57 protein-coding genes and 6 pseudogenes (2 of these 63 running past the window's edge) are annotated in these 57671 nt (G+C 39.9%); 22 read left to right on the forward strand and 41 right to left on the reverse strand.

Translation table 11 applies throughout. The features are described from left to right. Positions 1–153: the start of a LysR family transcriptional regulator gene (locus RS130_RS16285; protein ID WP_316026801.1), read on the reverse strand. It extends 762 nt beyond the left edge of the window; the window shows 153 of its 915 coding nt (coding positions 1–153); the start codon lies at positions 151–153; its stop codon lies beyond the left edge, outside the window. Positions 154–285: 132 nt separating this feature from the next. Here RS130_RS16285 and RS130_RS16290 point away from each other — a divergent pair, with 132 nt between their 5' ends. Further along, on the forward strand, positions 286–813 hold the full coding sequence (locus tag RS130_RS16290; RefSeq protein WP_316026802.1) for an NADPH-dependent FMN reductase: 528 nt from the start codon (positions 286–288) through the stop codon (positions 811–813). A gap of 9 nt (positions 814–822) precedes the next feature. Here the strand turns inward: RS130_RS16290 and RS130_RS16295 are convergent, their stop codons facing one another. The 10 genes from RS130_RS16295 to recC all read right to left on the reverse strand — a co-directional run bounded on the left by RS130_RS16295 (position 823) and on the right by recC (position 12689). Then, on the reverse strand, positions 823–972 hold the full coding sequence (locus RS130_RS16295; RefSeq protein ID WP_316026803.1) for a hypothetical protein: 150 nt from the start codon (positions 970–972) through the stop codon (positions 823–825). 275 nt (positions 973–1247) lie between these two features. Continuing rightward, a protein-coding gene (locus tag RS130_RS16300; RefSeq protein WP_316026804.1) for an IS3 family transposase occupies positions 1248–2416 on the reverse strand; the annotation gives its coding sequence in 2 pieces (ribosomal slippage) (positions 1248–2173 and positions 2173–2416; 1170 coding nt in all). A gap of 699 nt (positions 2417–3115) precedes the next feature. Then, the gene (locus RS130_RS16305) at positions 3116–3712 is read right to left on the reverse strand and encodes a DNA-J related domain-containing protein (protein WP_316026805.1); all 597 of its coding nucleotides are present in this window, start codon (positions 3710–3712) and stop codon (positions 3116–3118) included. A gap of 35 nt (positions 3713–3747) precedes the next feature. Next, positions 3748–5718 (reverse strand): exodeoxyribonuclease V subunit alpha, encoded by a 1971-nt coding sequence (gene recD, locus RS130_RS16310; protein WP_316026806.1) that lies wholly within the window; start codon positions 5716–5718, stop codon positions 3748–3750. After that, positions 5718–7433: a 3'-5' exonuclease gene (locus tag RS130_RS16315; RefSeq protein ID WP_316026807.1), complete on the reverse strand. Its 1716-nt coding sequence runs from the start codon at positions 7431–7433 to the stop codon at positions 5718–5720. The genes recD and RS130_RS16315 overlap by 1 nt, the downstream gene beginning before the upstream one ends. Next, positions 7433–7735 carry a hypothetical protein gene (locus tag RS130_RS16320; RefSeq protein ID WP_316026808.1) on the reverse strand — a complete coding sequence of 101 codons (303 nt, stop codon included), beginning with the start codon at positions 7733–7735 and terminating at the stop codon, positions 7433–7435. Before RS130_RS16320 ends, RS130_RS16315 begins: the two co-directional genes overlap by 1 nt. Next, positions 7678–9441: a UvrD-helicase domain-containing protein gene (locus tag RS130_RS16325; protein WP_316026809.1), complete on the reverse strand. Its 1764-nt coding sequence runs from the start codon at positions 9439–9441 to the stop codon at positions 7678–7680. The genes RS130_RS16320 and RS130_RS16325 overlap by 58 nt, the downstream gene beginning before the upstream one ends. Positions 9442–9451: 10 nt before the next feature. Then, positions 9452–9670, reverse strand: a complete 219-nt coding sequence (locus RS130_RS16330) for a hypothetical protein (RefSeq protein WP_316026810.1) — start codon at positions 9668–9670, stop codon at positions 9452–9454. Continuing rightward, positions 9631–10230 carry a hypothetical protein gene (locus tag RS130_RS16335; RefSeq protein ID WP_316026811.1) on the reverse strand — a complete coding sequence of 200 codons (600 nt, stop codon included), beginning with the start codon at positions 10228–10230 and terminating at the stop codon, positions 9631–9633. The genes RS130_RS16330 and RS130_RS16335 overlap by 40 nt, the downstream gene beginning before the upstream one ends. Continuing rightward, on the reverse strand, positions 10206–12689 hold the full coding sequence (gene recC / locus RS130_RS16340; RefSeq protein WP_316026812.1) for an exodeoxyribonuclease V subunit gamma: 2484 nt from the start codon (positions 12687–12689) through the stop codon (positions 10206–10208). Before recC ends, RS130_RS16335 begins: the two co-directional genes overlap by 25 nt. 216 nt (positions 12690–12905) lie before the next feature. On the opposite strand from recC, the gene ppk2 reads away from it, so the two are divergent. From ppk2 to RS130_RS16365, 5 genes are read left to right on the forward strand one after another with little or no spacing between them, the layout of a single operon-like run. After that, positions 12906–13691 carry a polyphosphate kinase 2 gene (gene ppk2 / locus RS130_RS16345; protein WP_316026813.1) on the forward strand — a complete coding sequence of 262 codons (786 nt, stop codon included), beginning with the start codon at positions 12906–12908 and terminating at the stop codon, positions 13689–13691. Between the two features lie 58 nt (positions 13692–13749). After that, positions 13750–14556: an exodeoxyribonuclease III gene (gene xthA / locus RS130_RS16350; protein ID WP_316026814.1), complete on the forward strand. Its 807-nt coding sequence runs from the start codon at positions 13750–13752 to the stop codon at positions 14554–14556. Between the two features lie 21 nt (positions 14557–14577). Next, positions 14578–15027, forward strand: a complete 450-nt coding sequence (locus RS130_RS16355; protein ID WP_316026815.1) for an energy-coupling factor ABC transporter permease — start codon at positions 14578–14580, stop codon at positions 15025–15027. A gap of 14 nt (positions 15028–15041) precedes the next feature. Then, positions 15042–15242, forward strand: a complete 201-nt coding sequence (locus RS130_RS16360; RefSeq protein WP_316026816.1) for a hypothetical protein — start codon at positions 15042–15044, stop codon at positions 15240–15242. 55 nt (positions 15243–15297) lie between these two features. Then, a complete protein-coding gene (locus tag RS130_RS16365; RefSeq protein ID WP_316026817.1) occupies positions 15298–15591 on the forward strand; it encodes a VOC family protein in 294 nt (97 codons plus the stop codon). Between the two features lie 251 nt (positions 15592–15842). On the opposite strand, the gene RS130_RS16370 is transcribed toward RS130_RS16365, so the two are convergent. The 8 genes and pseudogenes from RS130_RS16370 to RS130_RS16405 all read right to left on the reverse strand — a co-directional run bounded on the left by RS130_RS16370 (position 15843) and on the right by RS130_RS16405 (position 23732). Next, a complete protein-coding gene (locus RS130_RS16370) occupies positions 15843–17243 on the reverse strand; it encodes an alkaline phosphatase family protein (protein WP_316026818.1) in 1401 nt (466 codons plus the stop codon). A 58-nt stretch (positions 17244–17301) separates the two neighbouring features. Next, a pseudogene (gene eboE, locus RS130_RS16375) lies at positions 17302–18315 on the reverse strand (metabolite traffic protein EboE); the annotation flags it as partial. Between the two features lie 21 nt (positions 18316–18336). Further along, positions 18337–18519, reverse strand: a complete 183-nt coding sequence (locus RS130_RS16380; protein ID WP_316026819.1) for a hypothetical protein — start codon at positions 18517–18519, stop codon at positions 18337–18339. A gap of 55 nt (positions 18520–18574) precedes the next feature. Next, entirely contained in the window at positions 18575–19459 is an 885-nt protein-coding gene (locus RS130_RS16385; RefSeq protein WP_316026820.1) for a TatD family hydrolase, read from the reverse strand. Positions 19460–19559: 100 nt separating this feature from the next. Continuing rightward, the gene (locus tag RS130_RS16390) at positions 19560–20306 is read right to left on the reverse strand and encodes an EboA domain-containing protein (RefSeq protein WP_316026821.1); all 747 of its coding nucleotides are present in this window, start codon (positions 20304–20306) and stop codon (positions 19560–19562) included. Positions 20307–20317: 11 nt separating this feature from the next. Continuing rightward, positions 20318–21199: a UbiA family prenyltransferase gene (locus RS130_RS16395; RefSeq protein WP_316026822.1), complete on the reverse strand. Its 882-nt coding sequence runs from the start codon at positions 21197–21199 to the stop codon at positions 20318–20320. A 3-nt stretch (positions 21200–21202) separates the two neighbouring features. After that, complete coding sequence (locus RS130_RS16400) at positions 21203–22363, reverse strand: 3-dehydroquinate synthase (RefSeq protein WP_316026823.1); 1161 nt, start codon at positions 22361–22363, stop codon at positions 21203–21205. A gap of 682 nt (positions 22364–23045) precedes the next feature. Next, positions 23046–23732, reverse strand: a complete 687-nt coding sequence (locus RS130_RS16405) for a zinc-dependent metalloprotease family protein (RefSeq protein ID WP_316026824.1) — start codon at positions 23730–23732, stop codon at positions 23046–23048. 217 nt (positions 23733–23949) lie between these two features. Here RS130_RS16405 and RS130_RS16410 point away from each other — a divergent pair, with 217 nt between their 5' ends. Further along, positions 23950–24150, forward strand: a complete 201-nt coding sequence (locus RS130_RS16410) for a hypothetical protein (protein ID WP_316026825.1) — start codon at positions 23950–23952, stop codon at positions 24148–24150. Between the two features lie 394 nt (positions 24151–24544). Here RS130_RS16410 and RS130_RS16415 read toward each other — a convergent pair whose 3' ends face one another. From RS130_RS16415 to RS130_RS16440, 6 genes are all read right to left on the reverse strand, one after another. Then, positions 24545–26503: an AAA family ATPase gene (locus RS130_RS16415; RefSeq protein ID WP_316026826.1), complete on the reverse strand. Its 1959-nt coding sequence runs from the start codon at positions 26501–26503 to the stop codon at positions 24545–24547. Beyond that, positions 26412–26822: an AAA family ATPase gene (locus tag RS130_RS16420; protein WP_316026827.1), complete on the reverse strand. Its 411-nt coding sequence runs from the start codon at positions 26820–26822 to the stop codon at positions 26412–26414. Before RS130_RS16420 ends, RS130_RS16415 begins: the two co-directional genes overlap by 92 nt. Continuing rightward, positions 26823–27086, reverse strand: coding sequence for a hypothetical protein (locus RS130_RS16425; protein WP_316026828.1), 264 nt, complete (start codon positions 27084–27086; stop codon positions 26823–26825). 38 nt (positions 27087–27124) lie between these two features. Then, positions 27125–27292 (reverse strand): hypothetical protein, encoded by a 168-nt coding sequence (locus RS130_RS16430; RefSeq protein WP_316026829.1) that lies wholly within the window; start codon positions 27290–27292, stop codon positions 27125–27127. Positions 27293–27357: 65 nt separating this feature from the next. Then, positions 27358–27813 (reverse strand): DUF6194 family protein, encoded by a 456-nt coding sequence (locus RS130_RS16435; RefSeq protein WP_316026830.1) that lies wholly within the window; start codon positions 27811–27813, stop codon positions 27358–27360. A gap of 444 nt (positions 27814–28257) precedes the next feature. Next, positions 28258–28635 carry a DUF4288 domain-containing protein gene (locus tag RS130_RS16440; protein WP_316026831.1) on the reverse strand — a complete coding sequence of 126 codons (378 nt, stop codon included), beginning with the start codon at positions 28633–28635 and terminating at the stop codon, positions 28258–28260. Between the two features lie 686 nt (positions 28636–29321). Between RS130_RS16440 and sbcB the strand changes: the two are divergent. The 5 genes and pseudogenes from sbcB (at position 29322) to RS130_RS16465 (ending at position 33291) form a co-directional block, all read left to right on the forward strand. Beyond that, positions 29322–30763, forward strand: a pseudogene (gene sbcB, locus RS130_RS16445) (exodeoxyribonuclease I). A gap of 198 nt (positions 30764–30961) precedes the next feature. Further along, a complete protein-coding gene (locus RS130_RS16450) occupies positions 30962–31255 on the forward strand; it encodes a hypothetical protein (RefSeq protein ID WP_316026832.1) in 294 nt (97 codons plus the stop codon). Positions 31256–31486: 231 nt separating this feature from the next. Beyond that, complete coding sequence (locus RS130_RS16455; protein WP_316026833.1) at positions 31487–31675, forward strand: flagellar assembly protein A; 189 nt, start codon at positions 31487–31489, stop codon at positions 31673–31675. Positions 31676–31754: 79 nt separating this feature from the next. Further along, complete coding sequence (locus tag RS130_RS16460) at positions 31755–32636, forward strand: FapA family protein (RefSeq protein WP_316026834.1); 882 nt, start codon at positions 31755–31757, stop codon at positions 32634–32636. A 165-nt stretch (positions 32637–32801) separates the two neighbouring features. Then, a pseudogene (locus RS130_RS16465) lies at positions 32802–33291 on the forward strand (glutathione peroxidase). Between the two features lie 195 nt (positions 33292–33486). On the opposite strand, the gene RS130_RS16470 reads toward RS130_RS16465, so the two are convergent. Further along, the gene (locus RS130_RS16470) at positions 33487–34245 is read right to left on the reverse strand and encodes a methyltransferase (protein ID WP_316026835.1); all 759 of its coding nucleotides are present in this window, start codon (positions 34243–34245) and stop codon (positions 33487–33489) included. Between the two features lie 19 nt (positions 34246–34264). After that, positions 34265–35024: pseudogene (locus tag RS130_RS16475) on the reverse strand (Nif3-like dinuclear metal center hexameric protein). Between the two features lie 130 nt (positions 35025–35154). Here RS130_RS16475 and RS130_RS16480 point away from each other — a divergent pair. The 8 genes and pseudogenes from RS130_RS16480 to RS130_RS16515 all read left to right on the forward strand — a co-directional run bounded on the left by RS130_RS16480 (position 35155) and on the right by RS130_RS16515 (position 43185). Next, on the forward strand, positions 35155–35406 hold the full coding sequence (locus tag RS130_RS16480) for a hypothetical protein (RefSeq protein ID WP_316026836.1): 252 nt from the start codon (positions 35155–35157) through the stop codon (positions 35404–35406). A 380-nt stretch (positions 35407–35786) separates the two neighbouring features. After that, positions 35787–37007, forward strand: a pseudogene (locus RS130_RS16485) (pyridoxal phosphate-dependent aminotransferase). A gap of 3 nt (positions 37008–37010) precedes the next feature. Then, positions 37011–37619, forward strand: a complete 609-nt coding sequence (gene yfbR / locus RS130_RS16490; RefSeq protein WP_316026837.1) for a 5'-deoxynucleotidase — start codon at positions 37011–37013, stop codon at positions 37617–37619. Positions 37620–37716: 97 nt separating this feature from the next. Next, positions 37717–39048 carry an anti-phage deoxyguanosine triphosphatase gene (locus RS130_RS16495; protein ID WP_316026838.1) on the forward strand — a complete coding sequence of 444 codons (1332 nt, stop codon included), beginning with the start codon at positions 37717–37719 and terminating at the stop codon, positions 39046–39048. Positions 39049–39145: 97 nt separating this feature from the next. Next, positions 39146–40158 (forward strand): annotated as a pseudogene (gene msrP / locus RS130_RS16500) (protein-methionine-sulfoxide reductase catalytic subunit MsrP). A 57-nt stretch (positions 40159–40215) separates the two neighbouring features. Next, positions 40216–40470, forward strand: a complete 255-nt coding sequence (locus RS130_RS16505; RefSeq protein WP_316026839.1) for a cytochrome b family protein — start codon at positions 40216–40218, stop codon at positions 40468–40470. Beyond that, positions 40421–40807 carry a ferric reductase-like transmembrane domain-containing protein gene (locus RS130_RS16510; protein WP_316026840.1) on the forward strand — a complete coding sequence of 129 codons (387 nt, stop codon included), beginning with the start codon at positions 40421–40423 and terminating at the stop codon, positions 40805–40807. The genes RS130_RS16505 and RS130_RS16510 overlap by 50 nt, the downstream gene beginning before the upstream one ends. A 368-nt stretch (positions 40808–41175) precedes the next feature. Further along, entirely contained in the window at positions 41176–43185 is a 2010-nt protein-coding gene (locus RS130_RS16515; RefSeq protein ID WP_316026841.1) for a glycoside hydrolase family 97 protein, read from the forward strand. Positions 43186–43501: 316 nt separating this feature from the next. Here the strand turns inward: RS130_RS16515 and RS130_RS16520 are convergent, their stop codons facing one another. From RS130_RS16520 to RS130_RS16545, 6 genes are all read right to left on the reverse strand, one after another. Next, complete coding sequence (locus RS130_RS16520; RefSeq protein ID WP_316026842.1) at positions 43502–44479, reverse strand: transposase; 978 nt, start codon at positions 44477–44479, stop codon at positions 43502–43504. Between the two features lie 110 nt (positions 44480–44589). Continuing rightward, complete coding sequence (locus RS130_RS16525; RefSeq protein WP_316026843.1) at positions 44590–45627, reverse strand: T9SS type B sorting domain-containing protein; 1038 nt, start codon at positions 45625–45627, stop codon at positions 44590–44592. Between the two features lie 117 nt (positions 45628–45744). Continuing rightward, positions 45745–47307 carry an FAD-dependent oxidoreductase gene (locus RS130_RS16530; RefSeq protein ID WP_316026844.1) on the reverse strand — a complete coding sequence of 521 codons (1563 nt, stop codon included), beginning with the start codon at positions 47305–47307 and terminating at the stop codon, positions 45745–45747. Continuing rightward, on the reverse strand, positions 47301–47492 hold the full coding sequence (locus RS130_RS16535; RefSeq protein WP_316026845.1) for a hypothetical protein: 192 nt from the start codon (positions 47490–47492) through the stop codon (positions 47301–47303). Before RS130_RS16535 ends, RS130_RS16530 begins: the two co-directional genes overlap by 7 nt. 164 nt (positions 47493–47656) lie before the next feature. Continuing rightward, positions 47657–49219, reverse strand: a complete 1563-nt coding sequence (locus RS130_RS16540) for a LamG-like jellyroll fold domain-containing protein (RefSeq protein WP_316026846.1) — start codon at positions 49217–49219, stop codon at positions 47657–47659. Beyond that, on the reverse strand, positions 49216–49791 hold the full coding sequence (locus RS130_RS16545; RefSeq protein WP_316026847.1) for an RNA polymerase sigma factor: 576 nt from the start codon (positions 49789–49791) through the stop codon (positions 49216–49218). The genes RS130_RS16540 and RS130_RS16545 overlap by 4 nt, the downstream gene beginning before the upstream one ends. A gap of 168 nt (positions 49792–49959) precedes the next feature. Here RS130_RS16545 and RS130_RS16550 point away from each other — a divergent pair, with 168 nt between their 5' ends. Both RS130_RS16550 and RS130_RS16555 read left to right on the forward strand, forming a co-directional pair. Beyond that, a complete protein-coding gene (locus RS130_RS16550; protein WP_316026848.1) occupies positions 49960–50346 on the forward strand; it encodes a hypothetical protein in 387 nt (128 codons plus the stop codon). Between the two features lie 84 nt (positions 50347–50430). Further along, complete coding sequence (locus RS130_RS16555) at positions 50431–50907, forward strand: YchJ family protein (RefSeq protein ID WP_316026849.1); 477 nt, start codon at positions 50431–50433, stop codon at positions 50905–50907. Between the two features lie 55 nt (positions 50908–50962). Here the strand turns inward: RS130_RS16555 and RS130_RS16560 are convergent, their stop codons facing one another. The 8 genes from RS130_RS16560 to fabF all read right to left on the reverse strand — a co-directional run. Beyond that, complete coding sequence (locus RS130_RS16560) at positions 50963–52285, reverse strand: hypothetical protein (protein WP_316026850.1); 1323 nt, start codon at positions 52283–52285, stop codon at positions 50963–50965. Between the two features lie 179 nt (positions 52286–52464). Next, positions 52465–53238 carry a TatD family hydrolase gene (locus tag RS130_RS16565; RefSeq protein ID WP_316026851.1) on the reverse strand — a complete coding sequence of 258 codons (774 nt, stop codon included), beginning with the start codon at positions 53236–53238 and terminating at the stop codon, positions 52465–52467. A gap of 10 nt (positions 53239–53248) precedes the next feature. After that, entirely contained in the window at positions 53249–54157 is a 909-nt protein-coding gene (gene holB, locus RS130_RS16570; protein WP_316026852.1) for a DNA polymerase III subunit delta', read from the reverse strand. Further along, a complete protein-coding gene (gene tmk / locus RS130_RS16575; protein ID WP_316026853.1) occupies positions 54158–54787 on the reverse strand; it encodes a dTMP kinase in 630 nt (209 codons plus the stop codon). Positions 54788–54808: 21 nt separating this feature from the next. Continuing rightward, on the reverse strand, positions 54809–55813 hold the full coding sequence (mltG, locus tag RS130_RS16580; protein ID WP_316026854.1) for an endolytic transglycosylase MltG: 1005 nt from the start codon (positions 55811–55813) through the stop codon (positions 54809–54811). 4 nt (positions 55814–55817) lie between these two features. Continuing rightward, positions 55818–55967 (reverse strand): hypothetical protein, encoded by a 150-nt coding sequence (locus RS130_RS16585; protein ID WP_316026855.1) that lies wholly within the window; start codon positions 55965–55967, stop codon positions 55818–55820. Between the two features lie 14 nt (positions 55968–55981). Continuing rightward, on the reverse strand, positions 55982–56668 hold the full coding sequence (pabC, locus tag RS130_RS16590) for an aminodeoxychorismate lyase (RefSeq protein ID WP_316026856.1): 687 nt from the start codon (positions 56666–56668) through the stop codon (positions 55982–55984). Positions 56669–56771: 103 nt separating this feature from the next. Continuing rightward, a protein-coding gene (fabF, locus tag RS130_RS16595; protein ID WP_316026857.1) for a beta-ketoacyl-ACP synthase II crosses the window boundary here: on the reverse strand, positions 56772–57671 show its 3' portion. It continues 339 nt past the right edge of the window; only the last 900 of its 1239 coding nucleotides appear in the window; its start codon lies off the right edge, out of view; its stop codon occupies positions 56772–56774.

Consider the following 57671-nt stretch of genomic DNA (forward strand, 5'->3'; position numbering starts at 1 on the left):
CCTTTCTTCTAATTTATTTATTTCTTTACTGATATACGAAGTGGAATGCCCGCTAGCCAACGCAGTTTTAGTAAAACTACCATGATTAATAAGTGCCACAAAAATGGCCATACCATCGAATAAATTCGAATTAACAGTGCTAATAACGCTCATATATTTACCGAGTGACAAGTGATGCTACAAAGTTACATTACACGCCATATGGAAACAATCATTATTCATTTACCTCGTTAATTAAAATAATTACATGACTTACAATGAGGCAACTTATTAAGGAGTCGTACTATGAAACTTTTAGCTTTTGCAGCCACTAACAGCAGTCAGTCCATTAACAAAGCACTTGTCACCTATGCCGCGCAATTAATTGATGTGGACGTAGAGGTACTCGATCTTAACGACTATGAAATGCCTATTTATAGCTCTGATAGGGAAAATGAATCAGGGATCCCTCAATTAGCCAAAGATCTGTTTGAAAAAATTGGCAATGCAGATGCGTTAGCCATTTCATTCGCTGAACATAATGGCTCATATACAGCCGCATTTAAGAATGTATTTGATTGGATATCACGTTTTGAAAGGAGCCTATATCAAAATAAACCAATGGTGCTATTAGCCGCATCACCAGAGCCTGGCGGGGCAAAAAATGTGTTAGCCGCCGCAGTCGCTTCCACTCCACACTTTGCAGGCGAAGTTAAAGCTAGCCTGTCTATTGCAAACTTTTATGATAATTTTGATATGGAAAACGGTGAACTGACTGATCTAGCAATTAAACAAGAATTACAAAAAGTGATGAAAAGCCTAAAGGCAGAATAGGGCAGATTATTACGCTTTACTGAAAAGTACACTTCCTGCTTCTGTTTTATCCTGTCCAATCAGTTGATGTAACTCAGCTTTGGTGCTAGGTGGTGTTATTTGCTCTGTTATACAGATTAAATTTGCATCCAACAAAGAAAACTCAATAATTTCACTCATGGTCTTGAACCAAGTTGATTATCAACTGATTTTCTAATGTAACCCTGTACTGAAATAGATGGGTCTAAAAGTTTCGTTATTTCGAGGAAGTGTTTATCAACATGGTGGTCAGGCTGCCCTCCATCCCATTTCATGTCAGGTTTAACTTTTGAATAATCAGCTTTATCCTGACCACTTTTACTGATTGTTCTTTCGAAAAACGCGTCCGCAGGATGAAAGTTTGATGGGAATTCTAAAGTATTAATGATGTGGTCAACCTTTTTAAGACACCCCAGTTAAGCAGCTTTTTTTAGTTTTACCATTTCTTGCTCGTATTGATTTGGGCTTTGATATCCAAGATACGAATGCAGTCGATAGCTGTTGTAGAACATCGAGATGTAATTCAAGATGTCCTGTTGGGCTTCATATCGAGTCTGGTAGTTTCGCCAATGTACCCGTTCATTCTTCAAGCTACCGAAGAAGCTTTCAACAACGGCATTATCCCAGCAATCACCTTTTTTACTCATACTGCCAATTAGGCCATGTGCATTCAGTAATTTCCGGTATTCATGACTGGCATATTGCGAGCCACGGTCGGTATGAACAATTAATCCACTTTTTGGTTTGCGCTGCCAAATTGCCATTCTCAACGCATCCACAACCAGCTTAGCTTTCATTCGTGAACTCATGCTCCAGCCAACGACTTTACGTGAATACAAGTCAATCACAACCGCCAAATATAACCAGCCTTCACGGGTCCATACGTAGGTAATATCTGCCGCATAAGCTTCGTCTGGCTGACTCACATCAAATTCACGATTGAGTATGTTTTCGAACAACGGTTTGTTGTGATTACTATCCCTGATGACCTTATACTTCTTACGATATTTCACCCACACACCCGCTTCACGCATTAGTTTTCGCGTCTTTTGTCGACTCACTGGATAACCCAAGCAGTTCAATGCATGCTTCATTCTGCGACTGCCGTAAACATTCTCAGCCGCTTTCGCTATCCGTTTAACCCAATCAATCATATCGTCGTGAGTTGGATCCGTTTGCTCGATAATTTGTTTTGCGTAGCGGTAATAACCACTTCGTTTCACCCCTAATAATCGGCACATAGTGCCAACAGGATAGGTCTTCTTCTTTTGGGCAATAAACCTGTACTTTACTTGGTTTCCTTGGCGAAAAAGACCGTCGCTTCCTTTAAAATGTTTTTTTCCATTTCAAGCTGACGAACCTTGGCTTTTAGTTTTCGGATCTCGTCTTGCTCTGGTGTTAGCTTGCCATTGCCGCGAAACGCTTGTCCATCATTGTCTTGTTCGTACTCTTTTATCCAGCGCGTTATCAGGTTGGGGTTAACTTCCAAGCTTCTTCCTGCTTCAGCTCGGGTGTACTGTTGATCTAACACCAGGCTGATCGCATCTAACTTAAATTCTTTTGAATATTTCTTTCTAGTAGTCACTACATACTCCAGTTTTGAGAATTATCTCTTAACTGGACTGTCCGAATCAATTAGACCACTTCATAATTATCCATGGTCTTGTATATAAACGAGTTAAAACCACACACTGTAGATAAACACATTAATATTTAGAGATGTAAGAACAATGATTTTAAGTGGATGACTCACAATAAAAGAAATGGATTCCGGCTTTAAAGACTACCGGAATGACTTAGAGGAAAGGCGACAAAGGGGGATAATTTACTACCTTACGGATAAACGTAAGTGCTACATTTTTATGTTTACTTTGTTCTATTTGCTAGCTTCTATCTACTGTACTTAATGGCGAAGCCATGCTTTATGAACGAAGTGAATGCTTTTGATTTTGTCGCGACTCAAAGCTCGCTATTTTTTGTTACAAACTCAATAGGACAATTGGCATGGATAGCCAATTGAGTGGTGTTTTGTCGGGAACAAATCAGCACGGCCTTTTGAGTTTATAAAAAATAGAATAAGAGCTTTGTTGGAGGCCGGCTTCTTTTGCTTACTTTTCTTAGCTGTTGAAGAAAAGTCAGTCAGGCCTCAGGGATGAGGCTTGAAAAACGTCATGGATGACGGTAAGCGAAGCGCATGCTTTTGTGAACGAAGTTCATGCCCCGTGTGCGAAGCACATAAGTGGCGAAGCCATGCCCTTATACGCGCAGCGTCTACCTTTGTGCTCTAACACAAGCTCTCATAAGCTTGATGAAGTAATCGTGTTTGTTTATTACAGCCACCCTTATCAGGGTGATGTTTGTGCAACATTTTACGGTATTGTTTTTTAAGCTCTTTGCCTGAACCAACTTCTGCTAGTTCCAAGACTCGTAAAGCTTGTTCTTTAGGCATTGTTAAATCGCCCCTATTTACTGGGCTCGTCATGCCTTGCCAAAAACTATCCAGTAGTTTTTTTACTGCTTGTTGATCCGTTTCAGCTAAATGTTGCCAGTTTAAGTAATACTCTCGCAGTTTATCTTGTATTTGTAAGCCAGCTTTCCCTGGCTGCCAAGGCTCTACACGAATTGACATACAACTGATGTGTAAAATACCCACTTGTTCTGCTATCCAAAGGTCGCGTACTTGGTATAAAGCATTAAAAATAATGAAATGAGTCTGAAACAAAATTAAAGGCTGTTGTAAATTTTGCGTAGTAAACACTGAATAAGGTGCGGATTGTAATAGCTTTAATAGGTCATATTCTGACAAGCCGACAGGACAATTAAGTAGAATATTTTGCAATATATCTTGTAGTGGCAACCAATCAGCGGGCGTCTTTTGCATCAAGTAATACCTCTATTGATCGCACAATCTTTCAGCTAAACCACTAGAGCGAATACATTTTTTTGTAAACTTAACGCCAGAGCTTTACTTTGGGCGAACAAGATAAAGTGTTTTTTGGCTCGAGTTAAGCCCGTATATATCAACTCACGGTTTAAACCTCGACCACCACTATTGCTACTAACTAAAGGTAAGCATAAATACACTGATTCAAATTCCGAACCTTGGCTTTTGTGAATAGTCATGGCATACAAGGTATCATGAGATGGTAACCGACTAGGCAATAACCCCCTCACCTCATTTTCAGGGGTAATAAACCAAACTTTCATCAAACTCGGGCTCAGCGGATCTGGCATGACAATACCTATATCACCATTAAACAATTTAAGTTGATGATCATTCTTACTCAACATTACTGGGCGTCCTGCATAAAAGTCTCGATGTTTGTCGATTAACCCCTGTTTGTCTAACTCGCTTTCAATTAAAGCATTAATTTGTTCAACGCCCCAAAATCCGGATTTCTGTGCACATAAAACTTGCTGTTGCTGCAAACAATTAAAAGCTAAACGTATATCACCTTGTTTAACTGCTTTGGCATATAGCTTAAAAATGGGCAATAACTTACTAATTAACTGTTTTAATATTTGTTCTGCTACTAATGATTGAGTATTAGCCGCCGCATTCGAGCTAATTTGATACCAGTGGATATCATCAAAGACACGTTCTTTGAGTAATGCTTGCACGGGTACCTGTGATCCAAGTTTGATTGCTTTGGCCAATTGTCCAATACCACTGTCGTCAGAAAATCGATGACTTTTTAGTAAGGTTACGAGGTTGTCTGCGATAATACTGGTTTTGGGCAATACATAGTCTGTGTTTGGAACCGGTAACTCACCCATCAACAAAGTTAATTTAGCCCTTAATTCAGGGCTATAGCGGGCCAAAATATCTGCATCTAATTCAGACTGAATTTCGCCTTGCAGACACATATCAGACAAAACACTGCCCGTTTCTACTGAGGATAATTGATATTGATCACCTAACAAAATGACTTGAGCATCTTCTGGTAACGAAGAGAACAGTTTAGCCATTAAAGGTAAGTCCACCATGGACGCTTCATCTAAAACCAATACATCTAAATGCAGAGGATTATTACTATTGGCTTTAAAATAAGGACTTAGAGGTTTGGCGCCTAACAACCTGTGTATGGTTTGACACTGCTCAGGTAAGTGAGTTTGTAAATGAGGAACTAAACGTTTTTTCGCAGCACTGATTGATTCTGTCAGTCGAGCTGCTGCTTTACCCGTTGGCGCTGCTAACTGAATATTTAATACTTTGTTTTGTTTGCTCGCTAAACCCTGCAACAAGGCTAATAACTTTGTCACTGTTGTGGTTTTACCTGTACCAGGTCCACCTCTGATGACGCTTAAACTTTGGCAGGCAGATAGGCACACAGCAATTTTCTGCCAATCTAATGAATGTGTGGCTATATTGCTGCTATCGTCGAATAAGTCAGCCAATATAACACGGGCATAAGACCAATCCACTTCTCGGCGTTTACCCGCTTTATTGCGGATTATAGCGGCCAATTCCACCTCATATTGCCAATACCGCTGCAGATAAACTTTACCATTTTGCACGACAAGTGGTTTAGCTACTTTAGTACTTATTGGGGTATGTTCTGACATACAAAAAACGGTATTCGCTTGGGATAGTAATTTTAATAAAGCATGCTTGTCTGGAAACTGATACCCCTTTAAATTAAGAGTTTGTAGCTCATTTAGGTCTATACAGGTGTGTTGCTCCCCAGTACTAAAGCTAATATAGGCCGCTAACATAGCAACACATATTTTATCTTGTTCAGACAAATTTTGTTCTTGTTGGTAGATAAAATCGGCGAAAGCACGATCAATTGCTCTTAACCTACCCAAGTCCACTAAAGATTTTAATAAGGTATCTAAAGCAATACTTGTTTGACTAGCATTATTTGTACTTTCACTTATAGCCATTACCATAAATCTAACTGCCCTTCGGTCTGATTTTTAGAGACTTGAGCTTGTGTATTAGTCGTTAATTCATCTGCTTTACCGTCAAATAAACGATCTAAACTTTCAATTAAACTTTGTTCTGGTTTTAGGTAATACACCCCATTACCTTGTAAACTTATATTGGTACTCATACCTCGAATAAACAAATAATAAGCCCCACCTATATGTTTTTCGTACTTGTAAGCAGGCAATCTATTTTTCAACCATCTATGTAGTGCCAACGTATAAAGAATGGCTTGTAGATGATAGTCATGTTCAGTCATTCCCTTTTCCATTGCCGCTTCATTATAACTTTGGTGATCGTCGCCTAGATGATTTGACTTGTAATCTGCCACGTAATATTGGCCGTCAAATTCAAACATTAAGTCGATATAACCTTTGATCATGCCGTTAAGTGTTTCGAATTGGTAATGACGATAATGTTGTGGAAAATACTGATTAATCACGCGATTAAAATCATGCACCTGCACTTTATGTAGCGGCATATAAAATTCCATTTCCACTTTAACTTGTTCTTTACTTAATTTAAATAAGGCTAGTTCTGTGCTGTTATCTTGCTCAACTGATTGAGGAAGTTGTCGATTAATCGGGCTATGTACTACCTCAGTTAACCAAGTATGTAGGCACTCTTGCCAACTGGGATCGATAGCAAATTTAACAGATTGTTGTTGGATAACTTCAGCCAAATTATCTAATTGTTGGAAATCGATATTTTCTAATACGCCATGTAAAAATGAACCAGCATTGGCGCCACGCTCAAACGTAAATGGTGACTTAAGGTCGGTTAACTCTAGAGTTTGCTCTTGATGGTGAATTTTTTGTTGGTTTAAATCTTGCCCTTCATCTAAACCAGGTGTGGGCATGTCCACATGTATTTGTTGTCGGCTAATGGCTGAATAACTGGTTAAACGCCAAGTCCTTTGTACTTTGTGGTCAAGCTGTAAGCAATGCAGAGACATGTCAACCTGCTTGGCATCATCTATATAACCTTGGCTCAAAGGCTCAATTTGACTTAAGGCTCGGTAAGAAACATCACAGTGTTTAGTTAATTCTGCAATGCTTTGATGGATATGTTGATTACTAATAGTGCCGTTTACCTCGGCATCGCTGGGTTCAAGTTCAGATAATAATAAACAACCCAGAGCAGATTGGGTAAACCCCGACAATTTTTTACTGGGCGCTAAATTAATATTCCAAATACCAATATTACAATAATATACAGCTCGGGTGACCGCTACATAAAACAAACGAATGTCTTCTGCTAACCGTTCATATTCAGCTTTAAACACTGCCTGATCTGAATTCAGAAAATCAACTTCTAGTTGTTCTTGCTCGTTGTGATATAGAGCATTTTTACTGCTTTTAAAACTAGGACCAAATGGAATAAAAACCAAAGGAAACTCTAACCCCTTAGAAGCATGTAAGGTGACTATTTGCACAAGGTTTGAATCACTTTCTAAGCGTAATTGTTGACTTTCACTGTTGTGATCAGGCTCTAATAAACAGGATTCGAACCAATGAATAAGCTCGGCTTCACCTTGTAGTTTAAGGCTTTGTTGTTGCAATAATTCAACCAAATGACGTAAGTTAGTAATACGTCGTAAACCATCTTTATATTGCGATACCAACACTTGTTCTACATTAAAATACCCGAAGGAAAGATTTAATGCTGCCATTAAGCCTTTTTATTCCATGTCTGATGCCAGATGAACCTTTGTTCTAATATATTTTGCCAAGCCAGCTCATCATTAAATAATTCATCTAATTGTTTGGCAGTCAGTGCAAACAACTCACTCATCAATGCCGTTTTAAGTAATTTTTCTTCACTAGGTTGACTAATAGCTTTTAATAATCGATACAAGTCTTGGGCTATTTGTGTATCAAACACACTGTTTCTGGCTAAAAACACACTGTCTACATTTACAGCTGACAGCGCATCCTTGATGATACTGGCTTCGTAGCGATTTCGTACCAACACACAACAATCCCCGCTTTGACAGGTTTTCCATTAATTTGCGCTTGTGCAGTTTTGGCTAAGGTTAGCCATTCACATATTTGATTAGCCATACTTTGTGCGAGTATAGGTTGAGCATCCTTTTCACTGACCACAGGATCGGTGTCACTGCAAAAATGTTCAAAATGAAGACTTGGGACGGTGCTGCCGTTGATCCGCAAACCAGAATGTTCAGCGCTATTAAAATCTCGTCCTGCTGCCACTGGATAAAAAGGAATATTATCTTCAAATAAAAACCCTTTACTACTGCAAACGAATAAATGATTAATAGCCTCAACCAAATTAGCTGCCGAACGCCAGTTTGTCGCCAAAGTGAAATGTCTTGATGGCGGGATACGTTTTTTGGCTTCTATGTAGGTGTAAATATCGGCACCACGAAAAGCATAAATGGCTTGTTTAGGGTCGCCTATCATGATCCAGCAACTTTGCTGCTGAGCTTCTTCGTCAGCTGAATATATCCGGCTAAAGACTTCAAACTGCACAGGATCCGTGTCTTGGAACTCGTCAATTAATGCTGCCGGATAAGTATGCCGAATTGCGCTAGCTAGCGTGTTTTCTTCAGCACTTAAAGCACCTTGTAATCCAGACAATAAATCATCTGGTGATAACATTTGTAAGCGTTGTTTTTGGCTTTGTAAATTATCCCGAACTACCTCGATAGCTTGTTGACTAAAACTAACTTTAATCGCGTTTTGACAATTTTCTAAGCTCTGTACGCATAGTTCAAATTGCCTAAAATCAAGATGAGATAAATCAGCACTGCCCTTTTTCGCTGCTTTTACTACTTTCTCTGGGACTAAATCATCCCAGCTGCCCAGCTCTTTAGGCATTTGCAATAGATCACTTCGGCAAAAATCATCCATTTGCTGTAAAAATGATAATCTAGATAATTTTGCTCGACCATTTAAATTGGCTTTAGCCAATTGTTCTGACACTTGCTTGTTTAACCACCAAGATTTAACTTGGATGACCAGTGTTTGGTATTGATCAATTAAATCTATACAGTCTCTTACCGACAGCTCTTTATGTATCTGCGCCTGTCGGTGAATAAAATTTTGAATCGATTTAAGTAACACTTCTGGTTTAGCCCAAATCTTTAACACCAACTGCAATACAGGTTTAGCTAATGGCACCATATATTTTCGCCAGTAATCTTCTACCGCAATCTGCACCCACTCGCTTTCATCTAAAATAAACCCTTGGTCGTATAAGGCACCACTTTCAAAGGCATGCTCGGTTAACGCTTTTTGACAAAAGCCATGAATAGTGTAAACCGCAGCTTCGTCCATTTGTTTACTGGCCAAAGCTAAACGCTGACAATCTTGTTCAAGGTTGCTAGATTGTTCGATTAAACTTTGAATAAAGGGATCGTCACTATGCTTAGCAAAAAAATCCAAATAAGCTTGGCGTAACCTTTGGCGAATTCGTTCTCTTAATTCTGCCGTCGCGGCATTGGTAAAAGTTACCACTAAAATTTGCTCGACACCTAATGGCTGACACTCATGGCCTAACAATAAACGTAAATACAAATTAACTATTGTATAGGTCTTACCTGTTCCCGCACTGGCTTCAATCAAAGAACTGCCTAGTAAAGGAAAGGTCAAAGGTACAAGGGGTTGCATCCCCTCTAGAACGGATTTATTGCTGTGTTGTTGGCTTAATTCAGTCATATAGTCCAGCTTATTTCTGTTTTTCTAGCGCTAGCAAAGGTAACAATAAAGACTCTGCTAATGCGGTGAATTCACTAAAACACTCAGATAAATCTGGGCACACTCGTTGAGTGTGAACTTCAGCGCCTTCGCCAGAACAAAACTGGTTGCCTTTGAATGCTTGAATGGTTTTATTTTGATCTTCTGTTTTCAGCCATTGCCAAGCGGTTTTAGGATAAAAATGTACCACCTGTCTTTGCCCCAAAAATATATATTCAACCAATTATTTAAGGCACGCTCTGCTGCCTCTTTATCTAACACAGGTAAACGATATAACTTCTCAACGCTAACAAAAAAGGCACTGTCTAAACCCTGTTTCGGTGGGCTGGCACATAAACATAACCAATATAAATAGAGGATAACTTTATCTTTCTCTCTAAGCTTACCGGGTCGCCATAAAATCAGATTTTTACCGTATATATGCTTAATCCGCCCAGTAACAGTAAATTGATTAATGGTGATATCAAGATCAACATGACTTTTGTGTGAGCCGGCCAACAGCTCGATCATTTGTTTCGCTATATTTTCACTCTGTTGGAGTAAAGGTTGAATTGCTAGCTCACCAGTCACCCCAATAGGCAATAGACCTTGAGCACGAAACTCAGTGATTAACTCATTAACTCCGGTCTCTTGTCGTTGATTATTGTCTTGAAATTGCTGAACCATAACATTGACCAAAGCGTCGTTTATTTGATATCTATCTAGTCCATCAAATGCGAAAGGCTCTAGATCAGTATTATTATCCGCCAAAGGATAAAAGCGGCTTTGCCAACGATTAACAAAAAAGCCTTAGCTGGATTTAGATAAAACTCAATTAACTCGTCTAAATCAATCCTAGTATTGACTTGATTATCTTGCTGCTCTTCTTGTTCAAAGAACGAAGGCGTTTCTACTTTTTGCAGGGTTTGCTGAGCAATTTTTGCAATTGCCGGATTAAAACTGATTAAGTGACTGTGACTGTCGTCAAAATAAGCCAATTCAAAAGCGTGTAACTTATGGCTAACTAATAGATGACTGAGTAAGTTTTGTTCGGTTTGTTCAGCATCCAATGCCAACTCACCTTGTAAGGCAAAACCTTGCTGGCAATATTCCAACAACTCACTGAGTAAAATAGACGGAGATAAAGCACTGTTATCTTTTTGACTAAACCCTTGGTAGCTTAAATACAGTTGTTCTCTGGCAGACAACAAAGCCTCCAAAAACAAATAGCGATCATCTAAACGTCTAGATCTGTCCCCTCTTTTGACTGGGGCTAAACGCATTAAATCAAACCCCATAGGCACACTTTGCCGCGGATAGTCGGTGTCGTTCATACCTAATAAACAGACCATTTTAAAAGGAATACTACGCATCGGCATTAGGGTACAAAAGTTAACATAACCCGCTAAAAACCGCTGTCCGACCCCTTTCTCTTGAATATTTTTCTCTAATTCACTGACAAACAGGTCTTGTTCCAGCTCGTCAGAATATTGGCTTTGATGAGACACTATAGCCTCAAGAGATTCACGAACGGAAATAAGTTCTATTTGTTCATTTTCTTCAACTAAATACAGCTGTTCGAGCAACTGTAAAGCGCCTGTTACCTTAGTATTTATATCCTGCTTTTGTTGGCAAAAACTTAGTGCCGACAATATGACTTGGATCACGCTATAACACTTACCTAAGGCGACAGCTTGTTGACCTTCGATATCTGCATAGGGAGCAATAAGTTCGTCATGACCTTGAAACAAACTGTTTGCTGACATAGCCAAACCGGCAAGCAAACGTTGTAAGCCAAACAACCACGTGTTTTGTTTTTCTGCAGGTAAATCCCAACGGGTTTTATCCTTACCATCCCAGCCCCAGCGGATCCCAGCATCATTTAACCAATGTTGGATCAATTCATATTCTTGCAAACTAATATCAAATTTACGCTGCACCGCAGGCACTTCTAACAAGGACAATACTTCAGAAAGAGTCAACCGGCTCTGATGTAATTTCATGATATTAATAAAGCTAATGATCAGCGGTGATACTTGAGCAAAATTCCGATCTGAGATGGCATAAGGAATATACAACTCACTATCCACGGCACCAAATACGCCTTCAATATACGGCGCATAACTAGCCACGTCTGGCATCATTACAATAATATCTGCTGGTGACCAATCTGGATTGTCGTTAAAACGTTTCAATAGTTGATCGTGTAGAATTTCTAGCTCGCGTACCTTTGAATGACAGGCATGCACTTGCAATGAATTGTCCGTTGGCGAGATTTCTATTTTTGGGTGGGCATGGCCATTGCTTAACAACTCACTGGCGTCCAATTCCTCAGAGGTATGTCGAAACTGTAAGTGATGAATATCCACCTGAATATGTTCTAACAAACTTGCGGCAGTTTGTTCAATAAAACAATCTTGTTGCTGTAACTCAAATGACAACAACATATCTTGATAATCACGGCCTAATTTCCCCCAAGACGCCAACAGAGGATTACCCACATCAAATAAAGCGGCGCCTATTTCAGGTTTATCTATGGCTTTTAGTTGGGTTTTTGCATGGGTTTTACGATCAACAATGTCGCCCCAGTAATGTTGACTAGGATTAAACCAAAATATCACCACATCACGACGGGATGATAAGGCATTGAGCACCTCTAAATGCTGCAATGGCATGGCAGATATGCCAAACACCATCAGAGGTTTTTGGCTATTGCTCGCTAGCGGGGGAGCGGCTAAAGCGCTTAATAAAGTCTGATGCAAATTAGCTCGGTGAAAAGGAGATTCGTCTAATTCCTGACTGTAAGCAACCAAAGCACGCCACAAAATAGGTTGCCATGCATGATTTTCTTTAACATTTTGTTCGCCAAACACTTGGCTTAGGTCTGCAAGGTTATCTTCACCTTGCTCCCAACTTAAGATCCAATCAGGTCTATATACTAAATATTGATCATATACATCGGCAATTTTGCCAGCTAGTTGATACAACTTTAAAGCTTGTTCATCAACCAAATATCGTTTGATGGGGGCAAACTCATCTTGCTCTAATAACGTAGGTAAAAGGCTCATTATTTTCCAAGCCATATTCGGTTTGGTAAACGCTGATTGTTCTGGCAACCCTTGTATATGTTGACGATACAGTTGCCAAATAAAACTAGAAGGCAACGGAAAATCAATATTTGCCGCTATACCTAATGATTCAGCAATTTGAATTTTCAACCATTGCGACATGCTTTAGGCTTTGCACTAATACTTGATCGGGCTCAAAAATAGATTGGCCCTGCTGAGCTGTTTCTTTTACACAACGAATAAGACTCGCTGCCAACACTTCCATTTTGTTTGATTGGATCAGGTGCAACATATGTGAATTTACAGTCAGATTATTAAGGTCTACAATAAGTCTACCAAAGTCTATGATTTTAATACTATTTTTATCATTAGAATATTATGAAAAAAAACCAGTACCAATCGCAAATTATTAAGCTACAAACAGAATTAGTCTATTTGCAAGAGTGGGTCCAAGCCACAGGCGCAAAAGTCGTCGTTATTTTTGAAGGCCGAGACGCAGCCGGTAAAGGTGGTGTGATTAAAACTATCACATCAAGACTAAACCCAAGAGTAGTAAAAGTGGTTGCCTTAGGAAAACCTACTGAGAAAGAACAAACTCAGTGGTACTTTCAACGTTACGTCAGTCATTTACCCGCAGCGGGAGAAATTATCTTATTCGATCGCAGTTGGTACAATAGAGCGGGGGTTGAAAAAGTCATGGGCTTTTGCAGTGATACTGAATATCAAGATTTTTTGAAGAGTTGTCCACAGTTCGAAGCCATGCTGATCCAATCTGGTATCACCCTAATCAAATATTGGTTCTCTGTATCTCAGCAAAAACAAGAAAAGCGTTTTTTGCAAAGACTGAACAATCCGTTAAAGCGCTGGAAATTTTCAGACATGGATTTAATATCAAGAAGTAAGTGGAATGACTATTCCGCGGCGAAAGACCAAATGCTCAAGCATACCGATACGCCTTTAAGCCCTTGGTATAACGTGGACGCCGACGATAAGAAAGCGGCACGAATAAATTGCATTAGTCATTTATTGTCGCTAATTAATTATCAGCCAAGTAAACATGAAAAAGTGTCGTTACCAGACGTACCGCCAATGCGTCATCAACGACCCGCAAAAAATACCTCACGTATTGTGCCCAATATTTATAAAGACTTGTTCTTAGACTGATAAACTTTCACAATAGGCACATTATCTCAGTACACTCTCTTTAGGTTTTTATCACAACATGAAAGTTATTTCGTTTAATATCAATGGTATTCGCGCCCGTCTTCATCAATTACAAGCATTAATAAACAAGCACCAGCCCGATATAATCGGCTTACAAGAAATCAAAGTACACAACGATCAATTCCCAGTAGCAGATGTTGAAGCCATGGGTTATAAGGTTTTCTTTCATGGTCAAAAAGGCCACTATGGCGTAGCAATGTTATGCAAAGAACAACCCATAGATGTGCAATATGGTTTTCCAACCGACGATGAAGATGCGCAACGTAGGATGATCATGGTTACTTATCCTATGGCAAATGGCGAAACCGTGCGGGTGTTAAATGGTTATTTTCCACAAGGTGAAAACCAAAATCACGAAACTAAGTACCCAGCTAAACGCAAATATTATCAAGACTTACAAGCCTATCTAAATGAATATCACACACCCGAAGAAAATGTGATCGTGATGGGCGATGTCAATATTTCACATACTGACTTAGATATCGGTATCGGTGAACCTAACCGTAAGCGTTGGTTACAAACTAAAAAATGTAGTTTCTTACCGGAAGAACGAGAATGGTTAAATACCCTAATCGACTGGGGTTTCACCGATGGTTTTAGAGCGTTACATCCAACTGAAGACAAAAAATACTCTTGGTTTGACTATCGCTCCAAGGGATTTGTAGACAATCGTGGATTACGAATTGATTTGATTTTAGCCACGGCCAAATTACATGCAAGCTTACAAGAAGCCGATGTAGACTACGAATTGAGGGGCATAGAAAAACCTTCGGATCATGCACCCATTTGGTCGGTATTTAAGTAACCAATGCTGTAAAGGTAAGCTGTGGAAAGTTCGATTCAATTTAGCACATTACAGGTCGTGGCGAGCATTGCTAGCCTAGTGTTCGGCTATTTTTTGTTTAAAAATATTCAGTTAACACAACTAGTCCTTACTAAAAAAGTACAACATCTAGTTTTTGGCTGCAGTGCTGGCTTGTTTATTTTGTGGATGTTTCGTACTGGGATCTATGATGGATTAAATGTCCATTTTTTATGGTTAGCCGCGCTTCCCTTAATATTAGGTTTCAGGTGGGCTATTGTGAGTGCAAGCCTTGCTCTTATAGGCGTGACAGCTATTGGCGCTGAGCCCCTAAATATGTTTGGGGTTAATTTTCTGTTGGCAATTTTAGCGCCAATCGCCCTAACCTATGCAATATTTAGTTTTACCTTTTATAAACTGCCAAGAAATATTTTCATTTATATATTCTTGTGTGCGTTTATTATGGAGCGCTAGCCATAGGCTTAAAGATGTTGGCGTTAAGTGGTTATTACTTTGTTGAAGGCGTTTATGATTGGCGTACCATTAAAGACAATTATTTAATTTTAACCACCTTAATGTTGTTTCCAGAGGCTATGTTTAATGGCATGACTATTACTATTTTGGTCATTCATAAACCTGAATGGGTGTACACCTTTCACGATAAGTTTTATTTAGATGAACAAAAATAGCTAATATCCATTTGATGATAACCGCTAATTTTACCTATAAATTAGGACACCAGCCATGACATTGTCATTGCACATTAATTTTAATGGAAGCTGCCGCGAGGCGTTTGAATTTTATCAGGCTGTACTGAATGGAAAAATCGGCCATATGTTGGCTTACAAAGACTCACCGGTAAAGCAGCAAACGCCCAAGCATTGGCATGATAAAATTCTGCATGGCAATATTTGTATTAGCGGCATTCAAATAGCCGGCGCTGATATACTACCCGAACATTATCAAGCAATTAACGGGGTTAACCTGTTAATTGGGCTGGACTCGGTAAATGAAGTAAAAGAGTTTATGAACAACTAGCGATAGATGGTGAAACCATCATGCCTCCGCAGCAAACCTTTTGGTCGCCCTGCTACGCCATTGTCGTAGACCGATTTAATGTGCCTTGGAAAATCAACTGTAGCGACCAATAATTCCCAGTAAGCAACACATACCACGCTGATCCATGCCTATCAGGGAAAGTTTGAAATGGGCCTACTCTGCGGTGCGTGAACGCAAAAAAGGACCGATTATCTTGCATCAAGTAATGCGTTCACGCGCAACGACGGCAGTTATGAAAAATGCTTCAATATGAGATCAAATACATCAGTTTGTTGGTAGTGTTTACCCTCTGTTAATTTTTGCTTGGAAGAAATTAAAATTGCACCAGCATTTGGATCATCAGTTACCCGCCCGTGACTGCCTTTAACCAATGTGGCATCCAGCGGGATCACATCCATCAAATAACGAAAGCCCAGCTTTTTCTTGATTAACCGTTTAACAACCTGCAACACTGGAAACCTAAACGATTGATCAACAAACATCTCAACTGGGTCATATCCAACCTTGCGATGTATATCTACCGTTCTGGCAAACTCTGGCGCTTTATTATCATCCAACCAGAAATAATAGGTAAACCAAGCGTTGGCTTGACTTATGGCCACCAAGTCGCCGCTGCGGTTATGCTGCAAACCATATTTTTGCTGTTCGTTTTTATCCAGCACTTGTTCAATTCCATCAGTGTCTAACAACAAGCGTTTAATTTCTGCAATGTCACTTTTGTCGTTCACGTATATATGAGCGCATTGATGATCAGCCACTGCAAAAGCGCTAGAAGCCGCACAATCTATATTTTCAATGGTTTTATTTTTATAGCTCCCGCTATCCACCAAGGTTTCGCGAACGTTGATATAGCCTTTCTCCCGTAATATTTTATTGATATGGACGGGCTTGTCGACTTCGGTAATACCGTATTCAGACACAATCATAAATTCAACATCATCTGGATAGGCCGCGATCATCTCACCAATAATCCTATCTATAGCTTGAATTTCACTGGCGATACTCGGCCCATTTGGTCCAAACTTTTGCAAGCAATAGTCTAAGTGGGGTAGATAAACGAGCTGTAAATCAGGCTTATTTTGCTCAAACTCGATCGTCGCAGCGTCAGCTATCCATTGGCTGGCAGCCACACCCGCCTTAGGTCCCCAGAAACTAAAAAATGGAAACTTGCCAATCTTTTGTTCGATTTGTTGATGTAAGCCATTGGGCGATGAATACAAGTCAAAAATTTTATTGCCGTCGGCTAAATAGTGAGGTCTGGGGGTTATACTGTTATCGACATTGGCGTACATGTTGTACCACCAAAATAACTTAGATACGGTTAACTCGGGTTGATTACGTTTAAGCACGTCCCAAACCTTGTCAGCTTGTACCAACTGATTGGCTTGTTTCCAAAAACCGACTTCTGCTAGCTCATGAAAATACCAACCATTACCTACAATGCCATGGTCTTTTGCTTGTTTACCGGTGACCATAGCCGACTGTGCAGTGGTTGTCACCGCGGGAAATTCCACGCCTAGGGGCTGGCTTTGATAACCTTTATCGAGCAACTTATTAATATTTGGGGTGTTATTCCCAAGCATATAGGGGCTAAGACCCACCACATTTAAAATAACTAATGGACAAGACATCTAATACTTTCAACCTTACATAAGAGATAAAACGGTAGGACAATTCATAGATTGACGTTTACAGCATATTACGTTGACTTAACGCCTGCTCTAACCAATTAAATTCGGCGGCAAACCCAGCGTGTAGTCGAGCATTTCTGTCACTTTCTTGTTGTAAAAAATTTAACCAGGTGTAGGTTTCAATTTCCAGAAAAGGACGATACTGCGGATGAAGTTGCAAAAAGTCTAAGGTCTGCAAGATCGCGTATTGGGTCGCAGACACAAAGGGCAAAGGCAAATCGGCTGCATTTTGATTCACTGGAATATGATAATGAATGGTGGCCGACAATGCACTTTGCTGACCGTCAATATTGCGCTTTATTGCTGTGCCTAATTTATCAAAACTTAAATCGGCGAGCTCCGCTACCAACCGATTTTTGCTAAAGACTTTTGTCTGATGTAAGAACTTTTTATCCGCAAATAGTGCCGTGAGCTGCTGCACTTGCTGCATTGATTGAATGTCTGCTTGGATAGCGTTAGATATTTGAATTTTACCTATTTGGATGCAACTAGCAGTAATTTGTTGTAAAGACTGACGAATGTCTTCACCCATTACTGCTTGATGGCAAGTGTCATAACAACAGCCAATGTAGCGCAATATGGTTTGTTTTGGGATCCCTTGTTGCTCCGCGGCGGGCAACAATTGCTCAACAAAAAATTCTGTCAGTTGCCTCGTTTCTTGTAAAACACAGTCTGGCTCCATTTCAATACAAATGACAATTTGCTTATGGGTGTCTTGTTCAAGCTGTGATAAAAACGTAGCCAGCGAAATCAATTGTAATATAGCGCTTTGTTGCTGCTCTGCAGTCCAATCTGCAGCATAAGCCAAAGGCAAAGTAGATATTGCCCCTTTTGGTTCATCATCTGGTAGGCAACGTGCCAATATATCCGCTAATGTTTGCGTATAATCCAGCCTTTCAGGCTCTGCCCATGTGGGCAAATAAACGTTTTGCTTGACTACCGCTTGATGAAAATCACCAAAAGGAAAACCATTCAAACTGGTTAAACGGACCCCATTATCTTGTAGCGCTTGTGTAAACTGAGTAAATAAAGCCTAGCTTGACACTAAGGCATTGGCCGCTTTATACGATAGCCAAAGCCCAGACGCCATATCAGTTAAATTTCGTCGCTGTTTAACAGCGACAAAATGCGTTTGGATATTCTGAATGACAGCTTCAACATTTTCTCCGGGATGCACATTGCTGCAATAGGCCAGATCATTTAACGAATATGTCATTGTTACTTTTTCCTTGACGTTTTAACCTGAGGCATAGTCTTTACACGTTTTACTATTAGCCTTTTTCGACAATCGGCTCTTGACCACGCAAAACTTTGTTATCTTCAAAGGTTTTCGTTTGATCAATTAATGGCTTCTTCACCATGTCTAGAGAAATCCGCCCGCTTTGTGCGAAGAAGTTGATCGGGTTATTAAAGGTCACTTTCTCAACTTCCGCTTCACTAAAGCCATCTTCAAGCATAGCTTGTGCAGTTTTGGGTACTTTTAGCGGGTCACTTACGCCCCAATCTGCCGCACTATTAACAATCATTTTGTCGGTGCCGTATTCTTGTAGCAATTTCACCATACGAGGCTCTGACATTTTGGTATTGGGGTAGATACTGTGTCCACGCCAGCAAGCGGTTTCTAGTACCAAAGGTAAGGTTTGTTCGGTTAAGTGATCCACCAGCACCATCTCTTCAGCAATACCACTTTCTTTTATCACATCTAAAGTACGTTTAGTGCCCGATACTTTATCTCTATGCGGCGTGTGAATTAATACAGGCAGGTTAAGATCTTTAGCTAACTGTAGCTGCTCTGCTAAGAATCGGTCTTCTTCAGGGGTGATATCGTCATAGCCAATTTCTCCCACACCAACGACATTATCTTTCTGGCAGTAACGAGGTAATATTTTCATTACTGCTTCGGCCAATTCAATGTCATTTGATTCTTTTGGGTTTAATCCCATAGTGCAAAAGTGCATGATGCCGAATTGTGACGCTCTAAAATGTTCCCAACCAATTAAGGTATCGAAATAGTCGATGAACGAACCAACTTGGGTACGTGGTTGGCCTAACCAAAAAGCGGGCTCGATCACGCCGATAATTCCAGCCGCAGCCATATTTTCGTAATCATCTGTAGTACGGGCCAACATGTGAATATGTGGGTCAAAATATTTCATTCTTATATCCTTTGCTCGAAAACTGTATATGCCTATTGTGCGATCTTCATGTCAATCGAGGCAACAATCTAGTATTGTTACTTTATAACATTAATTAGCGTTATATGGACTGATTTTTAATAAGTTTTTTAATTTCGGTCTGGTGTTTGTCACTTTTACTAATAAAATGCTCGGTGTATTGATTAAATAGCGAGCTATGTTCGAGCGTCAGATCTTGATAGCGAATAGCCAGCCAAATAGTTGCAGGTGGCACTCGATCGGCCAATGCTTGCTCCACTACATAAGAAAAACACATATTAGACAGTGACGGTGATAACCGATTGCGTAATCCTACTAAGTTATCAATATCTAAGCCCAAAAATAGAGTTTTCAAAACTAGCTGATTAAAATTCAAGTCTTCGAAATGCATGCTGGCATAGCCATTGTTAAGAGCAAGGGCTGTAAATTCATCTAGGCTATTACAGCGCGCGGCTCTTATGGCAACACTCGCCGCTTCGCCTTTTGGATCAATAACATTAAGACCACGTAAAAGCGCAGCCTTTTCACTACTATCTCCAGCCTGATAATAGCCCTTAACTAAAGTGGTAGTGCTCAATTCGGCGTGACTCGACAGGGCTTTATGTATTAACAATATCCTGATCAACTCACTGCCATCAATGACATGAACGAGATCGTTTTGAATGGCTAAGGTGCTGCTGACTTTACGTTTTACTAACACCGATATGTCTAGTAAATCGTTCATAGGATCAGCACTGGTTTGCAAAGCGCTCATGGCGCTTTGCAGCCACTCAAGCTCGTCAGCAGACAAGTAAGGGTAAATCAGATCGGTAAGCTTATTTAAATGCATCGTAATTTCAATTAAGTTATGGCGTTTAGGCGTTTATTTAGAATACGGCAAGGTGGTAGCAGAGCCAATATAATCAACGCAAATATATACTGCCCTGATAATGCGACTAATAGTGCATCTAATGGGATCACACCAATGACCATAAAAATAATCATTTGCTGTATGTTAGCCGGGCAGAAATCTTGAAACACTTGCTTAAGTTTATTGAACATCAAGAGTATCCAAATAACCAACAGCCCTAAGGCCAGCCATTTATCTATTCCTTGCAACGTAAACTCATACTCAATCAAATACAAACAAGATAGAAAACTTACCATTAACGCGACCGCACACAACCAAATAGCATTTTTGTTTTGCGCATTGGTTTCTTGTTTACTTAAATAGGTTAATCCTGTGATGTAGGCAAAAATTGGCACTGCAATAAGATAGCTTTGCAAAGAAATAGCCACATAGCTTGCCCCCAGTAGCCAATTTAAATATCGACATGCTGCCATACAAAAAGACCCAATGAGACCTTCTTTAAGCCAGCCGTTGTAAATCAAAATTGCCCCACTCAACGCAATACCGATATAACCAGACAACGCACTATAGCTAAATGCTAAACACAGGCCAACACCCATTAAGCCCGCCCCAAGCGCCCAAGCTTGGTTGATCGAAACATTGCCGCTAGGTATGGGTCTAGAAGGACGTTCAGCCAGATCTTCGGCATAGTCAAAACAGTCATTCAGTGTCATGCCTGCAAAATAAAAACACATACTAGCGGTCAATAAATACAAAATATCAACGTTTAGTTGCCCAAGAGACATGATCACTGACGCGGCGATAATATTAGATAATGCCGTCAACCCAGCCGGTGCTCGAATTAACTTTAGATAAGTAACAAAGGTAGCCATAAACTAACGACCGACATTCATTAACAGTTGTAAGGCTTGTGTCATAAGCCCTTCATCAATCTCGTTGACCTCAAAACCGCTGCCAATATCGCGCAATAAGGTAATGCATAAATTACCACCTAAATGCTCTTTGAATTCCCCCAGCGCTTTAGCAATATCTAGCTTGTTTAACACCTGGTGATTTAACTCAAACCCTAAGTCTAACAACAAGGTCACTACCTGCTGTTTTTTATCGTCAGATAAGTGCCCTTTTAGGTTTGAATAAATGGTATCCAGAGCAATGCCAATCGCTACGGCTTCTCCGTGGCGAAGTTCATTGGCAGATAACTCTTCTAACTTATGAGCCGACCAATGACCAAAATCAAGAGGTCTTGCTGAGCCTAATTCAAACGGGTCGCCAGATGTAGCAATATGATCTAAGTGCAACTGTGCACATCGGACGATCATATGTCGCGAGGCTTGCTCTTCAAATTTAGCCAGAGCCAAACGCGTGTTATACAACACATCAAAAAACTGCGAGTCTTTGATCAACGCCACTTTTATTGCCTCGGCAATACCTGCTCTTTTGTCGCGTTCTCCTAAGGTATCTAATAAGTTGTAATCATTTACCACCGCAAATGGTGGAGCGAAGGTACCAACAAAATTCTTACGCTTGTGGTAATTCACTGCGTTCTTCACCCCTACTCCCGCGTCGTTTTGCCCCAACACTGTCGACGGCATTCTGATTAAACGGATGCCTCGGTGAGCGGTAGCAGCGGCAAAACCAACGGCATCTACTACCGCCCCACCGCCTACGACTAAAATGTATGAATGACGGTCTATTTCAAATTGTTCAACAGCATGATAAATATCATCAATCACCGATTCATCGTTCTTACAATCTTCACCAGCAGGAACAATCATACTGGGCAAACTTTCAATATTATGATGCTCACAATATTGTTCAATCCTCACCGCCAAATCTGGATTCATTTGATCGACCCCCTCATCTAAAATCGCTAACAACTTAGGAGACTCAGATAAGTTATCAATTAGATTTACAATGGTAGTATCTTGCAGATCGAAACAATTTTGCGTAAATAAAACGGGATACTGAAAGTCTAAGCTAAATTTTTGCTGAATAACCTGCACTGGGGAAATATTTTCTGGTGACATTGATGACATGACGACTAACCTTAATAACAACTGCAAACAAATAATCTTTGCAGCAACAATTCGATACTGAGTCCTCACAGTGATTAATACTTGAGTTTAAAATATGGCAGTACTTCATTTCACAATTGAACATAAATCATTCAAATTTGAATAAAAAAATTAAAAATGAAATAAGGTTAAAGGAGGACCAACAAAAACCTAGGTTACCAAATACTCTCTTAATACATTATATTAACTAAAATAACATAAGCTGAATACAAAAAATATTAATCTGAATCGTTACAAAATACGTTTGCTTGGGGTTTCTCTTGCAAAAGTTATCCGCATATTGGGTTTTTATCGGCCATCGAGCAACAAGCAAAAATACTGGATTGAACACTTATTGATCTATGGGGCACTGCTGGCGACGACTGTACCACTACAAGTTAGGCTGTTTTTCACAAAGATAATTTATATTTAAAGATCAATCCTCAGCATATAAAACTATTGATTGACTATTGTTATTTTTAAAGCCGCATATAACAGTCTGGGTTGACTGAACACTGTTCACAGTCTGCTCAAATTAACCATCCCAATCGGCAACGTCAGCTCCGATACAAACCACCACAATCAAATACGATCCGCACATTGTTAATTGCCCGAGCGAACTTGAGAGCGAATTGAGGCTTGTTAATTGTACTTTACGTATTACTCATTCAAATAATTTCATGGCTACTTTTCTGCTTGAGGTTATTTCTCTTTCAGTAAACAAAATATATTCATATTGCCCATTGCGTCGCATATTATTTCCACGCCCTCTCATAAGGTAAATAGCTTCTTCTGAATTATGTTTTAATCCAAGATAATGTCCAAATTCATGTGCCAAAGTGGCTGGATTTAATACCTCTCGTCCATTCTTAGCAATAGTTGGCCAAATAACTTTAGGGTGTCGTCCACCAAAGTAGATTCCTCCTAATCCATTTACAGTTTTGCCAATGACACATAAATTTAAAACACGATCGGATTGTTTGGTAATATTACAGACTTTGTTCATTGCGCCGATTTTCTGTTGGCGAGTTAGATTACTAGTTTTAGACATTGCTTCGACATACTGTTCGTCTTTATATGCATTTAAATAAGTAATAGATTCAATTTCATATTTTATACCTGCTTGCTTCCATATTAGATTAACTACATTAAACATCTCCTCAAGTTCTTCAGAGGAAGCTACTGCTGTTATATCCCTTGAAATATTGGATTTTAATAGATGAATACGGACGGGAACCGAGATAACAGAACTGTTATTTTTATAGGCTAGAGAATCTGTAAATGGTTGGGGTTTATTGACCGAGCTACAAGCTGATACTACAAATAAGATTAAAGTGACTAAAATTTTCAATTGTTACTCCATGTACAACTAACTAGGCTGTAGAAAAAGTCGATTTTGACAGACCATTTCCTCACCTTTCTTTAATTTTTATAATTAATGAACTTTGCCTTGGATGATTTGATTTTGCAAAGTTTTTTACTCTCCCCTTCGATTTTTAGATATTCGCTTTTGTCCAATCAAAGTCACGCTATTACCAAACTTGAGGGGCGGTATTTGCAGTGGGTACTTGAACCATTATGCAGCGCTTATCAACGCTTATCAAGACACCCATGTTAATTCTAAACCGACAATGAAACTCAATCTTGCACTAACCTGTTCTGCGGGTTCTGCGCTTGCCGTCAAAGCTCGTCATCCCTGCATGCTGTTAGCAGGGATCCAGCATTTATCCGCTAAAACCCCGAAGACATTCTTATCGAAAGCCCCATAAAAATGAATCTTATAAAGATTGTCATCAAATTTAGTTATGGGTGTCTTAATTGGGGCGCTCCAACATCTTCTTAAAATTACGCCAATTGTAACTTCGACGACCACTGCGCCTAGGCACAAGATGCGCCCACACCATTAGGCACGTAAATAACGCAGGAGAAATTAGAATTACTATGTATGAAAAGAAAAGATAAAACAGGCTGCTAAAGTAGTAATACAAGCAGCCTCAGCCACACTCGGCCAGAAAAAAGGCAATATAAAACAAGCCTTTACCCCTCATCGATACATCTACTATATAAGCAGAAAACTTCAACTCCGGGCTTGTCCAACAATAGGATTAAGTCGCGGCTGCGCGCGACCTATCCTTATTTATTATGTGCTGATTACTAATATGTTTATCCAGCATAAATCAGAGCTAGCGATCTTTCTACAAAGCTTAAAAGCTCACTATCTGTAATTTGAACTTGGTCTGCCGCAGGATTAGTATCGTGATGAAATTGTCCTGCGTAACGATTTATCTCATTTAGTTCGTTAGTAATGTTTTGAGCATTAATTAAGGGGCTTGGTGGTTGCGCATTACTTATCAAGTCAATAACTTGACCAAACAATAGACCGCCATTTATCAGATTAGGAAAACGTCTATGTAGATACCCCTCAAGCATAGGCCTAATTGATCTAGCTATCTCCATGCTGCTTTGAGCATTTCCTGCCATATATTCATCAAGTATCCTATGGCATTTGAAATATACACTCTCACATTCTTGGTCAATATTTATTTCATCAAAGTCGCTATAACGATTGGCAACCGCCTTTAACTTTAAACACTTAACATTGTTTGGGTTTCCTGTGCGAAGCACATCATCACGGAGATTTCGTAGAAAATGCACGTCATGTGCAAGAACAATTATTTGCTCGCAGCTATCATGCAATCTCTTCAAAACAGTACGTGTTTGCTGTTTTCTATTAAGATCTAAGCTACACATTGGATCATCTATTACGATAACCTTGTTGGCTAAATCAGGATCAGACTCTGCAGAAGCTATGAAGAAAGCAAAAGCTAATGTGCGTTTGTCACCTTCGCTCAAAGAAGTCTTAAAATCTGGCACGCCGCCATTTAAAGCAATATTGGCACCGCGCATTTGCAGTACATAATCACTTCTCAAACCACCCCGATAATTGAAATCGATATTAGGAATCAGAAATTGAGCACCAAAACCGCGTAAAAGCTCATTAATACGATCTTTATAGCTTTCTAGTGTTGCCTGCATGATTTGATTCAAGGAATCTTTCTTAGTTTGCTTTTCAGCTTTTGCAGCTACGTCTTGATCTTTTTCCAACGCGAGCTGTGCAAATAAATCTATAACATCTTGCCGGTAACGTGCCTTAGCCCACTCCATATCACGGATTTGGTTTTGCAAATTATCAATACTTAGAGCTGCCAAATTGTTTTTGTAGTCTGTTATAACAGCTGTAGCATTTGAAATTGAATCGTTACATGCAACAACAACATCTAAAACTTCCTGCCAGTTTCTAGTAACTTCGCTTCTATCCTCTTCAGAGCCAACAGAATCAAGCAAATTGACTTCTTTACTCTCTCTCAAAGCGTTTAGCAGATTTTCAATATTAGAAAGAGCATCTCTTGCTGAACTTTCATCGAATGTTGGAGGTATTATCTCTACATGTTCCTGCCAACCATCAATGACTGCGCTGGCAGTTTCAAACCGTGCCTTTAATCTGTCAATTATCTCATTAGAACAGCTTGCGTTAATAAGGCCTGTCAGCCGAGAAACATCTGATTTAAGCTGATTATAGTCTTGGTTAAAATAACTTCGATATGCTTGTATTAATTCGACCTCATCAAGAGGTTGGTTGCAATACAAGCAATTACCTTCATCACCATATGCGTGCCCGTCACTTATCCATTTCTCTAAACGATTTTTGTTGTGAATATTTAAATGTTCTTTAACTTGCTGTTCCGCAGCTAGGTCAATATTTTCAAGGGATGTACCTAAAATATTGAAAACATCATCCACATTAAGTGTCGGCAATACTAATTGCTGAGGCAATGCCTTAGCTTGAATTAGCCCGATGTTTTGAGCTTCAACGATTTTGCCATTAAGAATGGATATTTGGTCATCCGCATCTACAACTTCGGCTATTCTTTGAAATTGAGTTTGCGTCAAACCTCTGTGTAAAACTTCTAATTGATTGCTTGTTTCTCGTAAAGAGCTGGCTGCTGTTTTCGCATTATTATCTGCAAGATCATATTCTTGTTGCGCCACAACAGCACTTTCGCCAAGTGCAAATTGTAATAAGTTTTTTTCTTTGGTCGGCAGTAACTTGTCCGCCTGCATAAACATTTTGCTCAACGAAATCGGCATCAAATACTAAAAGTTCTGGGCGCTCGACATCCCAACTACCATTTTGAAAGTTAGAACGTTGTCCATTAGAAAATTGAAGTATTGCTTCTTGGTCATTATTACCATCAATCGTACAGCGGTTTATAAGTAATTCAGGCTTATTCGTGGAACAAGAACGAAATAATGAAGCTAGTGTTGATTTACCTCGTCCATTATCTGCATAGATAAAACTGGCTTTCTGTAGTCCATGAGCTCTTGCATCAGCATCATGTAATAGCCCTATACCTCTTATTCTATGTATTCTTTCTAACATCTATATCCCTTTTGTAATTCGACACTTAAACATGCCTGCGTCCCGAAGCACATAACGCTTCACATATGGAGCGCAGGCTTGCTGGCTATAATTGCGAGGAACGAGCAGAGCCAGCGAGTATGCGTCCCAATGAGCAGAGCGAATGAACATAATGTGTTTGTTAGAAGTGCCATGTTTACCACCCTCCAAATGTGTACCAACCTCTTTGCCTTTTTCTAAATCATCTTTCGCTAAATAACCAAACCGGTTGTGTTCATTTCGCATGCTTAACCGATGAAATGTAACGCAACAAAGCAAGTAGACTAGCCAGAAAAAAGCAATAACCCAGCAAATAATAATGACTTTTCAATTAAATTAAGGCCATCTCTGAAAAAGACTATCGGGATACCAATGAGGGCGACCAGCCATGAAATATGCAGAAACGACACTTTTGCAGCAGTCTTTAATATAGCCAAATTGTAGTAAGGCATTTGCAGATCCTTCTGGTACTTCTAACGCTTAGCTCACCGAGCGCGCGGTAGCGAGTCCGCTGCAGCTACTTGTTAGCAGTTTTTTTGTTGAACTTGATGACGGCATTTGAATGCGCCTCCGCTATTAAAGGAAGTATACCTTCAAAAGTGGATGCGCTTGGATTTAACACCTGAACCCAAGACATCCACCCGTAGATTGGGTGTGGCATGAGTTCATTAAGTGCTGTGAAATCATGACCAGTATCTATGATGCCACCCTTTGGTGGCCTTTTAGGTTTACTGCCAAAGAGCTTTTCGTAAGATCCTTTTGCGATACCGATACTTAATCTAAATATACCAGCACGATCCAGTTCAGATGCCTTGTCATTATCGCCATTCTTTTCTTTCAGAGTGCAGAAATATACGCCATTAGGTAGCTTCATGCCGGGGTTATAAAACAATGAGGTTTCTCCCCAGCTTGATTTGGGAACAACACCTTCAAAATCATTTTTGATTTTTTCAACAATATCTTCTACTTGCACTGAATTTCCTTAATACTGCTAACGCTTAACATATGGGGATTTTAGGAGCGCTTTTGGGCGAAGCCCAGCGAGTAAAATTCCCACCATAATGTTTTTGTTATGTGCCATATGCCCACCAGATTATTAAAATAAATAATGAAAAGAAAACTAAGCCTTTTTTGTAACCATTACTTCTGACTTTTATCCAAAACAACTTTTGAGCTTTTTGCTCAGGTTGACTTAACAAATGATCACAATGAGGGCACCTGTTACCTAAATACATTATTAGATTACAATTTGGACACTTAGCTGATGGCTCAAACTCAGCCATTCCCATAATTGTAGGTTTCTCAGGCTTCATGGTTCCCTTGGCACATAACGCCCCTAATAAACGGCGCAAACTTGTTGGCTATAATGGCGAGGCACGAGCCCAGCCAGCGAGTTTGGGTCCGGTTGATTGGTTTGTTAGGCATCGTTTTCACCAATGGCCTCAGTTCTAGTTAAAATGCCCTTTCTAATTTTCTTAAGCTTCTGATTATATTCGCGATACATTATTTCAGATCCATCTTCAAACTCTTCGTATATAGCCAGCAAACTTGTAACGCCCTCAAATCTCCATTTAACTGGAGTCGCTAGCTTGCCACCTTCATATGGTTCGCAATTTTCACAAGCAAAATTAACTGTTTTATCATAAGCTTCAGATTTGTTTGAAGCTTTCACCAAAATTGAATTTTCCCAGACTAAAAACTTTTTATCAGGATTATTACTAGCGCCATCTTCAATTTCAATGAACCTTATTACATATGACGCAATGTACCACCCAATAGGTGAGTTATTTTCCATTGTTAACTAGTACTCCAGAGGCTTAACAATATTAATCTCTTGCAAAATGAGGCGTTTAAACACCTCATTTTGTCGCATATCTACATTCATCATTTTTAGCATGTTTTCTATGTCTTTGTATAGGTTAGTTTTCTTTCCTGTAACGAAAAACAGTTTTGTTGATATGCGACATTTTGCCAAGAACTTGCTGTTATCAGAGATAACGACTATAACTGTATAAACATACATATAAATAAAGGTGTAATTTATGCCTAATTCACCCTCTCCTTTTTTGAATATGATCGCCGAAGAAATGTATAAAAGCGTTATGCAAAACGTACGGTAGCATTCTTATCGAGACACTCATAAAAGTGAATCTTATAAAGATTGTCATCAAATTAAGTTACGCTTATCAGCAAATTCAGTTATGGGTGTCTTAATTGGAGCGTCTTAATTGGAGCGCTCAAACCTTCTCTCTCAGCAGACCCAGTCACTATAGATCGACGTTTACCCAGCAACACCTTTAGTTTAGTATCACTTAACGTCATATTGACCACGTATTTTCAGTGACACACATTTTAATTTCTGCGACACAAAAATTGAAGTTGGAAACGAAAAAGAAAATGCCTAACAATTAAAAAAAACTACCAACTTTTATTTAAAACACTTATGAAAACAAACACAAAACAACAAGAAATATTCCCAAAATGAACACATCAAAGACCCCCTCAATCTACTGGCACGACTACGAAACTTGGGGCGCTAATCCGCAAAAAAGATGCGCCATGCCAATTTGCCGGGATTAGAACAGACTTGGAATTGAACATTATTGACGAGCCATTAATGTTGTATAGCCAGATATCCAGCGACTGTTTACCCAATCCCTATGCCTGTTTGGTGACCGGTATTACCCCTCAAAAACCTTAAGGGAAGGCGTAGTTGAACGAGAGTTTATAGGCAAAATTCATCAACAGTTTTGCCAAGCAAACACCTGTGTTGCAGGTTACAACAATATTCGATTTGACGATGAAATAACACGCTACACTTTGTATCGAAATTTCTACGATCCTTACGCCAGAGAATGGCAGAACGGTAACAGTCGGTGGGACATTATCGATTTAGCGAGAGCCTGCTATGCACTTAGGCCCGAGGGAATTGAATGGCCACTCAAAGAAAACGGCCAACCAAGCTTTAAACTAGAAGATTTGACCAAGGCTAACAATGTACAACACCAAGACGCTCACGATGCAATGTCTGATGTGTATGCCACTATCGCTATAGCAAAGCTCATTAAGACTGCGCAACCTAAATTATACGATTACATCTTTAATTTAAGACACAAGAAAAAACGTGCTCGAATTGATTAATTGCGAACAACTCACGCCTTTAGTGCATGTCTCTTCGAAAATACCTTCAGAGCAAGGCTGTTGTACGTGGATAGTGCCAGTCGGTTTTCATCCAACCAACAAAAATGCGGTGATTACATTAAATTTAGCTCAAGATCCTAGCCCGCTTTTTAACCTGACGCCAGAACAAATAAGAACAAAATTGTACACGCCAAGCAGCATGTTAGATGAAGGTGAACAACGACTGCCAATTAAATTGGTGCATATTAATAAATGCCCAGTGTTAGCGCCTGCTAAAACATTGACCACCGAAAACGCTCAACGATTGAATATTGATAGGCAATCCTGCTTGGATAACTTACAGAAAATTAAAAACCATGATTCTCTACTCGCTAAGTTACATCAAGTCTACACAGTAGAGCACGATAGCGCGCCATTAGATGCAGACTATGCGTTATATAGTGGTGGATTCTTTTCTTCAGCCGACAAATATTTAATGCAACAAGTAGTCAATGCCAGTGTAGAGGAGCTGACAGAGCTTACTCTACCTTTCGAAGATGACCGATTAAACACGCTATTATTCAGATATCGAGCCCGCAACGTGCCTCAATCATTGAGCCAAGCAGAAACAGAAAAGTGGCAAACGATTTCGTCAATTTAAGTTGACCGACGAGACTTCTAGCGCCAGTATAAAGCTAAATGAATACATGCAGTTAATAGAGCAATTAAGTATTGAATATGAACATCACCCTGATAAATTAAACATACTTAAAAGCCTATTTGTATACGCAAAAAATTTGTAGAAAGTGGTATAAGAATAACGTTTTACAAAGTGGGGACTTTAGTAGATTGATATTATGTAGCTTAATTGTGTGCCTCAGGCCAATAAAAATAAAGGGTTGAGAATATTCTCCATACCACTAGATTTTATGCGCAATGTGCCGATATCAAATTTATGAGTTTTATAAACTTTAGAAAATTGACATTATTAAGGCGGTTAAATGCTTGGAATAGCACTCAAAGTTGATGAAACAGATAAATTTTTAGAAGTTGACATTGATCCATCTCTGTTAGAGACCAATATTGACGCTAAAGCGCTATTTAATTTAGTTTCTAACAGTGAATATTCCAACTTCTTTATCTTTGACGAAGACATTATTAATGTCATCAGTAACTGTAAAAACGCTAAAGCCAATCATGATAATCGCATAATTACCAAGAGAATTGGCGAACGTCGTGATAGTGACATCAAATGTACGATCAGAGAAGATGAATTGTCAGCCAGCCTTACCTAACTTGCGGCTACGCCGGCAAGCCAGTAACAACAAATCATTTAATTGCTCATCTAAGATCACTTGGCATCACCCGGGTATCAGTACTAAGCGATTGAGCAAACTCGCTTACGCTCTAGAACGTTCCTCACTAAGGAGATAAAGTGAAAGATGTAGTCGCCATTGGATTACCGCCCAAAGCAGGACGTTCATCTAAATTACATCCTCTGGTACAAAATGCATTAGAAAGAATTTTTGACCCCTCAAACCCAAGATGGTGAGCGAGTCGATATGCGAAATTTAGGCGCGGTTATTTGTGTTAAGAAAGGCACACATCTATTACGCAGGTTACCGCCTACAGAAGGCCGAAAAGGCTTTACTATTAAAGGAACCAAGATAAAGCCTAAGCTATGGCGAATGGGTAAAAATTCAGACCTGAATTAAAGGCACTGTTATTAGCCCAAATGATGAGAATTTACTGCTCGCAGACATTACCGGTATGCCCAAGTTTAAAGGCTCGAAAATGTGGATTGACGATGTTTACGTGTGTAAAGGCGTAAATGTAGGCACCGGCAATATCGAATATGACGGCGCGGTATTAGTGAATGGAGATGTCACAGAAAACATGAAAATTATCGCCACTGGCGATGTGACGGTCAATGGCTTTGTAGAGTCAGCTTATATACAAACCACTGGTGATATTATTATCACCGAAGGGGCAATGGGCAAAGTCAATGACGAGTTAACCGAATATAGTTGTAACTTAATCTCTCAAGGTAGTGTACATATTCAACACGGCCAAGGCTTAAATATAAAATGCCATAACAATGTCACCATTGGCCGGCAATTAGCTCATAGTAAAATTGATACCAAGGGCAAAGTGACGATTGGTTCAGCGGACAACCCTAACGGTAATATTTTTGCCTGTAAAATAAAATGCGGTGACCAGTTTTCTGCCGGTACAATTGGTGCAGTATCTGGAAGTAATTTAAGTATTGATTACAGTGAAATGTTTAATACCCTAGTAGACCAAAAAGACACCTTAGACGACTTACTCAAGCAGCTATCCCAAAACAACCTTAGGCATATGGAAAGAATGAACATCATAAATTCTAAGTTTGTACCTAAAGATATGCAAAGCAGAGTAGATGAAGCAAATCAGTTATATCAAGGCGAAACGCAGCTTTTAAATTGGTTACACCAAAAAGCCACAGAAATGAACCGAACCAAAGAAAGGTATCAAGCCAATATTAAGATGATTGCATCTAAAAAAGTGTATCCCGGCGTCACACTTAAACTAAATAATCGAACATGGCGCGCAGAAAAAGAACTGGACCGTTCTCAAGTTACCTTTGAACATCATCAGTGGCAATGTGTACCTATAGTCGGCAAACTATGTCGCTAGGAACTGACGACTCTTAGTGCATTCGTATAAATAACCCCTGAGTGTCCTATTCGAGCGACCATTCCTGCACAACTCCGCCTTATTCAAAAACCGCTAAATGCATTCAAATAGGTCACCTATCAATACGAATTGGTGTGCCTGTCACTCAAGAGGAAACATAAACTGATGCCCGAAACTATCTATCAATTCGATGCCACATTAAATAACGGCGAAGCGATAAATTTTACCCACTTTAAAGATAAGGTACTGTTGATCGTCAACACCGCCAGCCAATGCGGCTTTACCCCACAATATTCAGGACTTCAAGCCTTATACAGTCAATATAACCAGCAAGGGTTTTCCGTATTAGCGTTTCCTTGCGATCAATTTGGACATCAAGAACAGGGAAATGATCAGGAAATAGAACAATTCTGTAATGTGAATTTCAATATCGAATTTCCACTTTTCAAAAAAACAGAGGTTAATGGCAAAAACGCGGCGCCGCTTTTTAAGTATTTGAAACAACAAGCGCCAAGGCATGCTAGGTACGCAAAAGATTAAATGGAATTTCACCAAGTTTTTAGTCAACCAAAAAGGACAAGTGGTTAAACGTTATGCGCCTACTACTACACCGGAAAAAATAACGGCTGATATCAAAGCCCTGCTAGCTAAATAAAATGCGCTCAGTAGTTAGTGGTTTTTGCCAAACCATGTAGACGGTGCTATCTCAGCCTATATTCTAGGGCGTCTGTGCAAGTTGTCAGTTACCGCAAGTCCTAGCCTTTCAAATAACTAACACCTCAGCGCAAAGGCCTCAGGAACATTATTTGTCATGTGCTAACTGCGCGTTAGATTATCAAAAGAGATGGGGTCACACTTTTTGCGCAATAATTTGAAAGTACTTACCTAGCCATAGATATGGCTCTTGGTCACCATATTGTATTTCTAAGGATTTTAGCTGCGGGTAGTACTTTTCTTGCTTATCAAGATCCCGTAAGTAATCATGAAAACAACGGATCCCAGCTGTAAGCTTTATCGACAGTGGTAAAGCGGCAAACTCAGTCAGTACATCTTTCGGTTTCAATGGATTATTTGGCGTTAAACGAACCCGATTCTTAACTTGCATACCTTGCTCCACATAATCAAAGTTGCCATAACACATATTGCCAAATAGTTGCGCATCACGATTAAAAAAGCTAACTGACAAAAAGCCATGGGGTTTAACTAAGCTGGCTAACTTTTCAAGCACAGCTTTAGGTTTTTCTACCCACTCTAAAACGGCATGACAGATGACTAAATCGTATTGTTTTTGCGGTAAAGACAAAATGTCAGATTTTAGGATTGAAAGCTTATCAAACCTGCCTAGCCTATCTGCTGCTATGTCCAATGTTTCCTGGGAAATGTCGGTCAAGGTGAGCGAATGCTGCATATTCAACAATGACTCGGCCATAACACCTGTGCCCCCGCCAGCATCTAATATCTGCAGTCGGCTGGCAGCAATAGAGGTATGCTGGGCTAAATGATGGAGTAGCAATTCGTGACGCAGTCGCCCTTTAGTAGAACCATAAATGTTCTTTTGAAATTTATTGGCAATATCGTTAAAACTGCGATCCTCTGGGCCATTTTTCATTTAACAGTTTGTTCCTTTTTTATGCGGGATTTGGCATATCGACAAATAATACCTCCACATCCAACTCTTGCTGAATATGTTGACCTATAGCTTTTACTCCATAACGCTCTGTTGCATGGTGTCCGGCCCCATAAAAGTGAATATTCATTTCTCTAGCAATATGGATGGTTTGTTCCGATACCTCACCGGTAATAAATGCATCAATTCCCAGCTCTGCCGCTTGTTGTATATAATTTTGGCCCCCGCCCGTACACCAAGCTACAGTTTGAATGCGCTTTTTTTGAGCTGGCTCATGTAGCGGTTTGCGATCTAACTTTGCCGTTATAATATCTGTTAGCTCGTCAGCGGTTATGGGGTCAGCAAACTGCCCTTGCATGACCACACAGCTCGGATTACTTTCTTCAAGGGTACGAATATTCTGAATTCCTAGTAAATCTGCCAATTGCGCGTTATTACCTAAGTCAGGATGAACATCTATAGGTAAATGGTAGGCAAACAAATTGATGTCATGGGCTAACAAACTCGCCAAACGTTTCTTCTTCATTCCCGTTATGCAGGGTTTTCCCCTTCCAGAAATAGCCGTGATGCACTAAAATCCCGTCAGCCTTAACGTTTATTGCGTGGTCGATTAGTGCTTGTGAAGCCGTCACTCCGGTGACGATTTTATGCATCACTTGCTTGCCCTCAATTTGTAATCCATTAGGACAATAATCACGGATTTTATGGGGCGTTAATAATGAATCAAGAAAAGCTAAAAGTGTGTCTCTTGTCACTGACATTGACGATCCTCAAACAGTAAGTTGTATAAATAACTAGCACTTAGCAAGGTGATTAGACATTTATGTTAAAAAAAGGTATAAAAACCGAGCAAATTCTGTAAACAATTATATAGAAGGTAAAAACCTGATTATGACTAAATTGGACAAAGATCAAGTAATCGAAAATTTCACAGAAGCATATACTAAGGCTAACGGGAAAGCTCCTACGATTGAAGCGAAAGGTGGCTGGTACAGTGTCGATGGAGCAAAAAATGTTCGATTAGCCGAACTACAAGAACAAATTGCGACAATGGGCTCTTCTTCAGCGGCCAATCAAACCGAAAAACCTCAAGCGGAAAAATCTACGACTGCCAAAAAGCCCGCTAGCAAGAAAAATCAGTGAAAAAAGCTAATGCTTCAGGGTTCTCAGTTAAGGCATTTTGGGCCCAAAAAATTAAACAAGACAACTCCGGGGCCAGAGCGCCTCGATAGCCAATTTAGCGCTAATTTTAATTGACTCATAAAGTGCTACCAATAAAAAGCCACCCGTAGTGTTACTCGGTGGTTTTTTAACTATTTGCTCAGTCGTTGACTGAATATCTACCCTGCTCTGCAAGCTAAAAGTGCGTTGTAGACAATAGCAAAAATGACAATCAATTACGCATTACACATTGACGATCATGTGCGATTACATAAATTCTCTACCCATATAGCAAATAACACTTAACAGTCATAGTACTGTTGGTTTACTCTGTACGCCTTGCTGTCACCTCGTTTAAGCTCATGAAGATAATCAACAAATCCAATAAATTAGAAAACGTCTGTTACGAAATTCGCGGTCCAATCTTAACCGAAGCCAAAAAAATGGAAGATGAAGGGCACCGTATATTAAAACTTAATATAGGTAACCCTGCCCCTTTTGGTTTTGAAGCCCCTGACGATATTCTAAAAGATGTGATCCACAACCTCCCTAAATCTCAAGGGTATTCAGATTCAAATGGAATTTACTCGGCACGAGTAGCGGTGATGCAGTATTACCAACAACAGCAAATCAAAAACGTCACTATTAACGATATATTTATAGGAAATGGCGTTAGCGAACTCATTGTTATGGCAATGCAAGGCTTACTAAACAACGACGATGAAGTGTTAATTCCAGCTCCCGACTATCCCCTTTGGACAGCGGCCGTCAGCTTGGCTTCAGGTAAACCTGTGCATTACCTATGTGATGACGCCAATAACTGGCAACCAGACATTAACGATATTCGTAGTAAAATAACCGAAAAGACCAAAGCCATAGTGCTGATTAATCCGAATAACCCAACTGGCGCAGTATACAGTCGTGCGTTATTGCAACAAATCATAGAGGTCGCTAGAGAGTTTGGCATTGCTATCATCAGTGATGAAATTTATGACAAAATATTATACGACCAAGCCAAACACCATTGCATCGCTTCAATGGCTGATGATGTATTTTTTATCACGTTAGGTGGTTTATCTAAGAACTATCGAGTGGCAGGTTTTCGCGCAGGCTGGTTAGTGGTAAGCGGCAACAAACGTATTGCTAAGGGCTACATTGAGGGGCTCAATATGCTGTCTTCTATGCGTATGTGCGCCAATGTCCCTAGTCAACATGCGATCCAAACCGCTTTGGGTGGATATCAAAGTATTAATGAGTTAATTAATGGGGACGGCCGCTTAAAAGTGCAACGTGATTTGGCGGTTAAAATGTTAAATGAGGTCGATGGCCTGTAATGCATCTCACCTCAAGGCGCAATGTACTGTTTCGTTAAAGTCGATGCGGAAAAATTCAACATCACCAGTGACGAACAAATGATCTTTGACTTACTGCGAACTGAAAAAGTGCTACTAGTGCATGGTTCAGCATTCAATCTACATAAAGGCTGTTACTTTAGGTTGGTATTTTTGCCCAGTGTTGATGTACTTAAGCCAGCATTACAAGGTATTGCTAATTTTTTCAAACATTACCAACAGGTTAACTAGTCAATGAGTTTAAGTACAATCAAGAGTCACTTCTTTGCTCATCTGTCTCGTATGAAGTTAATTAACCGCTGGCCATTAATGCGCAATGTCCGTACTGAAAATGTGCAAGAGCACAGTCTTCAAGTCGCGATGGTCGCCCACTCATTGGCGCTAATTCGTAATAAATATTTTTCTGGTAAGCTCGATCCAAATGAAGTGGCTACCATTGCGATGTTTCATGACGTGTCTGAGGTGATTACTGGCGATTTACCAACGCCGGTGAAGTATTCCAATCCGGTCATTCGAGACGAATATAAAAAAATTGAAAAAATAGCTGAGCAAAAGCTAATTAATATGGCCCCCAAAGATTTTCATGATGATTATGCAAAACTTATCGATCATCACCGTCATAGTGACGAAATTATATTTATCGTCAAAGCAGCCGATGTCATTTGCGCCTACTTGAAAACCTTAGAAGAACTATCTGCAGGAAATAGAGAATTCGGCTTAGCCAAAAAACGTTTGGATCAGATGCTTAAGGATTATCACTCGCCAGAAGTTGATTACTTTATGCAAGCCTATGTACCCAGTTTTAGTCTAAGTCTTGACGAAATCACCCAAGAAGACAATTAAATCCCCGTCTAGCCTAATTTTATTAACTATCAACTTGATTAAAATCAATAACTTTGTTCAGATTGATAGTTAAATAGACAGCGGCGTTAGCATAATAATGGAACCTTGGACAAACAGATTTCTAGACAAAAAAACCGAGCGTGAGGGCGATCATCGCACTCCTTTTCAGCGAGATAAGGCGCGCATTTTACATTCCGCAGCATTTCGCAGGTTGCAGTCTAAAACCCAAGTATTAGGTGTGGGTATGAGTGATTTTTATCGTACTCGCCTCACTCATTCCCTTGAAGCCTCACAAATCGGTCAAGGCATAGCCGCTCAGCTTAGAACCAAATACCCTGCCCTGACCAAAAAACTCGGCCTAAACGACATACTAATCGAAGCACTGTGTTTAGCCCACGATATAGGCCATCCCCCTTTCGGTCATGGGGGCGAAGTAGCCTTACATTACATGATGCGTGACCATGGTGGTTTCGAAGGTAATGGCCAAACCTTTAGAATAGTGACTCGACTTGAGCCGTACACTGCAGACGCAGGGATGAACCTGTCACGCCGTACACTTTTGGGATTGGTTAAGTACCCCAATTTTATTGATAACTTACACAACCCTAGTGTTATTTCTGAGCAACAAAGTCTTGTTAACAAGCGGCAAATTAAAGCCAAACAGTGGCATCCACCTAAAGGTTTGTACCACTGCGACAAAGATATTTTTGATTGGTTGTTAGCTCCTCTAAGCGAAGCAGACAAAAAGCACTTTTCAGCTATCAACACATCAACGACTCACCATAGCAAAACTAAATTTAAGTCATTTGATTGCTCAATTATGGAATTGGCCGATGACATTGCCTATAGCGTGCATGATCTTGAAGATGCCATTGTGATGGGGATCGCTAATCAGCAACAATTCGAACATGAAGTCGTAAAGCCAATCAAACAGCTAGGAGAAGGTTGGTTAAGTGATCATATTGAGCAGTTGTCAGAAAAATTGTTTAGCAATGAACATCACTTACGTAAAGATGCGATTGGTGCGCTGGTCAATTGTTTCATTACCAATATCGAAATTAATGAAACAGATGCTACTTTTTCGGATGAGCTACTGGTTTACAATGCAACCTTTCCTAAGCTGTATCAACGTTGTATTTCGGTTTTTAAGCAATATGTGTTTAAGAGAGTGATCTTAAAACCCGAATTACAACTATTGGAATATAAAGGTCAACAAATTGTTATGGAGTTATTTGAAGCGTTTAACTCAGATCCATTGCGTTTGTTACCTGACAACACAAAAACTCGCTGGTTAGAAGAAGAAGCCAATAATAATGGTCACCGAGTCATTTCAGATTACATCGCTGGCATGACCGACGGTTTTGCTTCTAAACTGTATTCGACCTTGTTTTTACCAACCGGTAATGGTTTGCCAGATCCACTAAATTAACTGGCTAAGCCCTGTGATACTTTTGTGATGCAATGTTTTAACTAGGTTCGAGGTCTACTAGATCACAGTCCATGAAATTGTAATTGAGTAAGTGAATATGCTTATAAAACGTACCCAAAAAAGTGACATCAAAGAAAACAATGTAACCGACGAAACGGTATACCAAAACCGGCGTGAAATTCTAAAAACCATGGGATTTATCGGGGCTGGCGCGTTACTATCTTCTAGTCAAAGTCATGCATTGGGCTTTTTTGGTGACGATGATGAAAAAGCGACAGTATTTAAAACTAAAGCTCTGAAATTCAGCCAACCAAAACAATATCAGTCGGATGAAAAACTAACTCCCGAGCAAAAAGTGATCAGCCACAACAATTTTTATGAATTTGGCACCAACAAGTCTGATCCTGTTGAAAATGCACAAGCGTTTAAAGTCGACCCATGGAAGCTTGAAATAGACGGTTTGGTCGAAACCCCTATCACCTTAAACTACGATGATCTCTTCACTAAATTTGACCTTGAAGAACGAATTTATCGACTCAGGTGCGTCGAGGCATGGTCCATGGTGGTGCCTTGGCTGGGCTTTTCTTTATCTAAAATGATTAAACTGGCTAAGCCGCTAAGTTCGGCCAAATATGTAGCCTTTGAAACCCTATATGATCCTAAACAAATGCTACAGGGCAAAAAAGTCGGTACGCGGGAGGGGGCATAGATTATCCTTACGTCGAAGGTTTACGATTAGATGAAGCCATGCACCCTCTTACTCTTATGTCTGTGGGCTTGTATGGTAAAACACTGCCGGCTCAAAATGGTGCACCTATTAGATTGGTAACCCCATGGAAATATGGTTTTAAGAGTATTAAGTCAATTGTTAAAATTCGATTAACCAATAAAAAGCCGCCTACCACTTGGAACTTATTGGCCGCAAGTGAGTATGGTTTTTACGCTAATGTCAATCCTCAAGTTGATCATCCAAGGTGGAGCCAAGCCAGTGAACGCAGAATTACGACCGGTGGATTGTTATCTCGAAACCGTATTGCCACTCAAATGTTTAATGGTTATGACGAAGTTGCATCGCTCTATTCGGGCATGGATCTAAGTAAAAACTACTGAGCTCAATGATTGATGATAAAGCTTAAACCAGCCTACATTACATGGCTAAAAGTTAGCATGCATTGTTTAGCTTTAGGGCCACTCATCTTCACCTACTATCAGGCTATAGACGATAAATTGGGAGGGGATCCCGTTGAAGCCATTTTACATTTTACAGGTATCGGCGCGTTTAATTTACTGCTGCTGTCTTTATTGGTTTCGCCATTAGCCAAATTTAGCAAACAAGCATTGCTAATTCGCACTAGGCGATTACTAGGCTTGTATGCTTTTCTTTATGCCTTTTGTCACTTTGCCAGATTATATTGTATTTGAATTACAATTTGAATGGTCACTGCTATTCAGCGAAATCATCAAACGCCCCTACATCACTGTTGGCTTTGTGGCGCTGATAATTTTAAGTACTCTAACACTTACCTCAACTAAAAACATGCAGCGAAAATTAGGAAAAAATTGGCAAAAGCTGCACAATTGGGTTTATCTAGCAGCACTAATGATCGCCTTACATTTTATTTGGTCGGTAAAGTCTAACCTAACTGAACCGCTCATTTATTGGGCCATCCTACTTCTATTATTAAGCTTTAGAAAAAATAAACTTCAAACTTATTTAAAACGTAAAAAAGCGAGACAACCCAAAGTGCACGCTGAGTAATTCTAGATCGGGATAAGCCGAGCTTCTCGATAACGCTCTTGTTGCGTCTAGCCGCGCTGGATTTTCTAGCAATAACACGTAATTACATATGACTACCCGCCTTGCTATAGTCGAAAAGTGTCGTTATCGAATAAACCTTAAGCCAAATTTTACTGGGGCATATTTTTACGTGTTTGAAATTTTCTTGCAAAATTTAATTGGAAACGACACTCATAATCTAAGTTCAGATTAAATAGTTGTTATTTAAATGTGTCATATTGAGTTTATGCAACAATTGTTAATGAAAGGTTAGAAGTGCGACACGGTTTCGGCACCGAATTGTACTCTATTTAATAATAACAATTGGAGAGCTTTGGCTTATTTATTCTATGTTTAATACTCGTTCAAAAAAAACACTCAGTGCTTTAGTATTTTTTACCGTTAGTAGTATCTTTTTAGCTAGTTGTACTAAGTCTACTCATACAATAAATGAGATAACGACCTTTGGTTCACAACAAGATAGTCCATTATTATCTAGTCCTAATCAAAACGTGACGTCAAAGGTATTTGTTGATCCCCAAGGCTCATTGCAATATGTCGTGTATTTACAAGGAAAGTTAGTTGTTAAGCCATCAGCACTTGGCATTACGGTAGACGGCGTGGATTTAGCAAACCATGCCCAATTACTGGATGTTAAACAAACAACTGTTAATGAAACTTACCCCACTCGAGGTAATCATACTGTAGCCAACAATCACTATAATCAATGGCTATATTTTTTACAGCACAAAAACAGCCAGAAGCAGTTCCAAATCGCCTTGCGTTTATATGATGATGGTGCAGCTTATCGTTATATTGTACCAAGCAATGATAAACAGCATGTAGATGGTGAATCCTCTAGCTGGACCTTACCCGACCACAGCAAAACTTGGTTTTTTGAACGTGACAGTGATTGGAAACTAAAAACCTATGCTGGTTGGTGGAAAGCTGAAGATGTGAAAGATATGCCTACCACCTCTAAACAAGGGCCTATACAAGGTACGCCTTTAGTGTTTGAGCTTCCAAACAGCAACGGTTACGCTGCCATCACCAAAGCAGCTTTGTATAATTATAGTGGTATGCGGCTAAAAGCCGTTGGAGATAATACCTTTAAAGCTAATTTTACAGAGGGTGAAAAAGGCTTCGATGTAAACGGCACAATCACTTCTCCTTGGCGTGTAGTGATGCTAGGAAAAGATTTAGATACGCTGGTCAACAGTGATTTAATCAGCAACTTAAACCCAGCGCCAGATCCAAAGTTATTTGCAGATACTGATTATATTCAACCTGGTAGGAGTGTGTGGAGTTGGATGTCCATGCGTTTAGGGACAATCAACGATCAAAAAGATTTTACCCGCTATGCAGCAGAGCTTGGTTTTGAATATAACCTTATTGATGCAGGCTGGAAAGATTGGCCCACCCCTTGGAAAACTCTAAAAGATATTACCCTACAGGGTAAAAAGCTCGGCGTCGAAAACTGGGTATGGGTGCATTCTGAAGATATAGATGATCCAACAAATAATTATTACGAAATGCGAGAATACTTAGATAAAGTAAAAGCGGCTGGTGCTATTGGGGTCAAAACGGACTTCATGAATAGCGAAAGTAAACTGCTGATAGATTTTGAAATTGCCTTTTTGCAAGAAACAGCTCGTCGACAATTACTAGCTAACTTTCATGGCAGTCACTCTCCGACCGGAGAATCGCGGACCTATCCCAATGAGCTTACTCGAGAGGGTATTCGAGGAATAGAGGTTAATTTACATAACAAGCACTTGCCCCCATCCCATAATGCAGCATTGCCATTTACTCGATTCTTGCTAGGGCACGGTGATTATACGCCATTGTCTTTCACCAACCCAGGAGCGACTACTTTTGCCCATCAACTCGCGACCATAATTGTATTTTTGTCGCCTGTTCAAGTCTATGCCGACAGCCCTGTAGTGTTGCAACATAATCCTGATATAAAACCTATGCTACAAATAATAAAGGACACACCCACTGTATGGGATGAAACCAAGGTGCTATCGGGTAGTAAAATTGGAGAACTTGCCGCTTTTGCTAGACGCAGTGGCGACAAATGGTTCATTGGAATATTAAATGATGAAACAGCCAAGAATTATGAGCTCGATCTATCATTCATTGGGAAGGGAAAATTTACAGCCCAGATAGCCGAAGACGACTTACAAGCATCTAAAGTAGACATCAATGGACTCAACCCATTAGCCATAGGCGAGCTTGGAGGATATAACCAAGTTACGCCAGCCAAAGTGCACAGGGTGGAGGTAAACCAACACAGTAAATTGACAATTAGGTTAGCCAATGGTGGTGGATTTGCAGCGCTCATAGCCCCAAATTAAAGGCGGTAATAATCAAGTAGCCGGAGGTCTCCAACCTCCAGCTCCCCAATGCATGCAGCCATAAAAAATTTTTGGACACCCATAACAATTTTAGGACACCCATAATTTCTAGTTAAAACAATTTTAGGACACCCATAATTTCTAGTTAACGTTCGCAGATAGGCAATTGAACTGCTTGGCTTATTCTTATCTTTATACATTTCTAGGTTGCTTGAGTTTTGATGTGTAAAAGTGAAAAACCACTGTTTTTACTGAATGGTAGGTATGCTCAATCGCCGTTATACGGGGATGGAATGTGCGTTGACAGAATTTTTGATTAAGCCAATAAGGTTCTCGCGTTGCTAATGCCCTGTATTTGCCGGTGATGGGTATGCTCAGCAAATTGTCGCATCATGTGCTCTGAGCCAACGGCATAACAAAAGTGTTGTTCGAACTCTGTGGTAAGGGTGAGCCATTGTGCATCTGATAGCCCCAATCTTTGTAATATTGCTGGTTGGGTGGTGGTGATATGGCCTTGTTTATCTTCGCGAATGACACGGCCTGTTATATCCACTAGTTCGCAGTAATCTTTTAATGAGAATGAAATGCCTTTGGGCATGTTTTGCCTAGGGTTACCCACAAATGGCAACAGCGTGTGGGGTGGGTGTTGGTTAGTTTTCAACGCGTGAATGCGTTTTTGAATGCTGGTGTGATGGGAGTTTTCAGGGGTTGTCGCTATTTTTGTGCGAATGGGATTTAAATCCACATAGGCCATGCAGGCTAGTAAAGCTCTGTTATCTAACAGAGCTTGTGATTTAAACCGCCCTTCCCAGAACCTGCCAGTGCACTCGTCCTCTTTGTTGGCTTCTCGGGCGATGTGCTCGTTGAGATTGCGCATGAGCCAACTGATGTCGTGCAAACGCTGGCGATAAACCGCAATGGTGTCTTCAAGAGTATGCATTTCACTTTTTGTTAGCTCATCATCTCGCATAAACCTCTGGGTCAACAACGTCCCCTTATAGAGCGTATGCCACAGCGCTAATACCTGTTTATTTGACCAATTTAGCGCCTTATCTACATCCACATGCAACACCACATGTACGTGATTGCTCATCACCGCATAAGCACAAATATCAATGGCAAACACCGAAGACAAAAACAACAAGCGCTCCTCTACCCAAGCCCGCCTGTGCTCATAATTTTGCCCTGAATAATGGTCAACGCCACACAAAAATGAACGGCGCACACAACGAGACACACAATGATAAAATGGGGTATCTGATAAACTGATTAAACTGGCTCTTTTCTGAGTCATAACGCCTCCGAAAATGAATAAACACAAGCACAACCGCTTAACGATAGTCTAGTATAAGTCTACGATTTATCAAATTGTGATGGGTGTCCATGTAATTCTTTGCAGTAATTCTAAAGTGGAATCTGTCCTTTAGAGCCCGCCACCAGAACCAAATCAACTTGCTGTTTAGCTGTTGTAATTGAATCTAAATCATAGTGGATCTCACCTGATGTTTTCCCCTTCTCCATTGTTCCACCATGGCCAGTCAACTCTAAAATAGCATATTGCTTTTGTTCACCATGCTCCATAAATGCTGAATACAGAACTGATGGCTGTCCCAAGAATTTGTCAGGCCACTCTTCATTAGGATCAAATGCAAAGTTAACTTCAAAATAAATGACATACTCTCGCTCGTCTAGTTGGAAGTACTTATTTAAAGAGAAGCTATGGGTGTCAGTAGCGCCCGTCGAGGCGTCAATATTACCATTGGGATCAAGTCCACTAACCAAAGTGTACTTGCTCCGCCACACCGGCAACACTTGATTACGTTTAACCGCATGCCCATGCCAACTGGGGTTATCTGAGTATGCCAACTCGGGGCTTAAATATAAGGTTTCAATAAGTGCCCCTGTGGTCGATTCCGCCCAAATTGCAATAGCAGGCTTTAGTTTGGTTAAATTAGGTAACCGTACTTCAATATTTAGTGCGGTATGGAGAGCCTTAGTAGTTGGACTGGTTTCAGATGCAATATCAGTTTTGTCGGTCTGCATAATACGCACTGTACGTAAACTATCATCAAGTAGCTCGGTTGCAGTGTACTCTGAACTGCGCAAAATTTCTTTTTGATGTCTAGCTTCATAACTAAAATCAACCAGTTGATTAACAGGCATTAAATTATTCCAACCAGCAACGATAAGAGCCATCCACATACAACTAAGCAAGACTAATAACCGTTTACTTATTAAAGAACTTCTAGTCAATGTTTTCAAAAAGTAGCCGTACTTATGCAATAAATGATAAAGCACAAAAAATAGGGTGCTAGTAGCAAATAAAATATGTAAACGTGTATTGATAAGGGAGAAAGGTAAAGTATATGCCACTACGCCTGTTATTGTTAATGTTACAAATGACATAAGTAAGGCAAAGTGCATAAAATGTTTGTTAAGCATAGTAAGGCCTATGGTAGATGAAAATTAGCCAGCAATAACCTGTGTTACTGCTGGCAACACCATACAAAGGTTACGCATAACCAATTAATTGTCGTAATTCTGTGATGTGTTGTTTCCCTACTTGCCGTGGATTAGTACCGTATTTAGTACACAAAGCAGCGGCGTATCCTGTGGCGACCCCATTTGTCCACAGGTATTCATCACTCTAGGTCCTGCCAAACCAATATGAGTACAGCTGAAATTTCGACCTGCCATCATCAAATTACTGATGTCTTTTGAATAGAAGCATCTAAACGGAATGTAATACATGCCGACTTTTCTAAACAAAGCTTCGGAACGATAGTCAGCATGATGACCGTGATCTTTTAACTGGTAATGGGAGTCTAATGCCCGCTTTTCCTCGACCACTATGTCGGGAAAGTCTGGCTTATTTATCGCATCATTTTGTGAGTAAATATAGTCTCCCATTATCCGTCTCGATTCACGTCGGCCCCCAATAAAGGCTATAAACTTCAGCTCTACGAGTTTGTTCTTAGGTCGTTTCTTAGCATTGTAAAAATTACCAAATATTGCTCTCAACATATGATCACGAATCGTTTCTGCATCGGTAATTTGGTTAAGTTTGTCGTTAGAATATTCCCAATCCCAATCTCCTTCTAGTGCATAGTCCTTTCCTGCTACGTCCATTGCCCACGGCACTTTTGGAAATGAACTTGGCTTGCGACCATAGTCGCTATTCCACAATAAACTGGTCCCCATGACTTTATTGTCTGGTTGTTCAGGACTCCACAAATCACCATGTAAATCCCAGCCTTCGTCAAACTCTGATTTAGCTTCTCGGCCATAACGTGTTTCTGCGCCTGCCCAAAAGCCTAACCAACCATCACCGGTACTATCGATAAACTGGCTGGCTTTGAACCGTGTGATAATGCCTGTCCTAACGTTTCTGGCATCAACACTTTTTATCGTATTTCCATGCTTTTCTAGACCTATGACGATATGCTCAGCAAATAAGTTAACGTTGCTATTTGCCATGCTTTGTTCACGCTTTTGCTGATCGTACACCGCGTTTTTATGACCATTCGGATAATGTTCAGTATCAATAGATTTTAGAATTTTTTCACTTTTTCCGTGAATGCCTTCTGTATGCACACGGATCTCATCGCTGGCGTTACCACCAAATACAGGCCTATCTTGAATAAGGCTAACGTTAATGCCTTGTGAGTCTGCCGCCAAAGCAGCAGCGCATCCACTAATGCCACCACCACAAATAACTAAATCAAAAGATTTCTCTTCGATCGTTAATTGGCTACGACCAGCCATTTGATCTTTCCAATTAAACAAGTCTTTTGAGCTGTTAGGTAATTCAGGCGCCATTTCTTGAGTAATATATATGGCGTCAAAGCGACCATCGAAGCCAGTTAAGTCTTCTACCTCTATACTAACTTGGCCTTTATCTAATTTAAGTGAGCCAGCGTTTTGCCAAGCCCAACCTTTTTGCGTACCCAAAGTATTGGCTAACGTTTGACCGTTAATATGTACATTAAATTGACCAGGAGCAGGCCAATTACCAGGGCACCAATCTTTGGTGCGCACAAACACTGTCCAGACACCGGATTTTGGTATATCTATTTTTGTCGACGCATTTTCTACTGGAGTACCAAGGCCATGCGCTAACAACTGAAAGCCCCCATTTGTTGATAAAACTGGGTGTCTAACACCCAACCGCCTAGGTGACTAAAACTGCTAGCCTCTACTAACACGCCCCCAGTGGAAAAGCCTTGCTTAGTAAATCCATATCCTGGCGCAATAGTGCTCACAGCTATCGCTCCACCAATAATACGTATAAATTCTCTTCTGTTCATTTTAGCTCCCAAAGTTGTGCTTTTATTAGTAATTGTGTTGAGCTTAAAAGTTGACACATTTATTTAACAAATTACTTTTGGGTAGGTATAGGTGACATGATATAGCAGCCCTAGACTTTGTGTGGTTGAACGTAGCTGGGGCTTGCTATGAAAATTAGCAAAGTTTATAAAGCATTATTTTCAATTAGACTCACAATCTGATTTTGATTGAGTGCGCTGTCGAAAATAAACACTTCATCGATCCAACCACGAAAGAACTTTCGCTCTTTGTTAATTTGATTTGCTTCATAACCAATATTACGGCCTAAAATCAGAGGTTTAGATTTAGGATGTTGCAACTGGGTAAACACCTTTGCTATGGATTTATTTGAGCTTTTTTCTAGCTTCCCATCAATATAAATTAAAACATGAGTGGATAGGTTGACCTGTTCGCCACCAAATAAAACAATACTTACATGATGCCATCGGCTATCTCTTATATCCGTTGTGCCAATGACTTGCGCATCATTAGTACCAACACGGATACGTCCCAAAGGTCCATCTTCTTGCTGTGGATTGGGAGAAATTTGCCAAGCAGATGATTGATAAGACAAGCCCCAACCTAAAATCCCATAGGCGTTATTCACAGAAAAGTCTTTAGGGACTTTCACCCAAAACGCAACGGTTCTAGGTTTGTCTTCACCTATCCCTGGAAAATCCGTTTCAAGCCACGCGTCTTCGCCATTGAAATACAATGCATCACCAAATTGCCCGTTACTTGTTTCTGGTCCTGTTTGGTTTGCATTCATAGATTTAGGATGGGCGTTGAAACATTGGTTATTAATTCCCTGCCCATCACATAAATAACCATTTTCGGTTAGTTCATCAAACGACCAATGCATGTATTCAGGATCAGTGAGAGATTTACCCGGTAGAGCGCGCATAAACATTTTTGGATTATTTTGAATGATACTAACTTGTTCATTCAAATCAAACGCCCGTGCTTGGTTTATAAACACATGCTCAAAACTCTGTTGCTTAGTTGCTCTCACTTTTATTTCACCCTCTAGCACATGTACCTGTGATTCCCCTGAGTTCTGAACGCTAACCGCAAATTCAGTCCCTAAGTCTATGATCTGAGAGCTCGGCGTATCCACTTTAAAGCCTATTGCTTGTTCGGGTACTTTGGCGACTAAATTGCCACTTTGTAATACGACATGATCGGCTGACTTAAGATCTAAGATAATCGGTGCCTCTAAAACTAAAGTCACGCCATTAATTAAGGAAAGCTCTGCATAGCCTTGTTGTAATGAAATCAGCCCTGACTTAAGTTGATCATTAACCTGTAAATATCTACTGTCTAAGGAAATACCTGTGACTTTATCTACTTTTGCCAAGGTGACATTAGGCAAATAAAAGGAATGGTAACTCATGAGCAATAATGCGCATAACCCCACACTAAGCAAAACAGGCCTAAATTGAACCAAATGCAAGCACTGCGCAAAACCTGCCGTTAAATTACCCCACCAAGTGTTCTGATTTGGTTTCTTCAATAATTGAGTGATGCTAGTAACGAATTGTTCATCTGACATTTGTTTGTGCTGACTAGCTATCAACCTATCAACTATTTTTAACTTGGCTAAATGTTTGTGCAGATTCTGATTGTTTTCACAGGCAAGCCAAAGTTCCCTTTCGACCTTTTCGCCAGCTAAATAGGCAGCGATCAACTGTTGTTCTTGTTTCGTCATACTACCTCCCCTTTAAGCTTACGATTGATACATTGTTTCAGTCTTTCTCGTAGTCGATGTAAACGCATGGTCATAGTCGAGTGCTTACTGTTACACAACTCAGTTAACTGTTTAATACTGTAATTTTGATGATAATACCGTCGTAAAATTTGATTATCGTCAGCAGATAGCAATTGCATACATTGCGCTAAACAATCAGCCATAAATTTCTCATCGACACCTGTTAACACTTCTTCTACTGTTTCATCAACTAATTGCTCAAGCTCAATTAAGCCACCTACTAGTTTTTCTTTATGTTTACGCCAGTAATTTTTCAACAAGTTGCCCGCAATACCCCGTAGCCATGGTAAAAACAGAGAATTACAATCAAATTGGTGTATTTTACTAAACGCGATAAGAAAAGTTTCCTGAGCTAAATCGTCTGCCTCAACAGGATTATGCAAACGTACTGCAATTGCTTTTCTAATGTGGGCTTGATACTGGCGAACCAAATACTCAAAGGATTGAATATCCCCCATTTTTGCCTTTTCTATTAGATCTCGTTCTTCGTTTTCGATTGGTAAATTCTCCACTTTTATAAGTAATTGTTCCAAGACAGAAAAATGACACTTAATAAATCTAGATTTACTACATTAATCTATAAAAGTATAAATTTTCCACAAAAAAACTTGCATGTTTATTTATACAGTATTACTGTATATCCAACCACTGTATAAAACATCACTACTAAGAGTTTAATTATGGCAAGTGTTCACGCAATATCTAATTCTACCTCCCCTGTTACGACTATGCAGATCCCTGTCAGTCAGTCCGAACAAGTCGCTGATATAGATTTCTCTACACCTCAAAAATGGACGTATTTGTTGGCCAATCATATACGCTTTGCAGAGAAACAAGCTTACAGTATTCGCTTACCAAAACCAGAGCATCACCTTTTAACCTTATGGGTTGAGAAAATAGTCAGTAATGGGCAATGTGCTAGAATATTCATAGAGCAATTGTCGATGGATGAAGTGAGTTTTAAACGTATTAAACAATTATGCGTTGAGAATAATGTGACTTTAATCAATTTGGTCCATCAAACAAGTATGCGAAATAATGTTGTCCAGGGCCCTTGGTCACATTGATAGCTTTGTAATTTGAATAAACTGATTGACTCAAATATGGCTTACATCTAGTCTGAGCAGATCACTCGTCGCGATAAGTTGTATATGCACAATCAGACCAATTGTTACTGTCAAAGTGGCTCTTCTTTTGTCAGCTGTTGCCAACCCTATATTTTAGGTAAACAAAACCCCACCACTGCCGAACAGCTGATGCGTTCACGTTACAGCGCTTATGCAATTGGCAACTATACATACATTTTGCAGACCTACGGCAAAAAACAACGGGATGCCATTTCTGTTGATGAACTTGCCAAATCTTCCATTAACACAAAGTGGTTAGCCTTACAGGTCGTACAATATTTAACCAAAGACACTACCGCACAAGTAGAGTTCAAGGCATATTACCAAGTCGACTCTGTATATTACCTCATGCACGAGCTATCTAATTTTGAAAGAGTTGATAACCGATGGTTTTACACAACGGGCAATATACTGAAAGGTTCAGGGCAGTATAAACAAGAGCGAAATGACATTTGTTTGTGTGGCAGCGGAAGAAAGTTTAAGAAATGCTGTGGCAAATAGCAGTGAATAATATCCAATAGAAATACAGGCAAAAGAAAGGGGTATGCCCCCTAGCCTAATCAGTTGATGCCCATATAACGGAACTATCTACAACGCCACCGTAAATAATTTCATGTTTAATATCAATACCATCCATACTAGGTACCTTAAATAACATTTCAAAATTATTATAAGACTCTAGCTTGTTTTGATTAATTACGCTTTCGAACTCTTTAGATGATAAATCGCCTTCATTGGTCATAAACCAACTGACCTGCATAATTGAAGGATCAGAGAATCCAGAAAAAATATATATTTTATTATTTCTAGGTCCATCAACCTTAGCAAATAACCCATAGTCGGTATAACCTTCGTTCATGTTATCAGGCGACGAGTAACGTTTGGATAAATCCTTATTTTCTAACTGCAAATTGTGTTTGCTGAGATTAAAATGAGAGCCTTGAAAATACTGCTCTAATATCCCCATACCATTAAGAGGACCAAGGTAAATTATATCGAATGAGCGCAAATGATAGGCCCTGATGTCAGACGCGACACGGTAATTTACCCGATCTTTGCCGGCAACTAAATCAAACACATTTTTTAGCGCAATTGTGCTGCCTTTACTCACTAACTTTTGACGAAAACCTAAAGTCGTATTTGGATGCTCTGGATATTCAGCCAAATATCGCTTTAGGTCTTCATCTGACTTGATGTTGGTGTCGAATATGGTTCTTCGTCTATTTAGTTCTTTACTAAATTCAGAAAAATTATATACGTCGCCTAACACTATCATAACGGGTTTGTCAGACTTTCTAAGATCAGACCAAAGGTCATGATCCTTAGCATTGATTTTTGAAGTTTGACCAACAAATGAAGGGGGAGCACCTTTATACCAAAAATATCCAGCGATAACATTGACCAATACCGACATGAAAAGTAGTGCGCCAATAACAGATTTTTTGTTAAATACTTGCCCAGATGCTTGCTCGGTTTCGGGACTAACAGTTTCAGTTTCACTTTGAACAGAAGCATCGTTGTTCTTTTTAAACGTCAATCGATAGGCACCAACAGGAATAGTGATGAAAAATTTTTCAGCGCTGCCTTCTTGTAAGTAATAGTTTTCTAATTTTTTTCTCAAATTAGAAATATTAACTCTTACCGTCGAATCCTCAGCGGGGTTGAAATTCTCACCTTTGCCAAATACATCGATCGCAATTTCAATTTCTTTAGGGGCATGGTAATCGGCTGTGTTTCCTTCTATTACAGGCAATTCGCGTTCAAGTAGATACTCAAGCAACTTTTGTTGATTCTTAGAGCGACCAATCGCGCTCGATGTCAATAGGTCTAATTGTGCAAGGGCGTCTTCTTTAGAAGGGAGGTAACTATTATCTGTCACTTATTAACCTTTTATTATATATATAATTATTTACGAATCTGATATTCAACACTCTATCGACACCGAAACCAAGCACTTATTTCATTTGCCATCGGCTTTACGCTATTTAGTGCTGGCATTTTATAACATATCGTTAATCATGCATACCTACGCAGAATAAACCAAGGGTCAGTCAACCACTAGTTAGTGCGTTTTACTGCGAACAAATCATAAAAGTTCTGGGTAGTTGCTTGCGCTAACTCCGCCACACTCAAGCCTTTTAATTGTGCGATAAATTCCCCTACTTCTCGCACATACCCAGGTTGATTTTGTTTTCCTCTGTAGGGAACGGGTGCTAACCATGGAGAATCCGTTTCAATCAGCAATTTTTCTATGGGTATATGCTTTACAACGTCTTGTAATTCAAGAGCCTTTTTGAACGTTACAATACCTGAAATAGAAATATAAAAACCAAGTTCAATTGCCGCCTTAGCCATATCCCAATCTTCGGTAAAGCAATGTAAAACACCTTTAGTCTCGGGCGCCTTATATTGTTGCAACAACGCTATAGTATCTTCTTTCGCTCCTCTCGTATGAATAATAAGAGGTTTTTTTAGGGCATTGGCTACTTTTATATGATCAATAAAAGAGGTTAATTGTACTGCCTTAGTGTCTGGACTATAAAAGTAATCCAGCCCTGTTTCACCAATCGCTACCACATCTTTATTATCAGCCATGGCCAATAGATCTTCATAACTACACGCATCTTCTTGATGTAACGGATGTACTCCACAAGAAACCGATACATCTGCAAAGTGTTTTACCGTATCTAACATTTGCGGATAATCTGTAACTGAAACACAGACACACAAAAAGTGTTCCACTCCACGATTTCTAGCAAATTTTATCACTTCAGCCAATTCTTCTGGGCTTTTGTCTAGTCTGTCTAAGTGGCAATGTGAATCTACAAACACGTATATTTTCCTAAAATGAATTAACTTTATTAACTTGTGCAATCCCGTTTAACAGAGTCACTAATTGCAATGCTCTATTAATGCCTGGATTACTCATTTGGTTGGCGACAATTGACGCTTGCTTATTTATCCTAAAGAGTAAATCTACTGAGGCTTTGTTACTAGACAAAGTAGCTTGTTCACGCAGCCAATATTGGCTCCATTTTATCACTTTATCTGCGAATTCTTGCCATTCTGTCCCCAGTTGAGCCGCATTTTTACTTCCCGTTTTTAAATCCATTAATCCTTGCTTAAAAACAGCAAAGGTAAATTTTTGTTCCTGCTGCAACTCTTCAAGTAAAGCAAGGGGCCTAGCAGAAAACAATCTTGCAAAGTTGGGATCAATTTCCCCCTTGTATTGGTTTTCAACCCACTTAATACAAGTCGCCAAATCTGGCATAGGTAACGTGTGTTTTTCACAGCGGCTCTTTATCGTAGGCAAAATTCGTTCTGGCCGACTAGTAGTTAATAACAAAAATGTACTGTCGGTTGGCTCTTCTAATGTTTTCAATAGCGCATTTGCACTGGACTCTGTCATAGTATCCGCATGATGGATAATCAGCACCTTAGCTCCCGACATATGCGCCGATCCGACTAGTTTTTTAATCGACTCTCGAATAGCATCCACGCCTATTTGTTTATCTGATTCAACCTGATGTAAATCAGGATGGGTACCCGAGGCATTGAGCCGACAAGATTGACAAACACCACAAGCCATATTTGTTTGTGGCTCAGAGCAAAGCAAACGTTGTGCTAAGCCCATTACAAACTGCGACTTGCCCAACCCTGCAGGCCCTTGAAATAACATAGCATGATGCAGTTTACGTTGTTCTATTCTGGCAGATAACTGCAAAAATATTTGGTCAAACCAAGGTAACACTTATTGCTCCAAATACTGTTTTATTGCCAACTGAATATCGTGGTGTACTTCTGGTAATGTTTGCATAGTATTTATAACCACACAGTTCTGATCTTGCTCGGCCATTGCTAAATATGCTTCTCGCGTCCGTTCGAAAAAACTGAGGTCTTCTTGCTCAATACGGTCTAACTCACCTCGACCTTTTGCTCGCTTCAGCCCTTCTTTAGGCTCAACGTCTAGGTACAGAGTAAGATCAGGTTCGAACCCGTTGAGTGTAATACGGCGCAAAGACTCGATCATTTCGCTATCAATCATCCGCCCTCCTCCTTGATAGGCTCTTGAAGACATGTCATGTCTATCTCCCAAAATCCAATTACCTTGCTGTAAATTGGGCAAAATGACATTTTGCACTAACTGAGCTCGGGCGGCATACATTAATAGTAACTCAGCTTCGATTGTCACTTTTTCATCCGGCCAATCTGCTTTTACGCATTCTCGAATTGCTTCGGCCATTGCAGTTCCACCTGGCTCCCGAGTATTTACCAGTACATGACCGGCAGCTACAATAGCCTCACTGACAATAGAGACAGCAGTACTTTTACCAGCCCCTTCTAACCCCTCAATCACAATAAACTTACCCAATGCTTGCAAAATATTCTCTCTACGTTTCTATTATTTCTTTAATTGGTACTTTCGTACAGCCAGATTATGTTGTTGTAAAGTGACCGAAAACTGGTGACTACCATCACCTTTAGATACAAAATAAAGCTCTTCTGTTTCTAACGGATGTAAGGCTGCGTCAATCGCTAACTTACTAGGCATTGCAATAGGCGTTGGCGGTAGCCCTTTAATGACGTAAGTGTTGTATGGTGTTGCGTTTTTTAAATCTTTACGACGAATATTTCCGTCAAAGCTCGACCCCATCCCATAAATGACTGTGGGATCAGTCTGCAGTCGCATGTTTCGTTTTAGGCGATTAACAAACACGCCGGCGATTCTTGATCGCTCCTCAGCGACACCTGTCTCTTTTTCTATAATTGACGCCATTATTAGCGCCTCGTATGGCGTAGTGTACGGTAAATCAAGACTGCGATTTAACCAGGCTTGCTGCAGATAATCAGTCATTTGCCTATAAGCTCGCTCAACTAATTGCATAGCAGTAGTTTGATCAGTAAAGTGGTAAGTATCAGGTAACAATAAGCCTTCCAAAGATTGGTAAGGTAAATTGTCTAAAAATGTCTCAACTTCTAGTGCTAAGTTTTCTTGATTAATAAGTCTAGGGTTAGCTTGGATCACGGCGACCCATTCTTGCCAGCGTAGGCCTTCAACCAAACTAATGGAAAATTGCGCTTCTTTGCCACTTGCAAACAACGCTAGCAATTCCAATCCCGTCATCGAAGGGAGTAATTGGTAGGTACCAACTTTAATATTCGCTAAATGAGGCTGTAGTTTAAGACGGATTTTAAGCCCAATATTTTCCGCTAAAATCCCCTTAGACTTCAGTGTATTCAGTACTTGTTTTGAAGATTGACCTGATTTGATTTGAAACAACATCGGAGCGTTAAGGTTTATCGCCTTATGCACGCCTTGCTCAAAATAATAAACGATGCCTGAGACCACTATACACATAACAATAAATACAGCAGTTAAATACTTTACTGTTTTTAGCAAATTCATTAATTTACGATCCTTGTTTCGACGTTAACTCATCCAGCCACGATTGTACTAACACCGTTTGCTGCTTATCTTCAATGGTCAACACCTTATCAGAATGAGGGAAATGAATACTTAACACTGGTACTATTGCCATTAAACAATTACAGATGAACATAGCTTGAACATCCTTCAACTCCAATACATTTTTTTGACAAAATCTAGGTTAATACCATGCTTTTCAAAGAGATAAATGACTTGTTTACGCATAACACCCTCTACACCAGAATGAGTTAAATCAGGCGTAAACCACTGGCCATCTTGCTTCCAAAAACAATTAGCGATTGACGATTCAATAATTGCTCCATCTGTGTCACATACTAGCGCATCATCAAAATCACTGTTGAGTAAATCGTTCTTTATTAACACTTGTTCCATTCTATTAAGATGTTTGATACCCGCTAACAAGGGCTGTTTGGCAAGTTGAATAGGACTTACTGTTAATTTAATACCGTTTTGTTGGAGTTGATTATAGTGCTGGGGATAAGGGTGATGCGTTATTATATAATTGGGAGTAGAACAGCCTTTAGGTGAATAACCTCTCCCCCCTTGTCCTCGACTAATTAAAACCTTTATGACTAGATCACGTGTTTGATCATTTAGGTTTTGAAGCGATGCGTGAATCGAACGGGTTAACTCTTCCCAAGCAGAAAATTGTATAGCTAATTTATGACAGGAGGTCTTTAAACGTTGTATATGATCGTCATAAAATTCTAAACAACCATTTCGACAAGCAATAGTTGTAAAACAGCCATCGCCATATTGCAGTGCTCGGTCAGTTATTGATATTTCAGTCTGAAATTGACCATTAACGATCATTAAACAATCACCCATTAAAATCAAAAAGACTCGGACAAAACCGAGTCTAATATTGCATCACTTTTAATAAAGCCAATCTAGTTTATAGATCCGCAGTACTCAATTAGGCCTTTTTAAACAATAGCGAGCCATTAGTTCCACCAAAGCCGAAAGAATTACAAAGAGCATAATCCATCTGTTTATCTTTAGCCTTATTAGCCACAAAATCTAAATCGCAGCCTTCTCCTGGATTATCCAAGTTTATAGTAGGCGGCGCAATTTGGTCTCGTAAAGCTAAAATGGTAAAAATTGCTTCTACTGAACCTGCCGCACCTAACAAATGACCGGTCATAGATTTGGTCGAACTGACCAGCATATTTTGGGCATGGTCGCCGAACACTTTTTTTACTGCGGCAACTTCCGTTACATCACCCGCCGGCGTAGACGTACCGTGCGCATTAACATAACCGACTTCAGATGGGTGTATACCTGCATCGTTAATTGAATTTGCCATTGATGCAGCGGCGCCTTCGCCATCTTTAGGTGGTGAGGTCATGTGGTATGCATCACCACTCATACCAAAACCAACTAGTTCAGCATATATGGTTGCACCACGCGCAACAGCTGCGTCATGCTCTTCCAACATAATCACACCAGCGCCCTCTCCTAAGACAAAGCCATCTCTGTCTTTGTCCCAAGGACGACTCGCTTTCTCTGGCGCATCATTTCGCGTAGACAAGGCTCGTGCAGCGGAAAAGCCACCAATACCCAGCTCACATACTGTTGACTCAGCGCCCCCAGCAATCATGGCATCGGCATCACCATAAGCGATAGTTCGTGCAGCAATACCAATGTTATGTGCTCCTGTAGTACAGGCGGTTACTACGTTGAGATTTGGACCTTTCAACCCTTCAAAAATTGAAAAGAAACCAGAAACCATATTCGTCAGGGTAGAAGGAACAAAAAATGGTGATATTTTTCGTGGCCCACCTTCGAGCATCCGACCATGGTTTTCTTGAATTAA

Origin of the sequence: Paraglaciecola aquimarina (assembly GCF_032464635.1) — a bacterium.
GTDB lineage: Bacteria > Pseudomonadota > Gammaproteobacteria > Enterobacterales > Alteromonadaceae > Paraglaciecola > Paraglaciecola aquimarina.

Coding starts and splice junctions, on each gene's coding strand:
- RS130_RS16325 (WP_316026809.1), bottom strand. CDS start 9,441: ATGACTGAATTAAGCCAACAACACAGCAATAAATCCGTTCTAGAGGGG.
- RS130_RS16460 (WP_316026834.1), top strand. CDS start 31,755: ATGTGGATTGACGATGTTTACGTGTGTAAAGGCGTAAATGTAGGCACC.
- RS130_RS16430 (WP_316026829.1), bottom strand. CDS start 27,292: ATGCCTTACTACAATTTGGCTATATTAAAGACTGCTGCAAAAGTGTCG.
- mltG (WP_316026854.1), bottom strand. CDS start 55,813: ATGAATTTGCTAAAAACAGTAAAGTATTTAACTGCTGTATTTATTGTT.
- RS130_RS16505 (WP_316026839.1), top strand. CDS start 40,216: ATGCATTGTTTAGCTTTAGGGCCACTCATCTTCACCTACTATCAGGCT.
- recC (WP_316026812.1), bottom strand. CDS start 12,689: ATGTCGCAATGGTTGAAAATTCAAATTGCTGAATCATTAGGTATAGCG.
- RS130_RS16550 (WP_316026848.1), top strand. CDS start 49,960: ATGGCAAGTGTTCACGCAATATCTAATTCTACCTCCCCTGTTACGACT.
- recD (WP_316026806.1), bottom strand. CDS start 5,718: ATGGCTATAAGTGAAAGTACAAATAATGCTAGTCAAACAAGTATTGCT.
- xthA (WP_316026814.1), top strand. CDS start 13,750: ATGAAAGTTATTTCGTTTAATATCAATGGTATTCGCGCCCGTCTTCAT.
- RS130_RS16365 (WP_316026817.1), top strand. CDS start 15,298: ATGACATTGTCATTGCACATTAATTTTAATGGAAGCTGCCGCGAGGCG.
- RS130_RS16470 (WP_316026835.1), bottom strand. CDS start 34,245: ATGAAAAATGGCCCAGAGGATCGCAGTTTTAACGATATTGCCAATAAA.
- pabC (WP_316026856.1), bottom strand. CDS start 56,668: ATGATCGTTAATGGTCAATTTCAGACTGAAATATCAATAACTGACCGA.
- RS130_RS16480 (WP_316026836.1), top strand. CDS start 35,155: ATGACTAAATTGGACAAAGATCAAGTAATCGAAAATTTCACAGAAGCA.
- RS130_RS16315 (WP_316026807.1), bottom strand. CDS start 7,433: ATGGCAGCATTAAATCTTTCCTTCGGGTATTTTAATGTAGAACAAGTG.
- RS130_RS16360 (WP_316026816.1), top strand. CDS start 15,042: ATGTTGGCGTTAAGTGGTTATTACTTTGTTGAAGGCGTTTATGATTGG.
- RS130_RS16395 (WP_316026822.1), bottom strand. CDS start 21,199: ATGGCTACCTTTGTTACTTATCTAAAGTTAATTCGAGCACCGGCTGGG.
- RS130_RS16295 (WP_316026803.1), bottom strand. CDS start 972: ATGAGTGAAATTATTGAGTTTTCTTTGTTGGATGCAAATTTAATCTGT.
- RS130_RS16540 (WP_316026846.1), bottom strand. CDS start 49,219: ATGACGAAACAAGAACAACAGTTGATCGCTGCCTATTTAGCTGGCGAA.
- ppk2 (WP_316026813.1), top strand. CDS start 12,906: ATGAAAAAAAACCAGTACCAATCGCAAATTATTAAGCTACAAACAGAA.
- RS130_RS16515 (WP_316026841.1), top strand. CDS start 41,176: ATGTTTAATACTCGTTCAAAAAAAACACTCAGTGCTTTAGTATTTTTT.
- RS130_RS16440 (WP_316026831.1), bottom strand. CDS start 28,635: ATGGAAAATAACTCACCTATTGGGTGGTACATTGCGTCATATGTAATA.
- RS130_RS16585 (WP_316026855.1), bottom strand. CDS start 55,967: ATGTTCATCTGTAATTGTTTAATGGCAATAGTACCAGTGTTAAGTATT.
- RS130_RS16525 (WP_316026843.1), bottom strand. CDS start 45,627: ATGCTTAACAAACATTTTATGCACTTTGCCTTACTTATGTCATTTGTA.
- RS130_RS16420 (WP_316026827.1), bottom strand. CDS start 26,822: ATGTTAGAAAGAATACATAGAATAAGAGGTATAGGGCTATTACATGAT.
- RS130_RS16495 (WP_316026838.1), top strand. CDS start 37,717: ATGGAACCTTGGACAAACAGATTTCTAGACAAAAAAACCGAGCGTGAG.
- RS130_RS16425 (WP_316026828.1), bottom strand. CDS start 27,086: ATGCGAAATGAACACAACCGGTTTGGTTATTTAGCGAAAGATGATTTA.
- RS130_RS16555 (WP_316026849.1), top strand. CDS start 50,431: ATGCACAATCAGACCAATTGTTACTGTCAAAGTGGCTCTTCTTTTGTC.
- RS130_RS16385 (WP_316026820.1), bottom strand. CDS start 19,459: ATGAAATATTTTGACCCACATATTCACATGTTGGCCCGTACTACAGAT.
- RS130_RS16450 (WP_316026832.1), top strand. CDS start 30,962: ATGCTTGGAATAGCACTCAAAGTTGATGAAACAGATAAATTTTTAGAA.
- RS130_RS16535 (WP_316026845.1), bottom strand. CDS start 47,492: ATGAACAGAAGAGAATTTATACGTATTATTGGTGGAGCGATAGCTGTG.
- RS130_RS16305 (WP_316026805.1), bottom strand. CDS start 3,712: ATGCAAAAGACGCCCGCTGATTGGTTGCCACTACAAGATATATTGCAA.
- RS130_RS16520 (WP_316026842.1), bottom strand. CDS start 44,479: ATGACTCAGAAAAGAGCCAGTTTAATCAGTTTATCAGATACCCCATTT.
- RS130_RS16380 (WP_316026819.1), bottom strand. CDS start 18,519: ATGACATATTCGTTAAATGATCTGGCCTATTGCAGCAATGTGCATCCC.
- RS130_RS16510 (WP_316026840.1), top strand. CDS start 40,421: ATGCTTTTCTTTATGCCTTTTGTCACTTTGCCAGATTATATTGTATTT.
- RS130_RS16400 (WP_316026823.1), bottom strand. CDS start 22,363: ATGTCATCAATGTCACCAGAAAATATTTCCCCAGTGCAGGTTATTCAG.
- RS130_RS16415 (WP_316026826.1), bottom strand. CDS start 26,503: ATGCAGGCGGACAAGTTACTGCCGACCAAAGAAAAAAACTTATTACAA.
- RS130_RS16370 (WP_316026818.1), bottom strand. CDS start 17,243: ATGTCTTGTCCATTAGTTATTTTAAATGTGGTGGGTCTTAGCCCCTAT.
- RS130_RS16390 (WP_316026821.1), bottom strand. CDS start 20,306: ATGCATTTAAATAAGCTTACCGATCTGATTTACCCTTACTTGTCTGCT.
- RS130_RS16290 (WP_316026802.1), top strand. CDS start 286: ATGAAACTTTTAGCTTTTGCAGCCACTAACAGCAGTCAGTCCATTAAC.
- yfbR (WP_316026837.1), top strand. CDS start 37,011: ATGAGTTTAAGTACAATCAAGAGTCACTTCTTTGCTCATCTGTCTCGT.